The following is a 43338-nucleotide window of genomic DNA, read 5'->3' as shown; positions in this document are numbered from 1 at the left end:
AAAAGACAAGTGAGAATCTTGTCCACCGAAAGCCTAAGGTTTCCTGGGGAAGGCTCGTCCTCCCAGGGTTAGTCGGGACCTAAGCTGAGGCCGAAAGGCGTAGGCGATGGACAACAGGTTGATATTCCTGTACCACCTCTGTTCCGCTTGAGTGAGTGGCGTGACGCAGGAGGATAGGGTGAGCGGCCTACTGGATGGCCGTCCAAGCAGCAAGCCTGGTGTGTAGGCAAATCCGCACACCATAAGGGCAAGCTGTGATGGCGAGGGAAATTTTAGTACCGAAGTCCCTGATTTCACACTGCCAAGAAAAGCGTCTAGCGAGGAACAAGGTGCCCGTACCGCAAACCGACACAGGTAGGCGAGGAGAGAATCCTAAGGTGCGCGGGATAACTCTTGCTAAGGAACTCGGCAAAATGGCCCCGTAACTTCGGGAGAAGGGGCGCCTCGGTAGGGTTAATAGCCCGAGGGGGCCGCAGTGAAAAGGCCCAAGCGACTGTTTAGCAAAAACACAGGTCTCTGCGAAGCCGCAAGGCGAAGTATAGGGGCTGACGCCTGCCCGGTGCTGGAAGGTTAAGGGGATGGGTTAGCGCAAGCGAAGCTTTGAACCGAAGCCCCAGTAAACGGCGGCCGTAACTATAACGGTCCTAAGGTAGCGAAATTCCTTGTCGGGTAAGTTCCGACCCGCACGAAAGGCGTAACGACTTGGGCGCTGTCTCGGCAAGAGACCCGGTGAAATCATAATACCTGTGAAGATGCAGGTTACCCGCGACAAGACGGAAAGACCCCATGGAGCTTTACTGTAGCCTGGTATTGGAACTTTGTGCATCATGTACAGGATAGGTGGGAAGCTGAGAAGCAGGGGCGCCAGCCTCTGTGGAGCTGTCGGTGGGATACCACCCTTGATGTACGGAGTTTCTAACTCGTCGCCCTTATCGGGCGAGAGGACCATGCCAGGTGGGCAGTTTGACTGGGGCGGTCGCCTCCCAAAAGGTAACGGAGGCGCCCAAAGGTTCCCTCAGAATGGTCGGAAATCATTCGTAGAGTGTAAAGGCAGAAGGGAGCTTGACTGCGAGACCTACAAGTCGAGCAGGGACGAAAGTCGGGCTTAGTGATCCGGTGGTTCCGCATGGAAGGGCCATCGCTCAACGGATAAAAGCTACCCTGGGGATAACAGGCTTATCTCCCCCAAGAGTCCACATCGACGGGGAGGTTTGGCACCTCGATGTCGGCTCATCGCATCCTGGGGCTGAAGTAGGTCCCAAGGGTTGGGCTGTTCGCCCATTAAAGCGGTACGCGAGCTGGGTTCAGAACGTCGTGAGACAGTTCGGTCCCTATCTGTCGCGGGCGTAGGAAGTTTGAGGAGAGCTGTCCTTAGTACGAGAGGACCGGGATGGACGCACCGCTGGTGCACCAGTTGTCACGCCAGTGGCACAGCTGGGTAGCTATGTGCGGACGGGATAAGCGCTGAAAGCATCTAAGCGTGAAGCCCCCTCCAAGATGAGACTTCCCACAGCGCAAGCTGGTAAGACCCCTCATAGACGATGAGGTTGATAGGTTCGGTGTGGAAGCGTGGTAACACGTGGAGCTGACGAATACTAATCGGTCGAGGACTTATCCACACTCTTAGCAAACATGCAGATCCAGTTTTGAAGGCACGAACTAGAAAAGCTGCATTCGCGATTACTCCATTTGGCGAGTAATGACGAATGCAGCTTTTTGGCATTGTCGAAAAAAGTAAATTGACTGAATATTGACAAAAATAGTGGGCGCGTGTATTTTTTGAGTAGGAAATCGTTTTCCTAATTAAGGGAAAGAGAGTGAACGATCATAGCAGTTACCATTAAAGACATCGCGCAGCTAGCAAACGTATCGATCGCAACTGTCTCTAGAGTTTTGAATAATTCCAAGCCTGTTCGCCCCGAGCTGAGGGAAAAAGTGATGAAAGCAGTAGAGGAGACTTCTTTTCAACCCAACGCCATAGCGAGAAGTCTGGTAAACAAAGAAACCCGGATCATCGGCGTCATGATTCCTGATATATCCAATAGCTTCTATTCCAACCTCATTTACGGGATCGACAGTGTCATCAGCGAATACGATTACAGCATGTTTTTGGCGATCTCTGATGAAGCCGTCGAAAAGGAATTGAAGTACTTGCGGCTATTCAAGGAAAAGCAGATTGATGGCGTGATCCTGGCAAGCATTCACTTTCTCGAAGGCCATATTCAGCACTTGCATGAAATGGAGGTTCCTATGGTCGTAACCGGCCATGATTTGCACGGCTATCAGGTTCCTACCGTAAACGTGAACAATGTGCAAGCTGCCTATGACGCTACAGCCTATTTGATTTCTCAGGGGCATCGACGCATCGCCTGTGTATCGGGGCCGCTTTGGGATCCGCCATGTGGGCTGGACAGGATGGGAGGATACCGGAAAGCGATGAGGACGCATGGCTTGAACGTTCCCGATGGCTTTGCGGTGGAGGGCGACTTTACACCCAAGAGTGCCTACGAAGCGGTCAAAAAAATCTTTGAAGAAAATGAGCATGAGAATGAGCTCCCGACAGCTATTTTTGTCGCTACCGATCTCATGGCAGTCGGTGTCTTGAACTATTTGCACGACGCGGGAATACGCGTGCCGGACGATGTGTCTGTCATGGGCTTTGACAATCTGGAAATGGCTTCATTGGCAAGACCGATGCTGACAACCATTCACAACGATCCTTATATGTACGGTCGCGCCGCAGGGGAAAAACTGCTGAAGCAGCTGCGCAATGAGCCATTTGAGCGATTGAGCACGGTTCCGCACGATCTCGTGATCCGGCAAAGTGTGAGGGCCATTCGATGAAAACAGCATCAAGAAAAAGAACATAGATAGTGTGCATGTCAAGAAAAGGGGTGAAGAAGTGTGAAGCTTGGAGTATTTACGGTGTTATTCGGTGAAAAGTCGTTTGAGGAAATGCTGGACCACGTGCAAGCGGCAGGCTTGGAAGCAGTAGAAATCGGAACAGGCGGATATCCCGGAGATGCCCATTGCAATGTGGAGGAGCTGCTGGACAACCCGGAGAAGGTTCGTGCCTACAAAAAAGCAGTTGAAGATCGCGGCTTGATCATCAGTGCGCTCAGCTGCCACGGCAATCCATTGACTCCCGACAAGAAGTTCGCGCGTGAGTCCCATGAGACGTTTGTCCAAACTGTGAGGCTGGCAGAGCAGCTCGAGGTCCCCGTCGTCAATTGCTTTTCGGGTACGGCTGGCGATCATGAAGGAGCTGTCTATCCAAACTGGCCCGTGGCACCTTGGCCGAATGAATACCGGGATGTTTTGACCTGGCAATGGGAAAACAAACTGATCCCTTACTGGAAGGAATGGGCTGCGTACGCCGTTTCCCATCACGTAAAAGTAGCGTTGGAGCTGCATGGAGGCTTCTTGGTCCATACGCCGGGGACGCTGCTCAAGCTTCGTGAACAGGCAGGGGAAGGAATTGGCGCGAATTTCGATCCCAGTCACATGTGGTGGCAAGGCATTGATCCAGTAGCGGCAATCAAGATTTTGGGGAAAGAAAAAGCGATCTACCATTTCCATGCGAAGGATACGTACATTGATCAGGACAAAGTCAACCTGTACGGACTGACCGACATGAACTCCTACGCCAATTTGAATGAACGCGCCTGGTACTTCCGCACGGTAGGCTACGGGCACGATCAGCAAACGTGGGCCCATATGATGAGCGCTTTGCGGATGAACGGCTATGATTACGTAGTCAGTATCGAACACGAGGATGCGCTCATGTCGATTGAAGAAGGCTTCCAGCGAGCGGTTCACAATCTGAAACAGGTCATTTTGCGAGAGCCCGTAAACAATCTGTGGTGGGTATAGGAGGCTGGGCATGACAAATACAAAAAAATGGAAGATTGGGATTATTGGATCGGGCGGGATCTCAGAGGCACATCTCGAAGCGATCAAGGATGAGCCCAGGGCAGAGGTAGTGGCGATCGCAGACGTATCGCGGGAAGTAGCATCAAACCGGGCAGCTCGGCATACGATTCCACAAGTCTATACGGATTACAGGGAGCTGCTGAAAAATCCAGAGGTGAATGCAGTCGTCATCTGCGTTCCCAATTACTTGCACGCGGAAACGGCTATGGAAGCCCTGGCAGCAGGCAAACACACGCTGTGCGAAAAGCCGATGGCGATGAACGTCGCACAAGCTGAAGAAATGATCCAAGCAGCAGCGCAGGCAGGCAAAATACTGATGGTAGCACAGAACAACCGTTTTCGCAGCGACGCACAGTACGTCAAAAATCTGTTGATGGAGGGCAAGCTGGGACAGGTCTATCACGCGAAGACAGGCTGGGTCAGGCGAAACGGCATTCCTGGCTGGGGCAGCTGGTTTACCCAAAAAGAGCTGGCAGGGGGTGGACCGCTGATCGACATTGGGGTACATATGCTGGACCTGACGCTGTGGCTGCTCGGTCATCCAAAGCCGGTGTCGGTTCTCGGGCAGACCTACGCACAGTTCGGACCAGATAAGAAGGGCCTGTCAGAGTGGGGGCGGCGTGACGAGAACGGTACCTTTGACGTAGAAGACATGGCAGTAGCGATGATTACGTTCGAAAATGGGTTGACTCTCACACTGGATGCGAGCTGGGCTTCTCATATTGAAAAGGAAAACGTTTTCCTCCATCTGTACGGGCAAGCAGGGGGAACATCGCTCAACCTGATGGAAGATCGGCTCACCATGTATCAGGATTGGAACGGGACAGCGGCTACCACCGAGATTATACCAAAGCGGGAAAAAGAACGAGTAAAGCTGTTTCAGAACTTTATCGACTCCTTGGAAGGTTCCGCAACTCCTCTTTGCACACCGGAGCAAGCGCTGTACATCAATCGCTTGATCGAGGCGATTTACGCATCTGCTGCGACAGGTGAGGCAATCCGATTGTAAGGCTGTGATGAGGCACTCCTTTAGGGGGGCCTCGTAAAAATCGAATAAGGGGGTCCATAAAATGAAATTATTGAAAGGGCTTACATCTGTTGGTCTGACCTTTTCCATGCTTTTCTCTTTAGCCGCGTGTTCAAGCGCTCCACAGCAATCCGCACCTGCAGCAGCTCCACAGCAGCCAGCTGCACAGACACCTGCACCTGCTGAAACACCCAAGACCGAGCCAGCACCCGCAGCTGAAAAAGTCAAACTGGTATACGCGCGCGGAAAGGATTCCACCGATTCTACGAAGAAGCTGGTTGAGGCCTTTACTGCCGCACATCCCGATATCGAAGTGGAAATCCGCGAAATGCCGTCTGACACCGGACAAAGCCATGATCAATACGTCACGATGTTCAGCGCGCAGTCTTCCGAGATAGACGTGTTTGACCTCGATGTAATCTGGCCGGCGGAATTCGCTCAAGCGGGCTACCTTTTGCCTCTGGATCGACTCATGGAGCAGGATAATATCGATACAGGAAAATACATTAAAGGCGCGATGGACGCTGGAAACTTCGGTGGACAGCAGTGGACCATGCCGAAGTTCATCGACGCCGGTCTCCTCTTCTATCGCAAGGATATGGTAAAAGAAGCACCGAAGACATGGGATGACCTGATCAAGCAGGCAAAAGCTTTAAATGGCAAAGACGGGTTCAAGTTCGGGTATCTGATGCAAGCCAAGCAGTATGAAGGGCTCGTATGTAACTTCGTCGAATTCAGCGCGGCATACGGTGGAAAAATTCTCGATGAACAAGGAAACGTCGCCGTAAACAACCCGGGAACCATTAAAGGCTTGCAAAAAATGATGGAGATCGTAAAGTCTGACTTCGTCCCCAAAAACATCACCACATTTACAGAAACAGAATCGCATACCACATTCCTCGAGGGCCAATCTCCGTTCGTTCGCAACTGGCCGTATCAATTCGCCATGGCACAGGATCAAACACAATCCAAAATCGTAGACAAAGTAGCAATCGCTCCACTGCCGGCTGGTGATGCGGGTTCAGCAGCAGCGCTCGGCGGCTGGATGGGCGGGATCAACAAGTTCACCAAGCATCCAAAAGAAGCATGGGAATTCCTGAAGTTCATGACAGGTCCAGAAGGTCAAAAAATATCTGCTGTTCACGGTGGCCTCGCTCCGACGTATTTGCCTGCATACGATGAAGCCGACGTCCAAAAGGCAAGCCCATTGTTTGCAAACAAAGACTTCGTCGACGGCGTAAGCGCAGCGGTATCTCGTCCAACCACCCCGATCTATCCGAAAATTTCGGAAGTCATCCAGATCGAGGTATCGAAAGCACTCGCAGGTCAGCAAACGGCTGAGCAAGCTGCGAAGAACATGGAAACCCAAATGAACGCTTTAATGAAAAAATAACGGAGAATCGCAAGGGAAGGGGTTGCTCCCGGGAGGCCAGTGCTGCTTTCCCGGGAGTCCTCTATCTTCGAAACGACGCACCAATCATGACAACGGCGAAAAAGAGGGTGAACGGATGAAGCTTTCGGAAAAGCAGATGGGCTATTTATTGATACTACCCGCCATCGTGATCATTCTCATCATTGCTATCTGGCCCGTCATGCGTTCTTTTTGGATTAGCCTGCACGATATTCGACTGAATGATCCGACGAAAACAGAGGTGCACACCTCGTATGGATTGGATATGGAGAGATACGTCAACACCTTGCCCAATTTGCTGCGCTATTTGAAAAAGGAAGCGGACACGGCGCAGGGAGCTGCCAAGGAACAGCTGCTGTCCCTACGACAGCAGACAGAACAAATGAATGCGACACTGCAGCAAACGGGCGAAATCGCCGCACGATACGAGAGAATAGATCAGCTGCTGCTAGAGTTCAAGCCTGTCCCAAACGAGCTGAAGTACGTAGAGCTTACGAGTGAGCAGATGGAATCGATCCAGTCTACACTCGCAGCGATCGGGACGACCCTCGATGAAATGGGGAAGCAAAAACAACTGAGCAAGCCAGAGGGAGCCACGGGAGTAGTACAGGGGATCTCGTCATCCGTCATTGAACCGAATTACGTAGGCTTTGCCTACTACAAGAAGTTCCTGACGGATAGCAGGATGTGGGGTGCCTTGTATAACACGCTGTTTTTTACCGTAGTCTCGGTAGCGATTGAGCTGGTACTCGGGCTGTGGATTGCCCTGTTGATCAACAAGCAGTTCGCGGGGCGAGGGCTGGTTCGGGCGACGGTTCTCATTCCTTGGGCGATCCCAACTGTGATTTCTGCGATGATGTGGAAGTATTTATACGATGGACAAAATGGAATTGTCGCGCATCTCTTTGAAGTGACAGGGCTGGTGTCAAACATGGGTGTTCTCTTGACGACAAAAGCAGGAGCGATGTTCTCCGTGATTTTAGCGGATGTCTGGAAAACGACACCATTCATGGCGCTGCTGCTGTTTGCTGGACTGCAAACGATTCCCTATAGTCTCTATGAGGCGGCACAGGTAGACGGAGCCAGCCGCGTTCAGCAGTTTTTCCGGATTACGCTGCCGATGCTCAAGTCCACACTGCTTGTTTCCTTGCTGTTTCGCACGCTCGATGCCTTCCGGGTTTTTGACTTGATCTACGCTTTGACAGGAGGCGGCCCGGCCAATTCGACCGAAACCATCTCTATCCTGGCGTACAAAACGATGTTTGCCCAAATGAGCTTTGGCGAAGGCTCGGCACTCGCGATCATCGTGTTTTTATGTGTGGCGTTGATCTCCATGGGCTATATCAAAATCCTGGGAGCAGACCTCTTGGGCGAAAGCGGCGGAAGATAAGGAGGGAGGAAGGCATGCAGAAAAAGGCGGGTCCGTTGTTCTATATCTTTTTGGTCCTTTTTATCTTTATTGTGATGTTTCCGTTTTTATGGATTCTCATCGCCGCTTTGAAGCCGCCAAGTGAGCTGTTTGGAGAGAGGGCCTTTCAATTTATCATCTTAAACCCCAGCTTTGACAATTTTGTCAGGGTATTCACAGAGCGGCCGTTTGCCAGGTATCTGTGGAACTCGACAGTTGTGGCGACACTGACAACTTTGTACTCGATTACGATTGCTTCCTTTGCGGCGTATGCGATCGCATGGCTGTCGTTTCGCGGCAAAACGATCATCCTCGGAATCGTGCTTGCTGTCTCGATGTTCCCGCAAATCGCTACGATTTCTCCCATTTTCATGTTCATGCAATCGATGGGGCTGACGAACAGCTACCTCGGTTTGATTATCCCGTATACGACCTTTGCGCTGCCTTTGGCGATCTGGAATCTGACCATCTTTTTCCGCAAAATTCCCGTGGATTTGGGGGAGGCTGCCAAAGTAGACGGCGCTAGCATTTGGCAGACCATGACCAGGGTGTTCTTTCCGCTGGCGATGCCAGGTGTATTTACGACAGCGATTCTCGTCTTTATCGCGGCGTGGAATGAGTTCTTGTTTGCCTTGACGCTCAATACGCAGGAAGCGATGAAGACAGTTCCTGTGGGGATCGTGATGTTCCAAGGAATGTTTACGATTCCTTGGGGGGAAATCTCCGCAGCGTCGATCATCGTGACTGTGCCTTTGGTCATCATGGTGCTGATTTTCCAGCGACGGATTATCTCTGGTTTGACTTCCGGCGCAGTGAAAGAGTGAGTCGCTATTGTGCTTTGAATCCATCCAGCATCAGGCGAAGCGATGCTGTAGTCTCGATGAGAGCATGCTGCTGGTCGGGCATCTGGGCTATCCAGAGTGCGGCCTCATTCATGGCGCCAGAGAGGAGATGAGTGAGAGCGGGGATCGACACAGGCTTGAGACCGCCTTGCTCGTCGATGAGCAGCAGCTGCTCGTGCAGCAACCGCATGGAATGTTCCTGGTCCATCTGGCGCCAGCTTTCCCAGCCCAGCACGGATGGGCCATCTATAAGCAGAATTCGCCTATTGGGACTTTCGACCGCAGCGGATACAAAGGCGCGGCACCCCAGAACCAGCTGCTCCCATAGATCTTCGCTTTGTGCTGCTTCAGATTCTACCTGTTGTGCGATTTCTGCTTGCACCATGGCGAGAACTGCATGAAACAAGCCTTCCTTGTTGCCAAAATGATGGTAAAGCGCTCCCCGAGTCAACCCAGCCTCCTGGACCATTTCCTCCGTGGAAGCCTCGGCATACCCGTGCGCGGAAAAATGTACTCTGGCTACTTCTGTCAGCTTGCGGATGGTCGCCTTTTTTTGTTCTTCTTTTGATCGTTTCATGATGAGGTCTCCTTATTTGTTCCTATCGGGTCAATCGTTCTCTACGTATTGGAGAAGGAATGCTTCCGAAGGGGGGATGACGGTGATGACATCGATCAAGACCCCATTCGGATCGGACGTGATGAAATGGCGTTGACCGAAAGCTTCGTCGCGGATATCCAGATGCAGAGGGAGTCCTGATTGGACAATCAGACGCTCGTATTCCGCATCCACATTGTCTACTTCAAAATTGAGGATGAGACCTTGCGTGGTTTTGCGGTACCCATCAGGAATGGTAGCGTGTGACGCATCCAAGATAGCTAACTCAAAGGAGTGCTCCGTCTGATCGTTTTTCAGACTCACGTACCAATCCGATTCAAACGCAGGCACAAAGCCAAAATAGTCAGTGTAAAAGCGGGAGCTGTCAGCAACCTGTTCTGTCAGAATGACAGGGTATGAACTGGAAATCTGCATATCAATCACCCCTTATATGGTAGATGGTACCAATTTAACATACAAACAGTATGTATGTGAATAGCAAATTGCAAAAACACGAAAAAAGAAGAGGGGACACAGCAAAGGCTGAATCCCCTCTTCCAAGTGAAGGCGTGCTATGGAGCCAGCGCCAGCTTTTCAACAAGAGCGCGCCCGTGATCAATTTCCGGATGAAACTGGATCGTGGCTCGTTGCCGTACGGCCTTTACTTCCCGAATAGCGTCCGTCAGCGGAGAGAGGTCAGTCAAGGCACCGCGGGCATGCGCCATGGAGAGTCCTGCGACTTTCCCCTGTGCCATCGCTACCTTGGCACTTTCGACTCCGGTTATGTTTCCAGCTACGAAAAGACCAGGCAATGCCGTTTGCATCTGGTCGTTGTGGATCGGTACGTGACCGCCGAGTGAAGGCACATAGGCAAATGGACAGCCTGCGATCGCAGCAAGTTCGGCGAGTGGGCTCAATCCTCCTGCTATACAGACGAAATCAGCAGGTATGAGCTGTTCCGTTCCAAAGATGGGCTGACCGTCCGGGGTTATTTGCGCGATCCGTACCCCTTCGACTTGAGCCATCCCAACGATTTCCAGAGCAGCTGTGCGCAGCTGAATGGGAATGTCCCACATAGTGAAGCCACAGGAAGGATAAAGACGAACAGCCAAGCTTTGCATCCAATGGCTGTGCATGAACCGACTCCCCCAGCGAAGCAAAGGGGATGGGGCCAGATGAGCGACTCGCAGCAGGGCACGCATGACTTCTTCAGGGAGTCCAGCATTTCCGGTGATGGATGAAGCAGGAGGGAGAATCATCCGATCGATCTGGATCCCTGCGAGCTGCAGCTCTCGAGCGATAGCCACGGAGAGAATGTTGACCCCGATCACGACTCCGCGCTCGCCTACACGCACGCGCTGCACATTGGTCATGACTTGGGCAGCGCCGATGGACATGACGCCTGGCAAAGTCCACCCAGGTACTGGTACGGCCGTTTCAGAAGCCCCGGTTGCGATCAGCAGCAGGGGTGTTTCCATTTCGCCTGCAGTGGTAGAGACATTCCAGCCATCCGTCGTGGGGGCTACATCATAGACAGACACCCCGCAGCGTATATCGACGCCGAGCGTACGCGCCTCAAGGTCCAGCCGCAGAGCTTCCTCGACACCATTCCACCAGGTGCCATCCGGTTCCTGATGCAGCTGACCGAGAAGCCGTCCACCGGCACGGTAAAACTCATCGATGACGACTACGGACAAATCTTGTTTGGCACAGGCAATGGCTGCTGATAAGCCGGCAGGTCCAGCACCAATGATGAGAGCATCGATCATGAGGGGTGCCCTCCTTTTTTCAGTGGAGTAGGCAGCACTGTCCCTGCACTGACGTTCATCCCGTCCTTCACTAAGGTCATACAAGCGCGAACAGTGGGAACACCATCGACGTGCACCCGGCATTCATAGCAATGACCGATATTGCAGTAAATCCCTCGAGGGGTCCCTTTTTCTTCGTGCACACGCAGTGTACGGACACCTGCGGCAAGCAGCGCGGCCGCGATAGTCTCCCCTTCGTAGGCAGTGTAGGAATCTCCATTAAAGATAAAATGCAACGGTTCCCCAAGCGTCAAGGACCCCAAGACAGGATGATGAACAATTCGCTGACTCATTTATTTCGACCTCCCATGAGTTGAAAAGACAGGGGGCGTACGGGCGGCTGATATCCGAGCGGTACGGTATGAGAGGGTGTTTGGCCCGTTACTTTCTCGATTACCTGATCAACCAGCACTCGGCAGGTACGACCTCCACAGCAGCCCATCCCCGCGCGTGTTCGCAGCTTTAGCTCCCGGGCACTGCACTGGTAGGCTTCGGCTGTCTCTATAAGCTCAGCCAGGGATACTTCTTCACAACGACAGACAATCAGCTGATGTGTGTCCATGATGCTGTCCTCCTTTCGATCTTGTGCGAATGAAAATGCAAGTGTCATGCCATCCTGGCGAGAGAAGGTGCAGGGAGAAGGAAAATGCAGAAGCAAAGAGAATGCCTAAAAAAGAGATGCTGGCATAATGCTTGCTAGATCAGACAATGAAAGAGACTGCCTGAAAAACAGGCATGAGAGGGATGACGTAGATGGAGAAATTGAAGAAGCTTCGCCAGCAGTTCGAGGCAGCAGGAATCGACGGAATGCTGGTGACCAACGGACAAAATCGGCGTTATTTGACCAATTTTACAGGGACGTACGGCGTTGTTCTTATTTCACAGGATCAAGCGAAGCTGCTGACGGACTTCCGCTATACCGCACAGGCACAAGCCCAGGCTGCGGATTTCGAAATCGTGTTTTTGGCTGCAAAGGAATCCGTGTACAGTGAAGTCGCTCGTATGGCAGAAGAGATGGGGATCACCAGACTCGGCTTTGAAGAAGACAACCTGACCTATTCGCTGCATCGCAAATATGCAGAGGCGGTAAAAAGTGAGCTCGTTGCGACATCTGGTGTGATCGAAGGCCTGCGAATGATCAAAACTGCCGAGGAATTAGGGAAAATCCGTACGGCAGCACAGATTGCAGATGCGGCATTTGCCCATATTACCAGCTTCCTTCGTTCTGGGATCACGGAGCTGGATGTGTCCAATCAGCTGGAAATGTTCATGCGAAAACAAGGAGCAGCCGGCTCTGCTTTTGATATGATCATCGCTTCGGGTCATCGTTCAGCGTTGCCGCATGGAGTAGCGAGCGAGAAAGTGATCCAGCCAGGGGATATGGTCACGATGGACTTTGGAGCTTTGTATCAGGGCTATCGCTCCGATATTACCCGTACTGTGGCAGTTGGCCATCCCTCCGATCAGCTGAAGGAAATCTATCAAATTGTCTTGGAAGCTCGGAATCGTGCGGTAGCAGGGATTCGTCCCGGGATTTCCGGAAAAGATGCGGATGCCTTTGCTCGCGACTTTATTGCCGAAAAAGGCTACGGAGAGCGTTTTGGTCACGGGATGGGGCATGGTGTTGGCCTCGATATTCACGAGGAGCCATTCATGTCAACGAGATGTACGGCCATTCTCCAACCGGGCATGGTACTGACCGTAGAACCGGGAATCTATCTTCCGGAAATAGGCGGTGTAAGAATCGAGGATGATCTCGTGGTGACAGAGGTGGGCAACGTGGTTCTCACACATTCGCCCCGTGATTTGATCGTTTTGTAATACGAAAAGTTGGAGAGGACCCTCGGCTGGGAAAGAGCAGTCGGGGGTTTTTGCTTTAGTTAAAATGTACTGTCTAATAATCTGAGCAATAGACACGTTTGTGTATAAAAAATTAGACACGGTCAATCTTGAGGTGCTAGCACGCACTTGCCTGCGAGGCCGTTGGCATATCTCTTGCATTTTCTGTAAATTGCAAAAGTTTCGCCTAATCCAAAATAGAGGGGTTGATCGTGTGAAAAAAAGTTTATTCGCTCTCATCAGCAGTGTAGCGATGCTGGGTGCAGCGCTGGCAGGATGTGGGGGAGGGCAGCAAGTATCCCAGCCTGCTGATTCAGGGCAAACGCAAACACAGCCACAGGGAGGTTCACAGCCTGCACCAGCGGAAAAGCCAAAGGCCGAGCAGGTTTTGCGCTGGAATCTTCACTCCGAGCCACCGTCAGCAGATCCGGGCTTAGCGGAGGATACGACTTCAGCAGCCGTCACCAAAGCGCTTTTTGATGGATTGACGAGGATTGGTCCCGAAGGCAAGCCGGTAGAGGCAGTTGCCGAAAAGATCGATGTCTCGGAAGATCTGAAAACATACACGTTTACCTTACGAGAGTCCAAGTGGAGCAACGGAGAGCCGGTGACCGCACATGACTTTGAGTACGCCTGGAAGCGTGCATTGGATCCGAAAACAGCTTCCAACTATGCCTATCAGCTCTACTACATCAAGAATGCGGAAAAAGCCAACAAGGGTGAGGGAAGCCTGGAGGATGTCGGTGTAAAAGCAGTTGATGACAAGACCTTGAAGGTGGAATTGGCAAATCCCACGCCATTTTTCCTGGAGCTGACTGCCTTCCAAACTTATTTCCCGGTAAATAAAAAGCTCGTTGAATCAAATCCGAATTGGGCGGGGGATGCCAAAACGCATTTAGGCAACGGCCCATTCAAGCTGGAGACCTGGGATCACAAAAGCAAGATGGTGATGGTCAAAAACGAAAATTACTGGGACAAGGACAATGTAAAACTGGACAAAATCAATTTCTCGATGGTAGAGGATGAAAACACAGAGCTGTCCATGTTTGAAAATGGAGAAATCGACTGGGCGGGATCGCCGCTCAGTGCATTGCCTAAAGATGCGATGCCGGCTTTAAAAGACAGTGGCAAGCTGCAGGTGAAGCCAGTAGGCGCTACCTATTGGTATAAGTTCAACACAGAGCAACCACCTTTTAATAATGTTAAAATTCGTAAAGCCTTTGCCTACTCTATCAATCGGCAAACACTGATCGATAACGTTCTGCAGGCAAATGAACAGCCTGCGATGGCAGCCGTTCCTCCAACGATGGCGCTCAATCAGGGCGGCTACTTCAAGGACAACGATCAAGAGACAGCCAAGCAGCTGCTGGACGAAGGGTTAAAAGAGCTGGGAATGACCAAGCTGCCTCCCATCACGCTCATCTATAACACCTCGGAAGGTCACAAAAAGATCGCAGAAGCCATCCAGGATCAGTGGCGGAAAAACCTCGGCGCCGACGTGAAGCTGGAAAACCAGGAGTGGAAGGTCTACCTCGAGACGATGCATGAAGGAAACTACCAGGTCGGCCGCCTCGGCTGGTCAGGTGACTTTAACGATCCGATCAACTTCCTGGAGCTGTTCAAGGATAAAAATGGAGGAAATAACGATACGCGCTGGGAAAATCCGAAGTTCAAGGAGCTGTTGAATCAGTCAGCGACGGAGGGAGATCTGGAAAAGCGCAAAGCTATTTTGGGAGAAGCCGAGAAGATCATGATGGAGGAAATGCCGATCATGCCGATTTACTTCTACACGCACACATGGGTGAAAAATGACAGGGTCAAAGGAGTCTATCAGGACGGACTGGGCGCGATCGATTGGAAATGGGCGTACATCGAATAATATTCAAGCGGGGGTATGGGTATGAGAAAATGGGCAAGCGTGATTACGGCTGCGTTATTGACGCTATCGCTAGGTGTGGCAGGGTGTGCGAACCAAGGGCAGTCATCCGGTGCGTCTGGCGGGGATGACATATTGGTTGGGGTGCTGCTGCCGGTGACGGGAAACAACGCCACAGACGGAAAAGACATGCAAAATGCCATCCAAATGGCTGTCAAAAAGATCAATGATGGCGGCGGCGTGCTCGGCAAAAAATTGAAAATCGAAGTTGCGGATGACGGCTGCGATCCGCAGATGGCAACTACAGCGGCAAACAAGCTCGTGTCGCAAAATGTGGTTGCGGTTGTGGGAGGATATTGCTCCGGTGCGACACTGCCTTCCTCTGGTGTCTTTAAAAATGCCAATATTCCGATGATTGTTCCTGCCGCCAACTCCGCAAAATTACCTGCACAAGGCTACGACACCCTGTTTTTAATCAACGGATTGACTCCCGACCAAGCCCAAACGGCTGCCGATTACATGGCTGCAGGTCAGGCGAAAAAGGTCGCGCTGGTTCATGACAATTCGGCCTACGCCAAAGATCTCGCCGATTTCGCCAAAGCAGCTGTGGAAAAGTCGGGAGGAACTGTTGTCGCCTATGAAGCCATTAACCCCGAAGAAAAAGATTTCAGCGCCCTCGCTACCAAATTGAAAGGGATTGCTCCCGATGCTACCTACTTCACTGGCTATTATGCAGCAGGTGGCTTGATGGTGAAGCAGTTCAAGCAAAAAGGCGTCTCTGGACTGTTCATGGTCGGAGACGGTTCTTTTAGCGAAGACATCATCAAAATAGCAGGAGCGGATCAAGCGGAAGGGCTGCTCATCACCGCCACGCCGACTGCGGAGTTTATCCCGGGCGCAGAAGCCTTCACGACAGAGTACAAGCAAACGTATAGTAACCTGGCACCCGGACCATTCTCCGCTCTCAGCTACAACGCGGTCAATCTGCTCGCAGATGCATTGAAACGTGCAAACTCCACGGACCATGACGCGCTTAAAAAGGCAATAAAAGAGACGAAAGACTTCAAAGCGCTCGGCCAAACTATTTCCTTCAACGCGCAGAATACGCTGGATACCTCCAATTTCGCGGTTTTGAAAGTGGCAGGCGGCAAGTTCACCTTGGCCAAATAACGGAAAGGGAAGGTGGACAAATGGATATGCTGGTTCAAACGTTGGCAGACGGCTTGGTAATCGGTGCCTTCTACAGCTTAATCGCCTTGGGCTACACGATGGTTTTTGGCATTATCAAGCTGCTTAATTTCGCTCACGGAGACTTGTATATGCTGGGGGCATTTGTCGGCTACACTCTGCTCAGCTTGCTTAGCGGAAATGGCGCTGGCGCAGGTCTGATGGGGATTGTCGTCGTACTGCTGCTGACGATGGTGATCGTCGGATTGATCGGGATGGGGATCGAGCGGGTGGCATATCGGCCGCTCTTGCTCGCCCCCCGGCTATCGATCTTGATTACGGCTTTAGGAGTATCCCTTTTTCTGGAAAATGGCTCAATGATTGCGTGGGGGGCCCAGTACCAGGTCTATCCGCTGCAGCTCTCTCATGATGGCTGGAACGTGTTGGGGGCACAAATCACCTATACGCAAATGGGGCTTGTCCTCATCTCTGCGCTCCTCATGCTAGGACTGCACCTGTTTATCAGCCGGAGCCTGTATGGAAAAGCCATGCGCGCGATCTCCCACGATCAGACAGCTTGTCACTTAATGGGGATCGACGTCCACAAAGTGATCGGCCTTACCTTTTTCATCGGCGCATCCTTGGCAGCGGGGGCCGGCACCATGGCAGGGGCCTACTACGGCACCGTCAATTTCATGATGGGCTTCATTATCGGGCTCAAGGCGTTTACGGCGGCAGTTCTCGGCGGCATCGGCAGCATACCCGGCGCGATGCTGGGAGGATTGGTGCTAGGCATGATGGAGACGGCCGGAACCTTTGTTTTTGGAGGCTCGTGGAAGGATGTCGTTGCCTTTTCTTTGCTCATTCTCATCCTGGTGCTGAGGCCAACGGGCATCATGGGTGAAAAAGTGACAGAGAGGATGTAGCGGATGAATCTATCGCGGAAAAAAATCAGCGTTGCCCTGTTGCTCGTCGTCCTTTTCCTGCTTCCTTTTCTCTCCGATAATTATTGGCTGGATGTTGCGACTCTGGCTCTGTTTTACGTCGTTTTGGCTCAAGGGCTAAATGTCGTAGTAGGCTTTGCCGGGCTTTTGGATCTCGGCTATGCGGCGTTTTTTGCGGTGGGGGCTTATACGACGGGCATCTTGATGACCGTCTATCACTGGTCGTTTTGGCTGACCCTGCCGGTTGCTATGGCCTTCGCCGCGGTCGTCGGTGTCATCGTAGGAGCGCCTACCCTGCGGCTGCGAAGCGATTATTTGGCGATTGTCACGCTCGGCTTTGGAGAAATCATCCGCATTCTTGCCATCAATCTCTCCATTACGGGTTCGGCGTCGGGGATATACGGGATTCCTCGTCCTTCCATCGGTGGGTACGTTCTTTCAGGGCAAATGGATTTCTACTACTTGATCCTCATCGTAGCGGTGCTGGCGGTGCTGGCTGTCAGGCGTTTGGGAACGTCAAGGCTGGGCCGGGCATGGATGTACATTCGCGAGGACGAGGATGCAGCAGAGGCAATGGGAATCAACCGGATCAACATGAAGCTTTTGGCGTATTCGATTGGGGCGGTGATTGGGAGCATGGCGGGCTCCATTTTTGCAGTCAAAATGAGCGCGATTGCACCGTTGAGCTTTAGCTTTACCCAGTCGATCATGATCTTGCTGGCAGTCGTGCTCGGCGGATTGGGCAGTATACCAGGCGTGGTGCTGGGAGCCGTCCTGGTGATCACCTTGCCGGAGCTGCTGCGTTCCGTCGAGGATTGGCGCTATCTGATCTTCGGCGCAGCATTGGTCGCCATGATGCTTTTCCGCCCTCAAGGCTTATGGCCAGCCCGCTACGAGATCAGAAAGACAGCGAGTAGAGTATCTCCAACGACTCGAAAGGGGGGAGATGCAGATGTCGGCCTTGACGCTGAAAAATATAACGCTTAAGTTCGGCGGGTTGACTGCGGTCAACGATTTGAGCTTCGAGGTTCCCGCTGGATCGATTACGAGCATAATCGGACCGAATGGAGCAGGGAAGACCTCTGTTTTTAACATGATGACGGGCTTTTATCGTCCTACCTCTGGACGCATACTGCTCGGTGATGAGGATTTGGTAGGGAAAAAGCCGAGTCAAATAACCCGGTTGGGGATGGCCAGGACCTTTCAGAATTTGCGCTTGTTCCCGAATTTGACCGTGCTGGACAACGTCAAAGCAGGGATGCATGGCCGTACCTCACAAACCGTCTGGGGAGCACTCTGGCACACGAGAGCTCAGCAGCAGGAGGAGGAGCTGATTACAAAAACGGCCATGGCATGCATTCAGTTTGTGGGGATCGAGGAGTATAGCGAGCGGGTTGCGAAAAATTTGCCTTACGGGGCACAGCGTTATCTCGAAATCGCCCGAGCATTGGCTACCCAGCCGCAAATTCTTTTATTGGATGAACCAGCAGCTGGTCTAAACTACGAGGAAAAAGAGAAGCTCATCTCCTTGATTCGCCGCATCCGTGAAGCCTACCAGCTGACGATCGTCATCATCGAGCACGACATGGGATTGATCAAGAAGATTTCCGAGCGTGTCATTGTACTCGATTATGGGCAGAAGATTGCAGAAGGGGCGCCAGCAGACGTCCTGAACAATCCTCGCGTGATCGAAGCTTACCTCGGTAAGGAGGAGGAGGCGATATGAGTACGTTGCTGAAGCTCACCGATGTCCATTCGTTCTACGGGAAAATCGAAGCATTAAAAGGGATCAGTCTCGAGGTGCGGCAGGGAGAAATCGTTGCTTTGCTTGGCAGCAATGGGGCAGGGAAAAGCACCACGCTCAAAACAATCTCCGGGCTGGTTCGGCCGGGGAGCGGTGACATCCAGCTGGAGGGAAAGAGTCTGGTAGGCAGGTCTCCTCATAGAATAGTAGAGGAAGGAATCGTCCATGTGCCGGAAGGACGGCGGATCTTCGCCGGCTTGACCGTCCACGAGAATCTGGAGCTGGGCGGGTTTACGCAGAGAAAAGAGAAAGCGGTCATCGCTGAGGGCATCGAGCAGGCGTATGCGCTGTTTCCGCGTTTGAAAGAGCGAAGCCGACAGCTCGGGGGAACATTGAGTGGAGGAGAGCAGCAAATGCTGGCGATCTGCCGGGGACTCATGGCTCGACCCAAGCTGCTCATGCTGGATGAGCCGTCTATGGGGCTCGCTCCGATCATTGTGCAGGAGATCATGGAAATAATCAGGAAAATTAACGGGCAAGGCACGACCATTCTCCTGATCGAACAGAATGCCAAAGCAGCATTACGCTTGGCGCATCGCGGCTACGTTTTGGAAACGGGCCAGATCGTCATGGAGAATACGGCAGAAGTGCTGCGCGCTGACGAGTCGATCGTAAAGGCCTATTTGGGGGCGTAGCGGACCATATCCGCTGCACACCCAAGACAAAGGAGGAATCAATCGTGGAATGGATCCGTATTTTGTCAGAGGTGCTGCCACCTAGAAAGGGAAGTCATCGACGCATCATCTGTCGTCGTCTGCGCTCGTTTCTTTTCCGAAGCTAGCAGACCCATAAGGAAAAGGCAGCCACTTAAGATGGCTGCCTTCTTTCATTTGTTCAATTTGTTGTACAACGTAGCGCGAGAGATACCCAGACGTTTGGCGGCTGCCTGCTTGTTGCCGTTTTCCAGCTCAATGGCACGCAGAATGACGCGGCGCTCGTGAGCTTCGAGCTCTTCCTGCAAAGAGATTAGGTCATCGGGCAATTCCATCGGCGGGGACTTGACCTGCCCCTGGAGGGAGTAAGGCAAATCCTCTTCCTTCACGACGCCGTCCGTTGCAAAGACAACCAAGCGCTCGATAGCGTTTCGCAGCTCGCGTATGTTCCCGGGCCAGTCGTAATTCATCAGGTTTTGCATGACATTTTGCGAGATGGCATGAATGGGACGGTTGTAACGTAAAGAAAACTCATAGAGGAAAAAGTGGGCTAGCTCGATTGCATCCTCGATACGCTCACGCAGCGGAGGGATTTTCAGCGTGACCACGTTCAGGCGGTAATACAGATCCTCCCGAAACTTTCCTTCCTTCACGAGAGCTTCCAGATTTTTATTCGTGGCGGCGACGATGCGGAAATCGGCCTCGATCTGCTTTGTACCTCCAACCGGGTAGTATTTTTTCTCTTGCAAGACGCGCAGCAGCTTGACCTGCATATCGAGCGGCATCTCGCCGACTTCATCGAGAAACAAGGTTCCACCCCGCGCCAGCTCAATCATTCCTTTTTTGCCTTTTTGATCCGCACCTGAAAAGGCCCCCTTCTCATAGCCAAACAGCTCACTTTCAAACAGGGTCGGGGAGATCGCCCCGCAGTTGATGGGGACAAAGGGAGCGTTGGCTCCTTCCCGAACATCATGGACGGCCTTGGCAAAAAGCTCCTTGCCGACACCGCTCTCGCCCAGGATAAGAACGGTGGCTTGTGTGGCACTCAGCTTTTCAATCATGGACTTGATTTGCCGAATGACTAGACTGGTTCCTTTGATTTGCTGGAATGGGTCTGATGCCGGGCTCATTTTGGCCATTTCCTGCTGGAGGTGATTCACTTTCTTGTTGGCGTTGAGCAGCTCCTGATTGAGCCTGACCTGACTTGTGATATCCGTCTCGGCAGCGACCGCTCCGATGATTTTGTCATGCAGGTAAATCGGATTGGTGTTGATCAAGACGACCAGATCCTCACGAGGCTGATGCTGGTGCCGGTAGAGGGACTGTCCCGTGTGCAGGGACTTCAGCGTCTCCAGCATGTCCAGCGGAAAGTATTGTGTAATCGGGTTTCCAAGCACGTCTTTGGCCTTCAAGGAAAAGATCTGTTCTGCTCCTTCCGTCCAGACCATGATTCTCGTTTCTTCATCGATGACAGAGATCGATGCGTCCATGGTCTGGATCATGGTCTCGAAGTAAGCCTCGAGGACCTCATACGCAGCAAAGATGGCTGACAGCGCACAGGAGCGGTCCAGATAGCCAGTGGGTCTGCCGGATGCGTCGATCAGGAGCAGCTTGTCAAAGTCCTGCAGGAGGGGGATCGTCTCCGAGAGTGGCGTCGTCAGCGGGATCGCCATGGCAGGCTCCCAAGGGGCTTCATTCAGGCTCCTCGGGTGATCGTCTGTTAGCTGCGAAGCGTGAGCGACATGCCAAGCGTTGTCAGTCTGAACAAAGACGGCAGCATCCGGCTGTGGCTGTGCGCTCGCAAGCTCTTCGATTGTGCAAGTCAAAAGGTTTAACTGCATGAGCTCGGATAGGGCAGGCAGTTTGTGCTTCAAGCGGATCATCCTTTTTACGAGTGTATAAAAAGATAAACACATTCTTAGATATTATACATTTCTATTTTAAGTTGTAAAAGAATTTAGACAAAAGGTGAAAAAGAACCGTTCGCTATGATTGGCACGGTGTGTGCATTTAAGAAATGCTGGAAGACACACATTTTGGATGGAGGAGAAGACACCATGACAGCACGTAGCCAATCCCACGCGGAAATCGCAGTTATCGGTGGGGGCATCATCGGCGGAGCGATTGCGTATTACGCGGCCAAGTCTGGACTGGACGTCGTGGTTCTGGAGCGAGGCGAGCTTGCTTCCGGTACTTCCTCCCGCTGTGACGGCAACATTTTGGCCATTGATAAAGACCCCGGCTTTGACAGCCAGATGTCGCTACAAAGCCAAATGCTCGTTGACGAGCTCAGTCGCGAGCTGGATCACTCGTTTGAGTACCGGGCTCCGGGAAGCATCCTCGTTTGCGAGTCAGAGGCGGAGATGGAGGCGGCACAGGAGTGGGTGCGACGCCAAAAGGAGGCAGGTCTGCCGTTTCGGATGCTGGACCGCTCGGATATCAGTCAGGAGTCTCCGTACTTCGCCGACGATCTGCTGGGAGGACTTGAATGTGCGACAGACTCGACCGTCAATCCATATATGCTGACCTTTGCCCTGTTTGCAGGGGCAAAAAAGCACGGGGCGAGGATCATGCAGCGGACAGAGGTGAAGTCGCTGCGGCGAGATGAAGCGACAGGCGCATTTCATCTGGAGACGAGCGCAGGCAGTATGACAGCCAAGCAGGTCGTCAACGCAGCTGGTGTGTGGGCTCCCGTCGTAGGGCAGATGGTTGGCGTAGAGATCCCCATCCACCCGAGAAAAGGCCATCTGATTGTCGCCTCCAGACAAATGCCCGTCGGTGTGCGCAAGGTGATGGAATTCGGGTACTTGATTTCCAAGTTCGGCGGTACGCGGCAGGTGGATGAGGAAACGGAAAAGTACGGAGTGGCGCTAGTATTTGAGCCGACAGAGAGCCAAAACTTCCTGATTGGCTCGAGCCGCCAGTTCGTAGGCTTCGACACCAAGGTGGATATGAATGTCGTGCGCTGCATGGCGAGGCGGGCCTTGCGCTTTTACCCGAAGATTGCCGACTTTGCCATCATACGTACGTACTGTGGGCTGAGGCCGTGGACAGAGGATCACCTCCCGATCATTTCACGTGTGGAGGAAGTACCTGGCTACTATATCGCAGCTGGGCACGAGGGAGATGGCATCAGCCTCGCTGCCGTCACCGGAAAAGTGATTTCGGAAATGCTGCAGGGTCAAAATGACACGATCATTCCACTCGAGCCGCTGCGACATGATCGATTTTCAAACAAAGGGGTGTTGCATCGATGAAAGCAAGCCGGGTGTTTTCTACCGTCGATACGCATACCGGCGGAAATCCTACGAGGACCGTCATCAGCGGCCTGCCCAAGCTGGAAGGTCAGACGATGGCCGAAAAAATGCTGCACATGAAGGAAGAATACGACTGGATTCGCACCCTTCTGATGTACGAACCGCGCGGCCATGATGTGATGTCAGGAGCTCTCCTGGTCGAGCCGTGCCATCCTGAGGCAGATGTAGGTGTCATTTACATCGAGACAGGCGGGTACCTGCCGATGTGTGGTCACGATACGATAGGGCTTTGCACCACGCTGGTCGAGACGGGGATGATTCCCGTGATCGAGCCGATTACCAGAGTCAAGCTGGATACACCCGCTGGCTTGGTAGAGGTGGAGATCCAGGTCGAGGAAGGCAAGGCGCGCGAGGTGTCTTTCCGCAATATTCCCGCCTTTCTGTACAAACAGGATGTGACGGTAGAGGTAGAGGGCCTGGGGCAAGTCACCTGCGACATCGCGTACGGAGGCAACTTTTACGCGATCACCGATGCGCGCAAGCTGGGACTGGAGCTGACGCCAGCACATGCCTTCACGATCGTCGATGCGGCGGTGCGCATCCGCAAGGCGATCAACCACACGCTGGAGGTCGTCCACCCGGATAAGCCATTTATTCGCGGTCTGACGCATGTGGAGTTTTACACAGCTCCCAGCCACCCTAAGGCTGATGTGAAAAACACGGTCGTGGTCCCGCCCGGAGGCATTGATCGCTCGCCTTGCGGTACGGGTACCTCGGCGAAGCTCGCGACCTTGTTTGCCAAAGGGGAAATTGGATTAGATGAATCCTTTGTGCATGAGAGCATCGTAGGCTCCTTGTTTACAGGAAAGGTGCTGGAAGTGACGGAGGAAGGCGGCCTGCCTGCCGTCGTAACGCAGATTGCAGGCTCTGCCTGGCTGATGGGCAAGCATACGATTTTTTATCATCCGGAAGACGAGCTGGCGACAGGCTTTTTGCTCATCCCACCGTCAACCGATCACTAATCATACAAACCAGCTCGACTGGAGAGGAGAATGAAGAATGACAAGATTTGCAGGGGTATACGTAGCGATTGTGACGCCATTTACGAGCGATTTCGAGGTCGATTACAAACGTCTCACCGAGCTGTGCGAGTGGCTGATTCAAGCGGGAGTAGACGGGCTCGTGCCATCCGGTTCCCTCGGGGAATACGCCACGATGACAGGCGAAGAGCGGGCAAAAGTCATTCAGACCGTCATTGCTGCAGCGAAAGGTCGCGTACCCGTCGTCGTTGGCTCGGCAGCACCATCGACACGTCAGGCGGTGGAGTGGGTACAGTTCTCCAAAGACGCAGGGGCAGCAGGTGTCATGGCTTTGCCGCCGATCAACTACAAGCCGCTATTGCCAGAAGTATTTGCCCATTACGAAGCGCTCAATACGGTAGGCTTGCCGATCATCGCCTACAACAACCCGCATGACTACAAAATTGACCTGACACCTGAGATTTTGACTGAGCTGTCCAAGCTGGAAAACGTAGTCGCGGTCAAAGAGTTCTCCGGGGATTTGCGCCGTATGCAGGATATCCTGGCACAGACAGATCTGGAAGTCATGGTCGGGGTAGACGATCTGGTCATGGAGGGTGCGCTGATTGGCGCGACAGGCTGGATCGCGGGTGTACCGAATGCCCTGCCTAAAGAAGGGGTGGAAATCTTCCGTCTGGCCCGTGCTGGCAAGCTGGAGGAAGCACAAGCTCTCTATCGCCGCCTGCTGCCACTGTTCCACTACGATGCTAGTCCGCAGCTGGTGCAGTCGATCAAATACATGATGGAGCTGGCAGGCTTCCCTGTAGGTCCTACTCGTCCGCCGCGCCTCCCACTGCCACAAGACTACTACGCAGGAATCAAAAAGGCATTTGACTACGCAGTAGGAACAGCTGCTGGGAAATAAGGAGGGGCATCGATGCAGAGCAAAAACTGGATTGGCGGCGAGTGGATGGTCCCTGCCGGCAATGAGGTGACGGTTGTGAACCCGTCGCGCACAGCGGAAGAAGTAGGAGTGGTTCGTTTTTCGGATCGCTCCCACGTCTTTGCGGCAGAGCACGCAGCGCGTGAGGCACAGAAAAAATGGTCGCAGATGACTGGTGCCGCTCGCGCAGAGATTTTGTATCAGATGGCAAGCGTTCTGGAGGCCCATGCGGAAGAGCTGGCACGACTAGCCAGTCAGGAAATGGGCAAGCAAATTGGAGAAATGCGTGGGGAAGTCGCGCGTGGAGTCAGCCTGCTGCGCTACTATGCGGGCGAAGGCATGCGCGCAAACGGCAGCGTCATCCCTTCTGCGGATACAAATGTGCTGCAATACACCAAACGCGTACCGCTCGGCGTGGTAGCGGTGATCACCCCTTGGAACTTTCCAGTGGCGATCCCGATCTGGAAAATCGCTCCTGCACTAATTTGCGGCAACACGGTCATCTGGAAGCCAGCGGAAAATGGCTCTTTAACTGCGACAAGGCTGGCAGAGCTGTTCGCCGAAACGAAGCTTCCAGCTGGTGTCCTCAATCTGGTGATCGGTCGAGGAAGGGAAGTCGGGTCTGCGCTCACGGAAGAAGCGGCAGTCGATGCCGTCAGCTTTACCGGCTCCTCTGCAACGGGCCGACAAATCGCCATCGCCTGCGCGGGGCGCAATATTAAGTACCAAACGGAGATGGGCGGGAAAAACGCAGCGGTCGTACTGGCCGATGCCGATCTCGACAAGGTAGTTCCGATCCTGCTGAGTGGAGCCTTTAAATCGGCTGGGCAAAAATGTACGGCCACCAGCCGGATTATTGTCGAAAAGGGAATCTATCAACAGCTGGCGGAGCGCCTGCAAAGTGCCATCTCCTCATGTGTGGTGGGAGAAGCGCTCGATCCTGCCGCGTACCTCGGACCAGTGGCCTCCCGCGAACAGTATGAAAAGGTAAGCCGATATGTGGAAATGGCGAGCGAGCAAGCAGCGCTTGTCGCGCAAAGCCCTGCACTGGCTATGGCCGAACAGGGATTCTACTTCCGTCCGATGATTGTGGAGGGAGTCAAAGCTACCCATGCTTTGGTACAGGAGGAAGTCTTCGGGCCGCTGGCTGTCTTGCTCCCGGCTGAAGATTTTGCCGAGGCCGTTGACTTGTGCAACCAAACGGTATACGGGCTGAGTGCTTCCTTGTTCACGCGTGATCTGGCAAGCGCGCATCGGTTCCTGGACGTGGCACAGGCAGGCATGGTCAGGGTCAATCAGGAGACAGCAGGTGTGGAATATCAAGCACCGTTTGGCGGAATGAAGCAGTCCAGCTCCCATACCCGCGAGCAGGGACAGGCAGCGCTTGATTTCTACACGGAAATCAAGACGTGCGCGATCAAGTACGCCTGGTAGGGATAGCTAGCAGAGAATGGGGAGGCTGTCATGAACATCAATCAGCTATTTACAACAATCGATGCCCATACAGGGGGTGAGCCGCTGCGGATCATTACGGGCGGCATTCCTCCGATCAAAGGCGAGACGATCCTCGAGAAGCGAAAATATTTACGGGAGGAGCTGGATTACGTTCGTCGTGTGCTCATGTACGAGCCGCGTGGACATCACGGCATGTACGGCTGCGTAATGACAGCCCCGGTTAGTCCGGATGCGGCCTTTGGAGTCTTGTTCATGCACAACGAAGGATACAGTACGATGTGTGGCCATGGAATCATAGCCGTGGTGACGGCTGCCTATGAAACCGGCTTGCTTCGAGTGGATGACGTCAAGGGTGACATCGTGATTGACAGCCCCGCAGGGAGAATCCTCGCTCAGGCCAACGTAGTGGATGAGCAGGTGAAGTCCGTTTCGTTTGAAAACGTCGCGTCCTTTGTACTTGCCCAAGACTTCCCGATCGAATGGGAGGGGCGCACCATCCTCGTCGACATTGCTTTTGGCGGAGCCTTTTATGCCGTTGTGCAGGCAAAGGACTTGGATGTGCAGGTAGAAATCGAGCAGCTGCCGATCCTTCAAGAGTGGGGGGCACGGATCAAGGAACAAATTGAAGCCAAGAGGCATGTCGCCCATCCGCTTGAGCCAGAGCTGACCGGCATTTACGGAGTCATCATTTCCGACGAGCCGAAAAGGCCGGATTCGCACCTGCGCAATGTCACGATTTTTGCGGATAAACAGGTGGATCGTTCGCCATGTGGGACGGGTACAGCAGCCCGATTGGCAACGTTGTTTGCGCGAGGGGAGCTTGAAATCGATGAGCCGTTTGTCCATGAGGGGATTGTAAACAGCCAGTTTATAGGGACCGTAGTCGGAACAACGCAAGTTGCCGAGTACGCCGCTGTGATCCCAACCATCGAAGGAAGAGCATTCATCACAGGGCTCCATCAGTTCGTGGTGGATCCTACCGATCCGTTGAAGGATGGATTTTTGCTGCGCTAAGGGGAGATTATGGGAGCCAGAGGCTGCACGATAGGTGCAGTCTTTTTTTATGAAGGCCATGCAGCATCATCTTGCTCCTGTTGTCACAATAATGCCATGTGTCCGAGCGTCTGCATTTTACCGACACTTCTGTTATAATGTCGAGGACAGGCATTAAATAAGGATCGAGGAGTTGATTTTCATATGGGTTATGCGTTGTTAAAAGCGCACGTAGGTGGCTGGGAGGCTGCATTTGTCCTCTTGATCATCGGGTACATTCTATACCGCGCAGGCAAGACGAAAGTAGCAAAAGTGCTGCATATGCTGCTGCGCTTGATGATGGTCATTATTTTGGTAACTGGCGCATGGATGCTGTTCCAATTCCACACGACCGACGTCTACTATTATGTAAAAGGCGTGCTCGCCATCGTGTCGTTTGGTTTGATCGAAATGTGTATGGGGCGTGCCCGCAGACAGGATGGAAGCCTTGGCTTTTTCATCGGGGCACTGGTCGTTATGGTTGTCGTCATCATGCTCGGCTACCGTGTATTTGCTTAACGGAACAGAATGGATTTTCAAAGGCATTTGCTCACTTTTTTTCGTGAGTGGATGTCTTTTTTTCTTGTGGGACAAAAAGGCTTGTAGGTCTGATCTTGCCAAAAAACCAGATGAAAGAAGAATAACTCCACTTTTTTCTTAAGAAGTGGCGGATAACTCCAATTCGTGTATAATGGCTGTAGGAATACTACAGCCTTTTTGCATGGAGGAGGAAGAAGGATCGTGGAGCAACAGGATCAGGGGTTGGAAGCTTCAGCTGCGGCGAATGGCAAAACGAATACGCTGCTGCAAATTCAAAGCTTGCTGCCATCCTTTACAAAATCGGAGCAAAAGGTAGCCCACATCGTGCTGAATCAAACAGAGAGTGTGATCTACTCCTCTGTCATCGATTTGGCGGAAAAGGCAGAAGTGGGCGAGACGACGGTCTTGCGTTTCTGTAGGAAAATCGGTTTTCGCGGCTACCAGGAGTTCAAGCTCGCATTGGCGCAGGAGCTGGTGAACCCGGTGAAAAATTTGCATGGCGAAGTGGGCGAAGACGATTCCTTGGGGATATTGACACAAAAGGTAACGGCGACGAATCGCCAGGCCATTGAAGATACGAGTGCGCTATTCGACTTGGAGCAGCTGGAGCGTTGCATCGAGCTGCTGGGGAATGCGGGTACCATCCACTTTTACGGGGTAGGTACATCTGCTGTAACCGCCCAGGATGCCAAATACACTTGCTTGCGGATCGGCCTGCGGGTGGACGCCTTTACGGAGTCTCATCTACAGGCGATGGCAGCCGCCACTTTGGGTCCAGGGGATGTGGCGGTCGGGCTTTCAGTTTCCGGGAGCACCAAAGACACCATTGATTCATTGAAGGTAGCGAAGGAAGCGGGCGCAACTGTCATCTGCATCACGCATTACCGGCGCTCACCGATTACAAATGTGGCGGACATTACCTTGTTGACTGCTGCTCAGGAAGGTCCCCTGCAGGGTGGATCACTGGCAGCCAAAATGGCGCAGCTGCACGTGCTCGACGTCATCGCTACCGCATTGACCATGCGAAACAAGGAAAAGGCTTTGATGTACAAGGAACGGACGGCAAAAGCAGTCCTTGCGAGAAAGTATTAACAGGAGGGAAATGAAAGTGAAGCTGGTCATCGTAAAAGACTACAACGATATGAGCAAACAGGCAGCAAAGCTGATCGCAGAAGAGGTCACTCGCAATCCGAAAACGGTATTGGGGCTGGCAACAGGTGGGACGCCAGTCGGGATGTATCGGGAGCTTGTTTCCCTGCACCAACAGGATGGCGTCGATTTTTCTCAGGCGCAAAGCTTTAACCTCGATGAGTATGTCGGACTGCCAAGCCTTCATCCGCAGAGCTATCGGACGTACATGAATGAAAATTTGTTTGCGCACATCAACCTTCCAGCGGAAAAAACGCATGTTCCGCAAGGCGATGCCGAAGATCTGGAAGCAGAGTGCAAGCGTTACGAGCAGGCGATTGCACAGGCAGGCGGCATCGATATTCAAGTGCTGGGGATCGGTAACAACGGTCACATCGGCTTTAACGAGCCAGGCTCTACGAAGGACACGACTACGCGCGTCGTAGCGCTGACACAGAGCACGATGGAGGCAAATGCACGGTATTTCGACAGCATCCAGGAAGTGCCCACGCAGGCTGTTTCGATGGGGATTCAGACCATTCTCGGAGCGAAGAAGATTATTTTGCTGGCGAGTGGCGAAGCGAAAGCACAAGCGGTTTCGCAAATGCTAGAGGGGGAATTGACCGCTGACGTCCCTGCGTCCTTGCTGCAGCTGCATCCTGACGTGACCGTCATCGTGGACGAGGAGGCAGCTTCAGCCCTCTCCGCCAAGCTGCGATCCTGACAAACGAGGAAAAGCTTTGTGTTCACGAATCTGTTCCGAATATCGACCATCTCCTTATGCTATACTGGGAATGTTGCAGTCGGGATAACCAGATATTTCAAAGGAGCTGAATTCCATGAGCGCGAATGAAGCGTTGCTTACATTGGAAGGTTGGTATACGTATCATAATTTCCGCACAATCAATTGGGAAAAGTGGAGAGCGGCATCTGAGGCTGAGCGCCAAGCTGCTTTGGACGAGCTGAATACGCTGATCCGTACATGGGAAGCGAACGAAGCAGAGGCGCAAGGCAGCACGGCCGTCTACTCCATTTTGGGGCATAAGGCTGATCTGGTGTTCATGTTCCTGCGCCCAACCATGCAGGAGCTGGACGAGATCAAAACAGCGTTCAACAAAACCCGTTTCGCTACATATACGGAAGCTCCTTACTCCTACGTATCCGTCGTGGAGCTGAGCAACTACGTCAACAATCCAGGTGAAGATCCAAAGGCGAACCCCCACGTACGCGACCGTCTGTACCCGATCCTGCCAAAGTGGGAGCACATCTGCTTCTACCCGATGAACAAAAAACGCGACCTGCAGGACAACTGGTACATGCTGACCATGCAGGAGCGCCAGGAAATGATGCGTTCTCACGGCATGATTGGCCGCAAGTATGCAGGAAAAGTAAAACAAATTATCGGAGGCTCCGTCGGCTTCGACGATTGGGAATGGGGCGTTACCCTGTTTGCCAACGATCCACTGGAATTCAAACATATTGTCTACGAAATGCGCTTTGACGAAGTCAGCGCACGCTTCGGCGAATTCGGCAACTTCCTGGTAGGAAACGTGCTGAATGTGGAAACGCTCGGCAAAATGCTTGAGGTGTAATTTATAGAGTCAAAAGAGGTCTGCCTGAGCGATATTCGCAAGGGCAGATTTTTTTACGCCTGAAGCGATATGTGTTCCAATTAAATGATAAAATGGATAATGTAACCAGAAAACGCGTGCACAAGGATGGGGAGCCAAATGAAGGTAAAACGCATCGTTGCCAATATCGAAACGCAGGATGCTGCAGGAGCGAAAAGCTTTTATCAAGACGTGCTCGGCTTGGAAGTTGTCATGGACCACGGGTGGATTGCTACCTATGGCGCAAAGGAACAGATGAGTATTCAAATCAGCTTCGCTACCCAAGGGGGCTCGGGTACCCTGACACCGGATTTATCCGTAGAAGTCGATGACGTCGAAGAAGCATTGAAACGTGTCGTACAAGCTGGAATTCCTGTTGAATATGGCCCGGCCGATGAGCCATGGGGCGTTCGGCGTTTCTACGTGCGAGACCCTTTCGGAAAACTTGTAAACATTCTTGGGCATGCTTCTGCCAATAGCGGCGGGAATCGGTAGAGTAGCAAGAAATCTGTCTGCGTGAAAATCACGAGGGCAGATTTTTTTTCAATCCAGTCTTTTAATTTCCAAATTAATGGTAAAATAGGTGAGGTGTCCAAATGGTAGGAGGAAGGAGCTATTCTTATGATGCAAGGAAAAAAGCTTAGGAACATGACAGCAGGTTTGTCAGCATTGTTTGTGATGTCTACGTTATTCGGCATCCTCCCATCGCAAAGCACAATTCACGCCGTGTATGCCTCCGACGCGTTAACCCCGCTGCTGTCAAAGGAGCAAGTCACTCAACTCGCTCAAAAATGGGGCCTCGTTCCTGCTGATTTCAAGCAAATCAATGCGGCATTAAAAGGCCCAGAGCGTTCCCCTTACTTCAAGCAGTCATGGTCGCTCTCGTGGACGAATGCTCAAGAGAATGCAAGAGTGAATGCCGTTATCGATGCTGTGACAGGAGAATTGCTCCAATATTCGCGCTATACAACGGATGGGAAGACAAGCGGTACGATCGGTAGCGTTGGAGAAAAGCAGGCGTTGGAAAACGCAATGGTGTTTCTGCAGAGGGTGACGAGCGAGGCAGAGCGCAAACGACTGTCCAAGCCCAATGAGTACGCTGCTTTGAACCCTTATTATACCGAGTGGCCACAGCAAGTGTTTATGTTTACGAGGATCGAAAAAGGTATACCGTTCCTGGAAAATGGCATTCAGCTTGTTCTTGATGAGGCAGGACAGGTCATTTTGTACGCGAAAGATTGGAACAACGAGGACTTGCCCGATCCTGAGCAAGCTTTGCTCATAGAGCGTGCACAGAATGCAGGGGGAGAAAGGATTACTCCCACACTCTCCTACAAGGTGCTCGAAAGCATTACAGGCAATTTTGATCGGGACAACGGAAAATTTGCACTGGTATACGCGTACGGACAAAAGGATCCGCAATACGTGGACGCCTTAACTGGAAAAGTCATCAACGCTTTGGGACAAAATGCTGAAGAGACCAAACCCTTGCAACCACTGGGAAAGACTGTTTTGCCAGCTTCGAAAGACAAAGTCTCTAGGCTGATCACCAAGGAAGAAGCCCAAGGAATAGCCGAGCAGCTGATCAAAAAGCTGCCCGGACAATACCTCTCGGAAGGCAGTCGTGGGGGAGGAAGCTCTTCGGGACCAAACGGGGTGCAGATTCGCAATTGGAAATTTGACTTTTCTCCGGTGCAAAGCAAAGACAGACAAGCAGAAACAGTCCAGCTCCGGATCAACGATCGTGGTCAGCTAGAGGAGGTCATGCTGGGTGAGGGCTCAGGTCGGGGAGGGCAAAAAATAGAGAAAGCCGTAGCGTGGAAGGAAGCCGTGGCTGGGGCAATCCAGCTGGTAAAAACCTTTTACTCGGACAGACTTGGTGAGATCTATCTGCTGGACGAGCAGCCCTCTGACCTCTTCCAGCAAGAACAGCTGCGCAGGGGAAGCCCCTTTATGGTGGAGTTTGGCTGGATGAAGGATGGCGTGCCGATCGAAAATAAAGGCTTCTTCGTTGAGGTGAATCCTGAGACCGGCATAGCGGAATCGCTGCAAGCAAACGCGAATGACCTGCCGGATCTAGCTGCGCTCAAGGTGGCAAAAACAATCGATCCTACGGAGGCAAGGAAAGTCGAGCAGGCTCAAAAGAAATGGATGCTGACTTACTTCCAGCCCCAGCCGGGCAATAAGGATCTGCCAAAGTCAATGACCAAGCCGATGCTGGTCTATCGCTATGTAGGTGATAAGGGAGTCGTCGACGCACTCACCGGAAAATGGATCAGTTTCGATGCCGAACGGAAAAAGCAGCGTCCGGAAGATTTGGCAGGACATCCCTACCAGGAAGCGTTGGAGTATGTTGTGCGAAATGGATTCATGACGGTAGAGGAAGGAAAGCTGTTGCCAGATAAACAGGTAACTCGAATGGAGATGGCCCAATGGCTGTCACGTTTGACCACTCGGATCGAGTTTCATGACCCGTTGAGATTGAGGGCGGAAGACGAAGAAAAAGAACGCTTTGAGTTTGAAGATGTAACGAAAGAGCATTCGCACTATGCCGTTATTCAAAAAGGACTACAGTACGGCTTCATCGCCAAACAAGGCACAAAATTTGAACCGGATCTGGCCATTACCCGCGCACAAGCGGCTGACATGGCGGCCAGACTTCTCGGCTATGGGGATCTATTGAACAAGCCGGGCATCTTCCAGTCCGTGTATCCAGATGTGCTACAGCAGGACATTCCCGCCGTGACGATCGTCCATGCCTTGGGTCTGATCGAGGGCAAAACGAAGACAGCCTTTTCGCCAAACGATCCTTTGACACGGGGAGAAGCTGCTCAATTGTTGCAAGATCTGATCCAGCTAAGACAGGGTCAGGAGTAAAGGGGGGCCTACTGTGAAACGAAAGCAACTATATCGAAAAAACGTTCATACTTAGTATCTCTTCTCCTCCTTTTCGTATCTTTCGTTTTTGGCAACAGTGTTGAGCGGGCATCGGTGAATCCCGTTCTTAAGCTGTACTACAAGCAGCCTTTCGGATTCGACGAGGAAACGGGCGAGCCAAAGCCGATTCTCGTTTATAGCCTGACAGGAGACGGGGCGATCGTAGACGGCCATACAGGAAAGTGGATCAGCTTTGATAAGATGTGGAAAGAGCAGACAGAACAGTAATTTCCCCCCGCTTCGATTTGAGCCTCCCCCCGTTTTCCGCTAAGATAGAAAGAGGAGGGGATATTTTGAAAAGCATAAAACCTGGTCGCGGGCCATCTACTATGGGTGCAGCCGGCAGTATCGTCGTCGCCATTTTCGGGATATTCTGGACGATCATGGCGTTCACCATTACCCGTGATGCCCCATTCCCCATCGGCTTTATTTTTCCGGCAGCGGGGATTCTCTTTGTGGGTTTCGGGATATTTCAAGCCGTCTATCATTACAAGAACGCGACGTCTAAACAGAGAATGTCCTTGTTCGATATAACGGATTCAAAAGAAGAGCCCGATCCGCTCGATGTACGGTTCAGGGGAGCTGAAACAGCAAAAGATCCGGCAGAACGCACACAGAAGCTGTCGCCAGAGCGAGCATTTTGTCCCTATTGTGGGCAAAGTATACAGTCGAGCTTTCAGTACTGCCCGAAGTGCGGCAAAAAACAGTGAATGATTGGAGCAAAGAGGATGTCCTCAAAATGGACGTCCTTTTTCTTTCCCTTAACAAAGTCGTAACTTTGGTTCGTTCACATTTTTTGGTACAGTGGAAAGAGGAAAGAAAGTGGGAGCATATTCTATCAGCAAGGAGGGAGCAGGACTGAGATTCCTTTCACTAAAAATCGGCTATCGCACATTAAAGACGGCAGTTGGTACAGCCGTATCGATCTTGCTCGCCCAGCAGTTTGACCTGATGTTTCCCGCATCGGCAGGGATCATTACCATTCTCTGCATTCAAGTAACGGTAAAACAATCGTTTCGAACCGTCGGAAACCGGATTCTCGCAAGTTTGCTGGGATTGGGGATCGGGATGGCATTGTTTGCCTTGCTCGGATACTCGCCGCTGGCTATCATGCTGGCGATTCTGATCTTTTTGCCATTGGCTGTGCGCTTTAAGATTCAGGAAGGCTTCATCAGCAGCATGGTTGTCATGATGCACTTATACTCCTCGCAGCGAATGGATCTTTCCCTCATTTTGAACGAATTGGCGCTGCTGCTGATTGGGGTAGGGGTAGCCCTGATCGTCAATTTGTACATGCCTAGCTTGGACAACGAGCTGAAGGCCATGCAATCACAGATCGAGCAAAACTTCATGAAGATCCTCAAAGAATTTGCCTACTATTTGCGTCATGGGGAAAGCAATTGGGATGGTCACGAGATGATCGAAACGCCAGGCTTGCTGGGGAAAGCGGTACAGCTCGCCTCTCGCTCAGTTGACAATCGGCTGGGAAAAAGGGAAGACGATCCGTACTACCAGTATTTTGTGATGCGCGAGAAGCAGTTCGAGCTTTTGGAGCGGATGATGCCGATCGTCTCTACGCTCGATATCCAGGTACCGCAGGGGCATCAGATGGCAGACTTTTTGGAGCGGCTCAGTGACTCGGTCCATCCGGGGAATACCGCTTATCGTTTCCTCGATCAACTGCGCGTCATGCGATATGAGATCAGGGAGACAGGGTTGCCGACCTCGCGCGAGGAGTTCGAGACACGCGCTTCGTTGTTTTATTTGCTGCGTGAAATAGAGCGGTACTTGTTCATTAAGCATGAGCTGGGAAAAAATAAGGATGAAGCAGCCGATAAAAATGTGGCTGCCGCCAAGTAAGAGAAGAAACGACTGTCACGAATGGCAGTCGTTTTTGATTGGCAGGGCTTCTGCTGCTCCTTCGTCACCATTTTCATGCCAAGGAAAGGACTTTTTCCTCCTGGCCAAAGTGAGTAAGATGGAGGTGCGCTTACCATTTTTTCAGAATAGGACAATAGGGGGCAGACAAACAAATGGCGACAATAGCAGATGGCAAGGAGTATGGGCTTGAGGTCAGGGAGGTCTCTGGTCTGGATGAGGAAGACTTGGACCAAGTGAAGCAGCTATTCTTGGAGTACGGCCACTCCCTCGATATCGATCTTTCCTTCCAAGACTTTGAGGCGGAATACATAGCACTGCCTGGAAAGTACGGCCCTCCGGATGGCGTGCTGCTACTGGCAACAGTGGATGGACAAGCCGCGGGATGTATCGCTCTTCGCAGGATCGGGGAGGGCATCTGCGAGATGAAGCGACTCTACGTCCGCGATTCATTTCGGGGGGTGAAGATCGGGAAAATCCTGATTCAAGCCATACTGGAGAAGGCTTCCGAGCTTCATTATGATGTGATGCGACTGGATACGCTCCCGACGATGGCCAAAGCGCAGTCATTGTACCACTCATTCGGTTTCTACCACATTGATCCTTATGTGTTTAATCCGATAGAAGGTGCTGTATTTATGGAAGTAAAATTGAACGAGGATGATCGAAAAGCAGATCAGTAAAAGGAAACAAAAGCCAAATTTCTCTGAGTGTGCGACAGGGGATTTGGCTTTTTTTAGTACGATAGAAATATATTTAATTTTGATGAATCTAAATAGTTTGACTATTCAAAAATGGGCAGGTATAATTTGGTTAACTTTGTTAGTAAACTTAACTAACTGCATGGTGGTGAGCGAAAAAGAGTGCGTGTCCCTAAGAAAACTGGCAGCAGCAAACGGGTAAAAAACCTGAACAAAGAAGAGGTATTGCAGCAGGTTATTTTGCACGGGCAGATTTCCCGAGCTGACATTTCCAAAGAGACACAGTTGAGTCGGCCGTGTGTATCCGCTCTGGTCGATGAAATGATCCAGGAAGGTCTGCTGTGCGAAGTAGGCATGGGGGACTCCAAGGGAGGGCGTAAGCCGATTCTTTTGGAGTACAACTATCAGGCGTACGCGATAGCAGGAGCGATCTTTGACGGGTCGACACTGGAAATGGCGATCGCTGACCTGAAAGGTGAGTTTTTAGCTCGCTACAGCAAGCGATTGGCGAGGCCGGAAGATGGCGAGACCGTCATCGAAGACCTGGCTGGGGGACTTACGCAGCTGCTTGCGAAAAGCAGCATCTCTCGTGACCGACTGCTCGGTATGGGGGTCGGTGTGCAGGGTGTGACGCAGCGCAACAGCGGGACCGTCAGTTTTTCGCCCAGTACCGGGTGGATGGGCTCTCCGATTCAGCAGACGATTCAGGCTCGTTTAGGGCTGCCCGTTATCCTCGACAACGATGTGAACATGATGACACTCGGGGAGTACGTGCGAGGAGCTGGTGTTGGACACACGCATGTCGTCAACATGTACGTCGGAACCGGGATTGGATCTGGGATTATTTTGGATGGTCAGTTTTACCGGGGCAGCCGGGAAGCGGCCGGAGAAATTGGTTTTATGATGATTGGTCCTGTACATAACCGCACGAAAAAGGCATCTGGCGTATTTGAGACCCATTATTCCGTCCCGGGGATTCGGCAACAGGCAAAGGGATTACTCTCTGACCTTCAGGAAGGGTCGAGTGTCATAAAAGAGCTCATCCGCCTCGCTCGCAATGAAAACGTCGGTGCACAACAGCTGTTAGAGGATGTGTATCGGCATTGGGCGTACGGAATGGCAAACATCGTCAGTGTATTGAACCCGGAGCTTTTGATCCTGAGTGGGGAGATGGTCCATGTCGACGAAGAAGGGGTGAAGCGGATTCACGATTGGCTGACCGAGTGGGTGCCAGAGGTACCTTGTCTCGAAAAGGCAAGTCTTGGTGAACAGGCGGGGTTGATCGGCGCTGTACACAGCGTACTGGAAGCGTTTCCGTCGACGAGACTTCTGGAAAAAGATTAAAAAAGAGGGGGAGTAGTTTTGAAAAAGTCAAACAGCAAGCTGAAAAAATGGATGCAGGGTATGTTCGCCGGATCTTTGGCCCTGACGGTAGCTGCATGCTCGGGGGGAGGTCAGGAGGCAAAGCCTGCGGATAACAGTAACGCTGGCGGACAAGGAACGCAGCCCGCAGCACAGCCCGCGGCGACAACACCGGCTCCATCTGGAGAACCGCAAAAGCTGGTCATTTACACCGGCCGCGACAAAAATATCTTCGAGGTCGTCCTGCCGAAATTCAAAGAAAAGTACCCGAATGTCGAAGTAGAAACGCTCGAGATGGGTGCCCAACAAATCTTGGAGCGTGTGCGGGCAGAAAAAGCCAACCCGCAAGCAGACTTCTGGTGGGGCGGCACACAATCTGCTTTGAGCACAGCAGCTGACGAGGGCTTGCTTGAGCCATACAAGCCTACTTTTGCAGACAAGATTCCAGATCTGTACAAAGACTCGCAGGATCGCTGGTACGGTGAAATGCTCTTGCCAGAGGTCATCATGTACAACTCGCAGGCGCTCAAGCCAGAAGAAGCGCCGCAAGATTGGGACGAATTGCTGGATCCGAAGTACAAGGACAAAATCGTCATCCGTAACGTACTGCCATCCGGAACGATGCGCACCATTTATTCTGCCATGATCTATCGTCAAGGCGCAGACACGCCGGAAAAAGGCTACGACTGGCTGACCAAGCTGGATGCAAATACCAAGGAATACACACAAGACCCAACCAACCTGTATCTGAAGCTGGACCGTCAAGAAGGCGTGATCTCGCTGTGGAACCTGCAGGACGTACTCTTGCAGAGCAAAAAGAACAACCATCCTTACGACTTCATTTATCCGAAGAGCGGGGCGCCAATCCTCGTCGACGGAATCGCTCTCGTAAAAGGTGCGAAAAACATGGAGGCGGCGAAAAACTTCATGGAGTTCCTGATGAGCCCTGAGATTGCCTCCACGCTCGCCAAGGAGCGCTTCCAATTCCCTGCACGTACCGATATCAGCAAGGATGACTTGCCTGATTTCATGAAAAACCTGGAGCTGAAGCCTTTGGAGCTCGACTGGGCAGTCATGGCAGCGAAGGAAAAAGAGTGGATGCAGCATTGGGATGAAAACATCAAGGGCAAAGGGAAGAAGTAATGTGACAAGCTGGACGGGAAGGAGTGTTCCTTTCCGTCCAGTCACTTATCCCTCACGTGCCCAGACTCGCTACGAAGGAGGATACAGAAACGGATGAGCAGCGTAACACTCGAACACGTTCACAAACGTTTTGGCCAGGCAAAAGGAGTAGAAGATGTACACATTCATATTGAGTCTGGTGAATTTTTCACCTTTCTTGGGCCGAGTGGATGCGGAAAGACAACGACGCTGCGGATGATCGCAGGCTTTTACTTTCCAACTGAGGGGCAAATTCGCTTTGGCAGCAGGGAGGTTACCTCGGTGCCACCGCATAAGCGAAACACGGGAATGGTTTTTCAAAACTACGCGCTGTTTCCGCATATGACGGTGTTTGAAAACATTGCATTTGGGCTGCAAGTTCGCAAGCTGTCCCGAACAGAGACCCAAGAGCGTGTGGAAAAAATGATGAAGCTGGTTCGCCTGGAAGGGTACGGGGAGCGCAGGATCGATCAACTCTCCGGTGGGCAGCAGCAACGGGTGGCACTCGCACGGGCGCTGGTCATCGAGCCGCAGATACTGCTGTTGGATGAGCCGCTGTCCAATCTCGACGCCAAGCTGCGGGAAGAGACGCGCTTTGAAATCAAAAGACTCCAGCTGGAGCTTGGAATTACGACGATTTACGTCACGCATGATCAGGCGGAAGCGATGTCGATGTCAGATCGGATCATGGTGATGCAGAGTGGAGAGGTGCAGCAAATCGGCACACCGCATGATATTTATCATCGTCCCGTCAATCGGTTTGTCGCATCCTTTATCGGTGAGACCAACCTCTGGGAAGGTACGGTGGCTGGCATCGAGGGGGACGAGGTACAAGTGCGTGTCTCCTCCGGGCAGATTTTGACCGGTTTGAAAAAGAATGCTTCCTCGCAAGTAAGGCTGGCTGCAGGTGAAAAAGTGACCCTGTCCATTCGCCCGGAATCGGTGATGGAGAGCACGACGGGGGAAGAGGCGAATACTGTCACAGGCGCTGTGGTTCTGGCTGAATTCACAGGGGCATGCGTCAACTATGTGACGAGTGTTGGGGATGAGCAGCTGCGCAGCATGTCCATCAATTTGGGAAGACCTGTCAAGCAGCGTGGAGACACGATCAAGCTGCACATTCCGAAAGAGAGCATTTACTTTGCTGGATAAGGGAGGGAGAAGCGATTGAAAGCAGAATTGCAGCAGGCGCCAGCAGCGACCAGACGGAAGTCCATCATGGCTTCGCCTTCCTTCGTCTACGTGCTCGTTTCGCCACTCTTTTTGATTTTACTTGCCTATGTGATATATCCGTTGTTTGAAACCTTTGTTGCCAGTATCAAAGTCGACGAAGTCATCACCTGGAAAAACTATGCGCGCTTCTTCAGTCTGGAGCATACCGCCAATCTGGAGGCGCTGTGGACCAGTATCTACATCTCGGTTTTGAGTGTCATCTCCTGCGGCATCGTCGGAGTGACCATGGCGTTCCTCCTGGAGCGTTATGAATTTCCGGGCCGCAAAATCTTGTCTGTGCTGGCACTGGTGCCGATGGCATTGCCGCCGTTGATCGGGGTATTGTCCTTTACGTTTTTGTACGGGGAGAGCGGGATCTTTCCACGTGCGATCAAAGAACTGCTAGGACTCTCGCAGGTACCGTTTCCCTTAAAAGGCTTTTGGGGCGTCGTAGTCGTCCATACCTTTACGATGTACACCTACTTTTTTATGACGGCCACTGCAGCGATCAAAGGACTTGATCCGTCCTTGGAGGAAGCGGCAGCCAGTCTTGGAGCGAGCCGTTTGACTGTCTGGCGGCGTGTCATACTGCCGATGCTGACACCGGCGATGGTAGCTTCGTCCCTTTTGGTATTCATGGTTTCTATGGCTTCCTACACAGCACCGCTCATCTTCGGGATCGACCGGACGATGACGATGCAGATCTACCTTTCCCGTACGAACGGGGATTTGGACATGGCGGCTACGCAATCTACGATTCTCTCAATAGTCTCGGTTCTCTTCCTTTTGATCATGCGCTGGTACCAAGGCGTGCGCAACTACCAGAACCTGAGCAAAGGGGTTAGCGTACACCGCACGGAGATCAAGAGCAAAGCTGTCCGTTACATAGCGATGGTGCTTTCCTTTATCGGCACGATCATCCTGATGCTGCCCATTCTCGTCCTGGTCCTCATCTCGTTCTCAGTTGACGGTACCTGGACGGTGCAAATACTACCTCCGCAGTACACACTTGACCATTATCTCGACCTGTTTACGGACAGCAAGACTTGGCGTCCGATCGTAAACAGCTTGCAGCTCTCTGCCATCGCCTGCGTAGGTATCGTCTTGTTCGGCGTGGCGGCTGCGTATTCGATGGTTCGTCTAAAATTTCGCGGCAAGACGTTGCTGGACGTGCTGATCATGCTGCCTTGGGCGCTGCCAGGTACGGTTGTAGCGGTAAACCTGATCGCAGCGTTCAGCCAACCGACCGTATTCAGCTTTGGACAGGTGCTGATCGGGACGTTCTGGATCATCCCGCTCGCGTACTTTGTCCGGCATCTGCCTCTCGTCTTCCGTTCTACCTCCGCAACGTTGATGCAGATGGATCCATCCGTGGAGGAAGCGGCGCGTAATTTGGGCGCATCGTGGTGGTACAGCTTCCGCCGAGTCGTCTTTCCGATGGCGTTGGGTGGGATTCTGGCCGGAACGCTGCTGGCTTTTGTCCAGTGTATCGGAGAGTTTGTCGCATCGATCCTGATCTTTACGCCGCGAACGACTCCTCTGTCGGTAGCCGTATTCCAGCGAATGTACAGCTTTGAGTTTGGAACGGCGTGCGCGTATGGGGTGCTGCAGATTATCGTCATCATCGTGGTTCTGTTCATCTCCAGAAAGCTTGGCGGGGACAAAGCAGGCACCGCTATCTAGTAAAAGCTTGTAGAGAAAGGATTCGCTTGGGGGCGGGTCGAGGTTTTCTAGTACTCCGCTATCTTCCTAGGGTCAATCCATGGCTGCAACAGGGGATACTACGAAAGAGTGCCGTGATTGATATAGACGTCAATCTGAGTAGGGAATGGAGGAGGGTTCATTGAGAAAGGGGAAACTTGCCAAGCTGTACACTCTCACAACAGCGGCGGCGCTCGTCGGCAGTATGATCATGCCACTTGCGCCCCAGACTGCCCATGCTGACCGGGGGGTTGTCGATCTGTGGAAAGCGATCAAACCGTTGACCACAATTGCCAGCGCCATGAATACCGGGGCCCATCCAGACGACGAGCACAGTGCGGTGCTTGCGTATCTGTCACTGGGAAAAGGCGTGGACACGTCCAGTATCATTGCCAATCGAGGCGAAGGCGGCCAAAACGAAATCGGCAGCGAGCTGGGCAATGCGTTGGGCATTATCCGCACACGCGAATTGCAGGAGGCTTCCAAAATCACGAACATTCACCTAGAGAATCTCAGTGAGAAGATCGACGACCCGATCTTCGACTTCGGCTTTTCCAAGAGCCCGGATGAGACCTTGGAAAAATGGGGAGAAGACGTTGCGTATGAGCGGCTGATCCGCAAAATACGGACACTGCGGCCAGATGTAGTAATACCCGCATTTTTAAACGAGCCATCCACTCACGGGCATCATCGGGCGATTAATGTCATCACGGTTCGGGCGTACAAAGACGCGGCTGATCCGACCGTTTTCCCCGAACAGCTGAAGGAAGGCTTGACGCCATGGCAAGTGAAAAAGCTGTACCTGCCTGCCACACAGAAGGATTACAACGTCAGCGTTCCCGTCGGAGCCTACGACGAGGTCTACGGCGCGTCCTATGTGCAGCTGGGGGAAGAATCCCGCTTTATGCACAAGAGCCAAGGGATGGGGCGTGTCTATGACGAAGGACCGAGCTCCAACTACTACAAGCTCGATCAGTCTGTCGTGAAAGCGAAGGACAAGGAAACGGACTTTTTCGATGGCATCGCGTACACCTTTACCGATCTGGCGAAGGAAGTAGCCGGTCAGTCAGGTGGAGCAAAAATTGCCAGCGATTTGCAAAAGCTGCAGAAAGACGGAGAAGAAGTCATTGCCGCCTATCCGCATTTTGAAGCGGTGGCAAAAGAAGTGCACGAAATGATTACAGATGTCGCAAAGGCAACGGCAGATGTGCAGGCTTCGGGCCTCTCCAGCGAGTCCAAAACAGACCTGCTGCACCGCCTGAATGTCAAGCAGGCACAGCTCAACAAAGCGAGCGCGGAATCACTGTCACTCGTCACTAAAGTGAAACCGGAAACGGGCGAGCTGGTGGCAGGTCAGACGACAAAAGTAACGGTATCTGCCTACAACGGCGGTCAAGTCAAGCTGGGCAAAGTGAACCTCGCGTTGAACGTACCGAAAGGCTGGAGAGCGACGCCGCAGGGAACGACCAGCTTCAATCAGCTGGGCTACAACGAGACAGTCAAGACGACGTATGAAGTATCGGTACCAGCAGATGCGGATTTGTTCCAGCCGTATGCGGCACCGGCACTTACGGCGGATGTTTCGTACAGCTTCACTGGTGCGACTGCCACGAGCCATGCGGTGCCAAGCGATGCTGTCGCGGTATTGCCGGCATTTGCGCTGTCTCTTTCTCCGAGCGCAACCGTTTTGAACACTCTGAAGCCGCAGGAGCCGATCCCGGTCAAAGTAACAGTCAAAAACTACAACCCGGGAGCAGCGAAGGCGAATATCTCTCTCGACGTACCTGCAGGCTGGAGCGTGGAGCCGAAAGCGACGCCGCTTGATTTTGCAGCAAAAGGAGAAACGAAATCGGTGGCGTTCGCAGTCAAGGCAGCTTCCTCCGTCAAACCGGATTCGTACAAAGTGACAGCCGTCGCGACAGGTGGAGGAAAAGAAAGTCGACATGGAGCACAGGTCATCCGTTATCCACATATTGGGACTACTTATTTCGTTCAGCCAGCCGAATTGGCGATTCAAGCCTTTGACCTGAAGGTTCCAGAAGGATTGAAGGTCGGCTATGTCTCCAGCGGCTTTGACAACATCGATCAATACCTC

39 protein-coding genes and 1 rRNA gene (2 of these 40 only partly in view) are annotated in these 43338 nt (G+C 52.4%); 34 read left to right on the top strand and 6 right to left on the bottom strand.

All coding sequences use genetic code 11. The features are described 5' to 3' along the window. The 7 genes from ACLIN2_RS23130 to ACLIN2_RS23100 form a co-directional block, all read left to right on the top strand. Positions 1 to 1619: ribosomal RNA gene (locus ACLIN2_RS23130) — 23S ribosomal RNA — on the top strand (it extends 1309 nt beyond the left edge of the window). A 205-nt stretch (positions 1620 to 1824) separates the two neighbouring features. Continuing rightward, on the top strand, positions 1825 to 2844 hold the full coding sequence (locus ACLIN2_RS23125; RefSeq protein WP_411504583.1) for a LacI family DNA-binding transcriptional regulator: 1020 nt from the start codon (positions 1825 to 1827) through the stop codon (positions 2842 to 2844). A 60-nt stretch (positions 2845 to 2904) separates the two neighbouring features. Further along, positions 2905 to 3873: a sugar phosphate isomerase/epimerase family protein gene (locus ACLIN2_RS23120; RefSeq protein ID WP_301173594.1), complete on the top strand. Its 969-nt coding sequence runs from the start codon at positions 2905 to 2907 to the stop codon at positions 3871 to 3873. A 10-nt stretch (positions 3874 to 3883) separates the two neighbouring features. Then, positions 3884 to 4942, top strand: a complete 1059-nt coding sequence (locus ACLIN2_RS23115) for a Gfo/Idh/MocA family protein (protein ID WP_411502256.1) — start codon at positions 3884 to 3886, stop codon at positions 4940 to 4942. A gap of 61 nt (positions 4943 to 5003) precedes the next feature. After that, positions 5004 to 6353, top strand: coding sequence for an ABC transporter substrate-binding protein (locus ACLIN2_RS23110; protein ID WP_327932927.1), 1350 nt, complete (start codon positions 5004 to 5006; stop codon positions 6351 to 6353). A gap of 115 nt (positions 6354 to 6468) precedes the next feature. Next, complete coding sequence (locus ACLIN2_RS23105) at positions 6469 to 7761, top strand: carbohydrate ABC transporter permease (RefSeq protein ID WP_411502255.1); 1293 nt, start codon at positions 6469 to 6471, stop codon at positions 7759 to 7761. Between the two features lie 14 nt (positions 7762 to 7775). After that, the gene (locus tag ACLIN2_RS23100; RefSeq protein ID WP_092274381.1) at positions 7776 to 8603 is read left to right on the top strand and encodes a carbohydrate ABC transporter permease; all 828 of its coding nucleotides are present in this window, start codon (positions 7776 to 7778) and stop codon (positions 8601 to 8603) included. Positions 8604 to 8607: 4 nt separating this feature from the next. Here ACLIN2_RS23100 and ACLIN2_RS23095 read toward each other — a convergent pair whose 3' ends face one another. From ACLIN2_RS23095 to ACLIN2_RS23075, 5 genes are all read right to left on the bottom strand, one after another. Beyond that, positions 8608 to 9198, bottom strand: a complete 591-nt coding sequence (locus ACLIN2_RS23095) for a TetR/AcrR family transcriptional regulator (protein WP_411502254.1) — start codon at positions 9196 to 9198, stop codon at positions 8608 to 8610. Between the two features lie 30 nt (positions 9199 to 9228). Continuing rightward, entirely contained in the window at positions 9229 to 9651 is a 423-nt protein-coding gene (locus ACLIN2_RS23090; protein WP_411502253.1) for a VOC family protein, read from the bottom strand. A 137-nt stretch (positions 9652 to 9788) separates the two neighbouring features. Beyond that, positions 9789 to 10985 (bottom strand): NAD(P)/FAD-dependent oxidoreductase, encoded by a 1197-nt coding sequence (locus tag ACLIN2_RS23085; protein ID WP_411502252.1) that lies wholly within the window; start codon positions 10983 to 10985, stop codon positions 9789 to 9791. Beyond that, the gene (locus tag ACLIN2_RS23080) at positions 10982 to 11317 is read right to left on the bottom strand and encodes a (2Fe-2S)-binding protein (protein WP_092274392.1); all 336 of its coding nucleotides are present in this window, start codon (positions 11315 to 11317) and stop codon (positions 10982 to 10984) included. Before ACLIN2_RS23080 ends, ACLIN2_RS23085 begins: the two co-directional genes overlap by 4 nt. Further along, entirely contained in the window at positions 11314 to 11586 is a 273-nt protein-coding gene (locus tag ACLIN2_RS23075; RefSeq protein ID WP_400588578.1) for a (2Fe-2S)-binding protein, read from the bottom strand. Before ACLIN2_RS23075 ends, ACLIN2_RS23080 begins: the two co-directional genes overlap by 4 nt. 191 nt (positions 11587 to 11777) lie before the next feature. Between ACLIN2_RS23075 and ACLIN2_RS23070 the strand changes: the two genes are divergently transcribed. The 7 genes from ACLIN2_RS23070 (at position 11778) to ACLIN2_RS23040 (ending at position 19289) form a co-directional block, all read left to right on the top strand. Continuing rightward, on the top strand, positions 11778 to 12845 hold the full coding sequence (locus ACLIN2_RS23070; protein ID WP_411502251.1) for a M24 family metallopeptidase: 1068 nt from the start codon (positions 11778 to 11780) through the stop codon (positions 12843 to 12845). 232 nt (positions 12846 to 13077) lie between these two features. Then, positions 13078 to 14742 carry a peptide ABC transporter substrate-binding protein gene (locus ACLIN2_RS23065; RefSeq protein ID WP_411502250.1) on the top strand — a complete coding sequence of 555 codons (1665 nt, stop codon included), beginning with the start codon at positions 13078 to 13080 and terminating at the stop codon, positions 14740 to 14742. A gap of 21 nt (positions 14743 to 14763) precedes the next feature. Then, positions 14764 to 15909 carry a branched-chain amino acid ABC transporter substrate-binding protein gene (locus tag ACLIN2_RS23060; protein ID WP_411502249.1) on the top strand — a complete coding sequence of 382 codons (1146 nt, stop codon included), beginning with the start codon at positions 14764 to 14766 and terminating at the stop codon, positions 15907 to 15909. Positions 15910 to 15929: 20 nt separating this feature from the next. After that, a complete protein-coding gene (locus tag ACLIN2_RS23055) occupies positions 15930 to 16832 on the top strand; it encodes a branched-chain amino acid ABC transporter permease (protein ID WP_092274407.1) in 903 nt (300 codons plus the stop codon). A gap of 3 nt (positions 16833 to 16835) precedes the next feature. Further along, positions 16836 to 17837 (top strand): branched-chain amino acid ABC transporter permease, encoded by a 1002-nt coding sequence (locus ACLIN2_RS23050; protein ID WP_411502248.1) that lies wholly within the window; start codon positions 16836 to 16838, stop codon positions 17835 to 17837. Next, positions 17803 to 18576 carry an ABC transporter ATP-binding protein gene (locus tag ACLIN2_RS23045; protein ID WP_411502247.1) on the top strand — a complete coding sequence of 258 codons (774 nt, stop codon included), beginning with the start codon at positions 17803 to 17805 and terminating at the stop codon, positions 18574 to 18576. Before ACLIN2_RS23050 ends, ACLIN2_RS23045 begins: the two co-directional genes overlap by 35 nt. Continuing rightward, positions 18573 to 19289 carry an ABC transporter ATP-binding protein gene (locus ACLIN2_RS23040; RefSeq protein WP_092274414.1) on the top strand — a complete coding sequence of 239 codons (717 nt, stop codon included), beginning with the start codon at positions 18573 to 18575 and terminating at the stop codon, positions 19287 to 19289. The genes ACLIN2_RS23045 and ACLIN2_RS23040 overlap by 4 nt, the downstream gene beginning before the upstream one ends. A 191-nt stretch (positions 19290 to 19480) precedes the next feature. On the opposite strand, the gene ACLIN2_RS23035 is transcribed toward ACLIN2_RS23040, so the two are convergent. Then, entirely contained in the window at positions 19481 to 21148 is a 1668-nt protein-coding gene (locus ACLIN2_RS23035; RefSeq protein ID WP_411504582.1) for a sigma-54 interaction domain-containing protein, read from the bottom strand. Between the two features lie 216 nt (positions 21149 to 21364). Here ACLIN2_RS23035 and ACLIN2_RS23030 point away from each other — a divergent pair, with 216 nt between their 5' ends. The 20 genes from ACLIN2_RS23030 to ACLIN2_RS22935 all read left to right on the top strand — a co-directional run. Next, positions 21365 to 22564 carry an NAD(P)/FAD-dependent oxidoreductase gene (locus ACLIN2_RS23030; protein WP_411502246.1) on the top strand — a complete coding sequence of 400 codons (1200 nt, stop codon included), beginning with the start codon at positions 21365 to 21367 and terminating at the stop codon, positions 22562 to 22564. Further along, positions 22561 to 23586: a proline racemase family protein gene (locus tag ACLIN2_RS23025; protein ID WP_411502245.1), complete on the top strand. Its 1026-nt coding sequence runs from the start codon at positions 22561 to 22563 to the stop codon at positions 23584 to 23586. The genes ACLIN2_RS23030 and ACLIN2_RS23025 overlap by 4 nt, the downstream gene beginning before the upstream one ends. A gap of 37 nt (positions 23587 to 23623) precedes the next feature. After that, a complete protein-coding gene (locus tag ACLIN2_RS23020) occupies positions 23624 to 24508 on the top strand; it encodes a dihydrodipicolinate synthase family protein (protein WP_411502244.1) in 885 nt (294 codons plus the stop codon). A 12-nt stretch (positions 24509 to 24520) separates the two neighbouring features. Next, complete coding sequence (locus ACLIN2_RS23015; protein ID WP_411502243.1) at positions 24521 to 25960, top strand: aldehyde dehydrogenase family protein; 1440 nt, start codon at positions 24521 to 24523, stop codon at positions 25958 to 25960. Positions 25961 to 25990: 30 nt separating this feature from the next. Continuing rightward, the gene (locus ACLIN2_RS23010; protein ID WP_092274434.1) at positions 25991 to 26995 is read left to right on the top strand and encodes a proline racemase family protein; all 1005 of its coding nucleotides are present in this window, start codon (positions 25991 to 25993) and stop codon (positions 26993 to 26995) included. 183 nt (positions 26996 to 27178) lie between these two features. Continuing rightward, the gene (locus tag ACLIN2_RS23005) at positions 27179 to 27532 is read left to right on the top strand and encodes a DUF1516 family protein (RefSeq protein WP_092274437.1); all 354 of its coding nucleotides are present in this window, start codon (positions 27179 to 27181) and stop codon (positions 27530 to 27532) included. Between the two features lie 222 nt (positions 27533 to 27754). Then, positions 27755 to 28645 carry a MurR/RpiR family transcriptional regulator gene (locus ACLIN2_RS23000; protein WP_301173615.1) on the top strand — a complete coding sequence of 297 codons (891 nt, stop codon included), beginning with the start codon at positions 27755 to 27757 and terminating at the stop codon, positions 28643 to 28645. Between the two features lie 16 nt (positions 28646 to 28661). Continuing rightward, the gene (nagB, locus tag ACLIN2_RS22995; RefSeq protein ID WP_400588586.1) at positions 28662 to 29405 is read left to right on the top strand and encodes a glucosamine-6-phosphate deaminase; all 744 of its coding nucleotides are present in this window, start codon (positions 28662 to 28664) and stop codon (positions 29403 to 29405) included. A gap of 115 nt (positions 29406 to 29520) precedes the next feature. Then, positions 29521 to 30273 (top strand): hydrogen peroxide-dependent heme synthase, encoded by a 753-nt coding sequence (hemQ, locus tag ACLIN2_RS22990; protein WP_092274444.1) that lies wholly within the window; start codon positions 29521 to 29523, stop codon positions 30271 to 30273. A 138-nt stretch (positions 30274 to 30411) separates the two neighbouring features. Further along, a complete protein-coding gene (locus tag ACLIN2_RS22985) occupies positions 30412 to 30786 on the top strand; it encodes a VOC family protein (RefSeq protein WP_411502242.1) in 375 nt (124 codons plus the stop codon). 126 nt (positions 30787 to 30912) lie between these two features. Further along, a complete protein-coding gene (locus ACLIN2_RS22980; RefSeq protein WP_400588588.1) occupies positions 30913 to 33168 on the top strand; it encodes an S-layer homology domain-containing protein in 2256 nt (751 codons plus the stop codon). Between the two features lie 114 nt (positions 33169 to 33282). Further along, on the top strand, positions 33283 to 33456 hold the full coding sequence (locus ACLIN2_RS22975) for a hypothetical protein (protein ID WP_170184476.1): 174 nt from the start codon (positions 33283 to 33285) through the stop codon (positions 33454 to 33456). A 65-nt stretch (positions 33457 to 33521) separates the two neighbouring features. Next, a complete protein-coding gene (locus ACLIN2_RS22970; protein ID WP_411502241.1) occupies positions 33522 to 33938 on the top strand; it encodes a zinc-ribbon domain-containing protein in 417 nt (138 codons plus the stop codon). A gap of 112 nt (positions 33939 to 34050) precedes the next feature. Beyond that, positions 34051 to 35088 carry an aromatic acid exporter family protein gene (locus ACLIN2_RS22965; RefSeq protein ID WP_411502240.1) on the top strand — a complete coding sequence of 346 codons (1038 nt, stop codon included), beginning with the start codon at positions 34051 to 34053 and terminating at the stop codon, positions 35086 to 35088. 173 nt (positions 35089 to 35261) lie between these two features. Continuing rightward, a complete protein-coding gene (locus tag ACLIN2_RS22960; protein WP_411502239.1) occupies positions 35262 to 35789 on the top strand; it encodes a GNAT family N-acetyltransferase in 528 nt (175 codons plus the stop codon). 180 nt (positions 35790 to 35969) lie between these two features. Beyond that, the gene (locus tag ACLIN2_RS22955; protein ID WP_092274455.1) at positions 35970 to 37151 is read left to right on the top strand and encodes an ROK family protein; all 1182 of its coding nucleotides are present in this window, start codon (positions 35970 to 35972) and stop codon (positions 37149 to 37151) included. An 18-nt stretch (positions 37152 to 37169) separates the two neighbouring features. Further along, complete coding sequence (locus ACLIN2_RS22950; RefSeq protein ID WP_092274457.1) at positions 37170 to 38312, top strand: extracellular solute-binding protein; 1143 nt, start codon at positions 37170 to 37172, stop codon at positions 38310 to 38312. A gap of 93 nt (positions 38313 to 38405) precedes the next feature. Further along, positions 38406 to 39482 (top strand): ABC transporter ATP-binding protein, encoded by a 1077-nt coding sequence (locus tag ACLIN2_RS22945; RefSeq protein ID WP_411502238.1) that lies wholly within the window; start codon positions 38406 to 38408, stop codon positions 39480 to 39482. Positions 39483 to 39497: 15 nt separating this feature from the next. Then, on the top strand, positions 39498 to 41225 hold the full coding sequence (locus tag ACLIN2_RS22940) for an ABC transporter permease (protein ID WP_092274463.1): 1728 nt from the start codon (positions 39498 to 39500) through the stop codon (positions 41223 to 41225). A 160-nt stretch (positions 41226 to 41385) separates the two neighbouring features. Then, a protein-coding gene (locus ACLIN2_RS22935; protein ID WP_411502237.1) for an NEW3 domain-containing protein crosses the window boundary here: on the top strand, positions 41386 to 43338 show its 5' portion. It continues 579 nt past the right edge of the window; 1953 of the gene's 2532 nt are visible here — the first part of the coding sequence; the start codon lies at positions 41386 to 41388; the stop codon falls past the right edge of the window.

It is taken from the genome of Brevibacillus centrosporus (assembly GCF_046622605.1).
Taxonomy (GTDB): domain Bacteria; phylum Bacillota; class Bacilli; order Brevibacillales; family Brevibacillaceae; genus Brevibacillus; species Brevibacillus centrosporus.
The sequence above is the reverse complement of the archived record's forward strand: the minus strand, read 5'-3'. Positions and strand labels throughout refer to the sequence as shown.

Coding starts and splice junctions, on each gene's coding strand:
- ACLIN2_RS23115 (WP_411502256.1), top strand. CDS start 3,884: ATGACAAATACAAAAAAATGGAAGATTGGGATTATTGGATCGGGCGGG.
- ACLIN2_RS23110 (WP_327932927.1), top strand. CDS start 5,004: ATGAAATTATTGAAAGGGCTTACATCTGTTGGTCTGACCTTTTCCATG.
- ACLIN2_RS23105 (WP_411502255.1), top strand. CDS start 6,469: ATGAAGCTTTCGGAAAAGCAGATGGGCTATTTATTGATACTACCCGCC.
- ACLIN2_RS23100 (WP_092274381.1), top strand. CDS start 7,776: ATGCAGAAAAAGGCGGGTCCGTTGTTCTATATCTTTTTGGTCCTTTTT.
- ACLIN2_RS23095 (WP_411502254.1), bottom strand. CDS start 9,198: ATGAAACGATCAAAAGAAGAACAAAAAAAGGCGACCATCCGCAAGCTG.
- ACLIN2_RS23090 (WP_411502253.1), bottom strand. CDS start 9,651: ATGCAGATTTCCAGTTCATACCCTGTCATTCTGACAGAACAGGTTGCT.
- ACLIN2_RS23085 (WP_411502252.1), bottom strand. CDS start 10,985: ATGATCGATGCTCTCATCATTGGTGCTGGACCTGCCGGCTTATCAGCA.
- ACLIN2_RS23080 (WP_092274392.1), bottom strand. CDS start 11,317: ATGAGTCAGCGAATTGTTCATCATCCTGTCTTGGGGTCCTTGACGCTT.
- ACLIN2_RS23075 (WP_400588578.1), bottom strand. CDS start 11,586: ATGGACACACATCAGCTGATTGTCTGTCGTTGTGAAGAAGTATCCCTG.
- ACLIN2_RS23070 (WP_411502251.1), top strand. CDS start 11,778: ATGGAGAAATTGAAGAAGCTTCGCCAGCAGTTCGAGGCAGCAGGAATC.
- ACLIN2_RS23060 (WP_411502249.1), top strand. CDS start 14,764: ATGAGAAAATGGGCAAGCGTGATTACGGCTGCGTTATTGACGCTATCG.
- ACLIN2_RS23055 (WP_092274407.1), top strand. CDS start 15,930: ATGGATATGCTGGTTCAAACGTTGGCAGACGGCTTGGTAATCGGTGCC.
- ACLIN2_RS23050 (WP_411502248.1), top strand. CDS start 16,836: ATGAATCTATCGCGGAAAAAAATCAGCGTTGCCCTGTTGCTCGTCGTC.
- ACLIN2_RS23045 (WP_411502247.1), top strand. CDS start 17,803: ATGTCGGCCTTGACGCTGAAAAATATAACGCTTAAGTTCGGCGGGTTG.
- ACLIN2_RS23040 (WP_092274414.1), top strand. CDS start 18,573: ATGAGTACGTTGCTGAAGCTCACCGATGTCCATTCGTTCTACGGGAAA.
- ACLIN2_RS23035 (WP_411504582.1), bottom strand. CDS start 21,148: ATGCAGTTAAACCTTTTGACTTGCACAATCGAAGAGCTTGCGAGCGCA.
- ACLIN2_RS23030 (WP_411502246.1), top strand. CDS start 21,365: ATGACAGCACGTAGCCAATCCCACGCGGAAATCGCAGTTATCGGTGGG.
- ACLIN2_RS23025 (WP_411502245.1), top strand. CDS start 22,561: ATGAAAGCAAGCCGGGTGTTTTCTACCGTCGATACGCATACCGGCGGA.
- ACLIN2_RS23020 (WP_411502244.1), top strand. CDS start 23,624: ATGACAAGATTTGCAGGGGTATACGTAGCGATTGTGACGCCATTTACG.
- ACLIN2_RS23015 (WP_411502243.1), top strand. CDS start 24,521: ATGCAGAGCAAAAACTGGATTGGCGGCGAGTGGATGGTCCCTGCCGGC.
- ACLIN2_RS23010 (WP_092274434.1), top strand. CDS start 25,991: ATGAACATCAATCAGCTATTTACAACAATCGATGCCCATACAGGGGGT.
- ACLIN2_RS23005 (WP_092274437.1), top strand. CDS start 27,179: ATGGGTTATGCGTTGTTAAAAGCGCACGTAGGTGGCTGGGAGGCTGCA.
- hemQ (WP_092274444.1), top strand. CDS start 29,521: ATGAGCGCGAATGAAGCGTTGCTTACATTGGAAGGTTGGTATACGTAT.
- ACLIN2_RS22985 (WP_411502242.1), top strand. CDS start 30,412: ATGAAGGTAAAACGCATCGTTGCCAATATCGAAACGCAGGATGCTGCA.
- ACLIN2_RS22980 (WP_400588588.1), top strand. CDS start 30,913: ATGATGCAAGGAAAAAAGCTTAGGAACATGACAGCAGGTTTGTCAGCA.
- ACLIN2_RS22960 (WP_411502239.1), top strand. CDS start 35,262: ATGGCGACAATAGCAGATGGCAAGGAGTATGGGCTTGAGGTCAGGGAG.
- ACLIN2_RS22945 (WP_411502238.1), top strand. CDS start 38,406: ATGAGCAGCGTAACACTCGAACACGTTCACAAACGTTTTGGCCAGGCA.